Source organism: Flexivirga oryzae (assembly GCF_014190805.1).
In the GTDB taxonomy this organism is placed as follows: domain Bacteria; phylum Actinomycetota; class Actinomycetes; order Actinomycetales; family Dermatophilaceae; genus Flexivirga; species Flexivirga oryzae.
Genome location: NZ_JACHVQ010000001.1, coordinates 2,506,106 through 2,563,242, shown reverse-complemented (window position 1 = coordinate 2,563,242; position 57,137 = coordinate 2,506,106). Strand labels below are relative to the sequence as shown.

The 57,137-nt window shown below is 69.9% G+C and carries 54 protein-coding genes (2 of these 54 running past the window's edge); 37 read left to right on the top strand and 17 right to left on the bottom strand.

Going from position 1 to position 57,137, the window contains the following annotated elements; translation table 11 throughout:
• The 5 genes from FHU39_RS12085 to ffh form a co-directional block, all read left to right on the top strand.
• Positions 1-919 carry the 3' portion of an ammonium transporter gene (locus tag FHU39_RS12085; protein ID WP_183320606.1) on the top strand. It extends 464 nt beyond the left edge of the window, so the window shows 919 of its 1,383 coding nt (coding positions 465-1,383); the start codon falls outside the window, past its left edge; the stop codon is at positions 917-919.
• Positions 920-997: 78 nt separating this feature from the next.
• A complete protein-coding gene (locus tag FHU39_RS12080; RefSeq protein ID WP_183320605.1) occupies positions 998-2,389 on the top strand; it encodes an ammonium transporter in 1,392 nt (463 codons plus the stop codon).
• Complete coding sequence (locus tag FHU39_RS12075; RefSeq protein ID WP_183320604.1) at positions 2,386-2,724, top strand: P-II family nitrogen regulator; 339 nt, start codon at positions 2,386-2,388, stop codon at positions 2,722-2,724. The genes FHU39_RS12080 and FHU39_RS12075 overlap by 4 nt, the downstream gene beginning before the upstream one ends.
• A gap of 220 nt (positions 2,725-2,944) precedes the next feature.
• On the top strand, positions 2,945-5,278 hold the full coding sequence (locus FHU39_RS12070) for a [protein-PII] uridylyltransferase (RefSeq protein WP_246336217.1): 2,334 nt from the start codon (positions 2,945-2,947) through the stop codon (positions 5,276-5,278).
• 10 nt (positions 5,279-5,288) lie between these two features.
• Positions 5,289-6,893 (top strand): signal recognition particle protein, encoded by a 1,605-nt coding sequence (gene ffh, locus FHU39_RS12065; protein WP_183320603.1) that lies wholly within the window; start codon positions 5,289-5,291, stop codon positions 6,891-6,893.
• 50 nt (positions 6,894-6,943) lie between these two features.
• Here the strand turns inward: ffh and FHU39_RS12060 are convergent, their stop codons facing one another.
• From FHU39_RS12060 to FHU39_RS12045, 4 genes are read right to left on the bottom strand one after another with little or no spacing between them, the layout of a single operon-like run.
• A complete protein-coding gene (locus FHU39_RS12060) occupies positions 6,944-7,534 on the bottom strand; it encodes a hypothetical protein (RefSeq protein ID WP_183320602.1) in 591 nt (196 codons plus the stop codon).
• The gene (locus tag FHU39_RS12055; protein ID WP_183320601.1) at positions 7,522-8,382 is read right to left on the bottom strand and encodes a hypothetical protein; all 861 of its coding nucleotides are present in this window, start codon (positions 8,380-8,382) and stop codon (positions 7,522-7,524) included. The genes FHU39_RS12060 and FHU39_RS12055 overlap by 13 nt, the downstream gene beginning before the upstream one ends.
• 36 nt (positions 8,383-8,418) lie before the next feature.
• Positions 8,419-9,843 (bottom strand): RNA polymerase sigma factor, encoded by a 1,425-nt coding sequence (locus tag FHU39_RS12050; RefSeq protein ID WP_183320600.1) that lies wholly within the window; start codon positions 9,841-9,843, stop codon positions 8,419-8,421.
• 29 nt (positions 9,844-9,872) lie between these two features.
• Entirely contained in the window at positions 9,873-10,889 is a 1,017-nt protein-coding gene (locus FHU39_RS12045) for a class I SAM-dependent methyltransferase (RefSeq protein ID WP_183320599.1), read from the bottom strand.
• A 180-nt stretch (positions 10,890-11,069) separates the two neighbouring features.
• Here FHU39_RS12045 and FHU39_RS12040 point away from each other — a divergent pair, with 180 nt between their 5' ends.
• Together FHU39_RS12040 and FHU39_RS12035 are read left to right on the top strand one after the other, a co-directional pair.
• Positions 11,070-12,167, top strand: coding sequence for an amidohydrolase family protein (locus FHU39_RS12040; protein WP_183320598.1), 1,098 nt, complete (start codon positions 11,070-11,072; stop codon positions 12,165-12,167).
• Positions 12,168-12,169: 2 nt separating this feature from the next.
• Positions 12,170-13,339 carry a GNAT family N-acetyltransferase gene (locus tag FHU39_RS12035; protein WP_183320597.1) on the top strand — a complete coding sequence of 390 codons (1,170 nt, stop codon included), beginning with the start codon at positions 12,170-12,172 and terminating at the stop codon, positions 13,337-13,339.
• An 11-nt stretch (positions 13,340-13,350) separates the two neighbouring features.
• On the opposite strand, the gene FHU39_RS12030 is transcribed toward FHU39_RS12035, so the two are convergent.
• Positions 13,351-14,370 carry an agmatine deiminase family protein gene (locus FHU39_RS12030; RefSeq protein ID WP_183320596.1) on the bottom strand — a complete coding sequence of 340 codons (1,020 nt, stop codon included), beginning with the start codon at positions 14,368-14,370 and terminating at the stop codon, positions 13,351-13,353.
• Between the two features lie 35 nt (positions 14,371-14,405).
• Here FHU39_RS12030 and FHU39_RS12025 point away from each other — a divergent pair, with 35 nt between their 5' ends.
• Both FHU39_RS12025 and FHU39_RS23830 read left to right on the top strand, forming a co-directional pair.
• Entirely contained in the window at positions 14,406-15,551 is a 1,146-nt protein-coding gene (locus tag FHU39_RS12025) for a cation:proton antiporter (RefSeq protein ID WP_221185246.1), read from the top strand.
• On the top strand, positions 15,518-16,042 hold the full coding sequence (locus FHU39_RS23830; protein ID WP_221185245.1) for a cation:proton antiporter: 525 nt from the start codon (positions 15,518-15,520) through the stop codon (positions 16,040-16,042). The genes FHU39_RS12025 and FHU39_RS23830 overlap by 34 nt, the downstream gene beginning before the upstream one ends.
• 147 nt (positions 16,043-16,189) lie before the next feature.
• Here FHU39_RS23830 and aceB read toward each other — a convergent pair whose 3' ends face one another.
• Entirely contained in the window at positions 16,190-17,881 is a 1,692-nt protein-coding gene (gene aceB / locus FHU39_RS12020; RefSeq protein ID WP_183320595.1) for a malate synthase A, read from the bottom strand.
• Between the two features lie 142 nt (positions 17,882-18,023).
• Complete coding sequence (gene aceA / locus FHU39_RS12015; RefSeq protein ID WP_183320594.1) at positions 18,024-19,316, bottom strand: isocitrate lyase; 1,293 nt, start codon at positions 19,314-19,316, stop codon at positions 18,024-18,026.
• Between the two features lie 182 nt (positions 19,317-19,498).
• Between aceA and FHU39_RS12010 the strand changes: the two genes are divergently transcribed.
• Complete coding sequence (locus tag FHU39_RS12010) at positions 19,499-21,010, top strand: helix-turn-helix transcriptional regulator (RefSeq protein ID WP_183320593.1); 1,512 nt, start codon at positions 19,499-19,501, stop codon at positions 21,008-21,010.
• Positions 21,011-21,013: 3 nt separating this feature from the next.
• Here FHU39_RS12010 and FHU39_RS12005 read toward each other — a convergent pair whose 3' ends face one another.
• Positions 21,014-21,574, bottom strand: a complete 561-nt coding sequence (locus tag FHU39_RS12005; RefSeq protein WP_183320592.1) for a SecDF P1 head subdomain-containing protein — start codon at positions 21,572-21,574, stop codon at positions 21,014-21,016.
• Between the two features lie 60 nt (positions 21,575-21,634).
• Positions 21,635-25,147, bottom strand: a complete 3,513-nt coding sequence (locus FHU39_RS12000; protein ID WP_183320591.1) for an ATP-binding cassette domain-containing protein — start codon at positions 25,145-25,147, stop codon at positions 21,635-21,637.
• A gap of 170 nt (positions 25,148-25,317) precedes the next feature.
• Between FHU39_RS12000 and FHU39_RS11995 the strand changes: the two genes are divergently transcribed.
• The 4 genes from FHU39_RS11995 (at position 25,318) to FHU39_RS11980 (ending at position 28,627) form a co-directional block, all read left to right on the top strand.
• Positions 25,318-26,652: a serpin family protein gene (locus FHU39_RS11995; protein WP_183320590.1), complete on the top strand. Its 1,335-nt coding sequence runs from the start codon at positions 25,318-25,320 to the stop codon at positions 26,650-26,652.
• Positions 26,653-26,931: 279 nt separating this feature from the next.
• Positions 26,932-27,426: a 30S ribosomal protein S16 gene (gene rpsP, locus FHU39_RS11990; protein ID WP_183320589.1), complete on the top strand. Its 495-nt coding sequence runs from the start codon at positions 26,932-26,934 to the stop codon at positions 27,424-27,426.
• Positions 27,427-27,431: 5 nt separating this feature from the next.
• The gene (locus tag FHU39_RS11985; protein WP_183320588.1) at positions 27,432-27,668 is read left to right on the top strand and encodes an RNA-binding protein; all 237 of its coding nucleotides are present in this window, start codon (positions 27,432-27,434) and stop codon (positions 27,666-27,668) included.
• A 167-nt stretch (positions 27,669-27,835) separates the two neighbouring features.
• Positions 27,836-28,627: a DeoR family transcriptional regulator gene (locus FHU39_RS11980; protein ID WP_183320587.1), complete on the top strand. Its 792-nt coding sequence runs from the start codon at positions 27,836-27,838 to the stop codon at positions 28,625-28,627.
• Positions 28,628-28,637: 10 nt separating this feature from the next.
• Here the strand turns inward: FHU39_RS11980 and FHU39_RS11975 are convergent, their stop codons facing one another.
• Genes FHU39_RS11975 through FHU39_RS11960 form a run of 4 tightly spaced genes read right to left on the bottom strand, consistent with a single transcriptional unit; the run spans position 28,638 to position 32,212 of the window.
• On the bottom strand, positions 28,638-29,474 hold the full coding sequence (locus tag FHU39_RS11975; protein WP_183320586.1) for a class II fructose-bisphosphate aldolase: 837 nt from the start codon (positions 29,472-29,474) through the stop codon (positions 28,638-28,640).
• Between the two features lie 4 nt (positions 29,475-29,478).
• Complete coding sequence (locus FHU39_RS11970) at positions 29,479-30,405, bottom strand: hexose kinase (protein WP_183320585.1); 927 nt, start codon at positions 30,403-30,405, stop codon at positions 29,479-29,481.
• Positions 30,402-31,328 carry an ROK family protein gene (locus tag FHU39_RS11965; protein ID WP_183320584.1) on the bottom strand — a complete coding sequence of 309 codons (927 nt, stop codon included), beginning with the start codon at positions 31,326-31,328 and terminating at the stop codon, positions 30,402-30,404. The genes FHU39_RS11970 and FHU39_RS11965 overlap by 4 nt, the downstream gene beginning before the upstream one ends.
• Positions 31,328-32,212: a sugar isomerase gene (locus FHU39_RS11960; protein WP_183320583.1), complete on the bottom strand. Its 885-nt coding sequence runs from the start codon at positions 32,210-32,212 to the stop codon at positions 31,328-31,330. The genes FHU39_RS11965 and FHU39_RS11960 overlap by 1 nt, the downstream gene beginning before the upstream one ends.
• Positions 32,213-32,390: 178 nt before the next feature.
• Between FHU39_RS11960 and nagA the strand changes: the two genes are divergently transcribed.
• Genes nagA through trmD form a run of 3 tightly spaced genes read left to right on the top strand, consistent with a single transcriptional unit; the run spans position 32,391 to position 35,211 of the window.
• Positions 32,391-33,500 carry an N-acetylglucosamine-6-phosphate deacetylase gene (gene nagA / locus FHU39_RS11955; protein ID WP_183320582.1) on the top strand — a complete coding sequence of 370 codons (1,110 nt, stop codon included), beginning with the start codon at positions 32,391-32,393 and terminating at the stop codon, positions 33,498-33,500.
• Positions 33,497-34,021: a ribosome maturation factor RimM gene (gene rimM, locus FHU39_RS11950; protein WP_183320581.1), complete on the top strand. Its 525-nt coding sequence runs from the start codon at positions 33,497-33,499 to the stop codon at positions 34,019-34,021. The genes nagA and rimM overlap by 4 nt, the downstream gene beginning before the upstream one ends.
• Positions 34,022-34,023: 2 nt before the next feature.
• A complete protein-coding gene (gene trmD, locus FHU39_RS11945; RefSeq protein WP_183320580.1) occupies positions 34,024-35,211 on the top strand; it encodes a tRNA (guanosine(37)-N1)-methyltransferase TrmD in 1,188 nt (395 codons plus the stop codon).
• An 89-nt stretch (positions 35,212-35,300) separates the two neighbouring features.
• On the opposite strand, the gene FHU39_RS11940 is transcribed toward trmD, so the two are convergent.
• Positions 35,301-37,199, bottom strand: coding sequence for a DUF5107 domain-containing protein (locus tag FHU39_RS11940; protein WP_183320579.1), 1,899 nt, complete (start codon positions 37,197-37,199; stop codon positions 35,301-35,303).
• 206 nt (positions 37,200-37,405) lie between these two features.
• Here FHU39_RS11940 and ngcE point away from each other — a divergent pair, with 206 nt between their 5' ends.
• From ngcE to FHU39_RS11875, 13 genes are all read left to right on the top strand, one after another.
• Complete coding sequence (ngcE, locus tag FHU39_RS11935; protein WP_183320578.1) at positions 37,406-38,833, top strand: N-acetylglucosamine/diacetylchitobiose ABC transporter substrate-binding protein; 1,428 nt, start codon at positions 37,406-37,408, stop codon at positions 38,831-38,833.
• Entirely contained in the window at positions 38,830-39,813 is a 984-nt protein-coding gene (locus tag FHU39_RS11930) for a carbohydrate ABC transporter permease (protein WP_343065844.1), read from the top strand. Before ngcE ends, FHU39_RS11930 begins: the two co-directional genes overlap by 4 nt.
• 92 nt (positions 39,814-39,905) lie before the next feature.
• A complete protein-coding gene (locus FHU39_RS11925) occupies positions 39,906-40,757 on the top strand; it encodes a carbohydrate ABC transporter permease (protein WP_183321028.1) in 852 nt (283 codons plus the stop codon).
• Between the two features lie 195 nt (positions 40,758-40,952).
• On the top strand, positions 40,953-41,318 hold the full coding sequence (gene rplS, locus FHU39_RS11920) for a 50S ribosomal protein L19 (protein WP_183320577.1): 366 nt from the start codon (positions 40,953-40,955) through the stop codon (positions 41,316-41,318).
• Between the two features lie 17 nt (positions 41,319-41,335).
• Positions 41,336-42,025 (top strand): signal peptidase I, encoded by a 690-nt coding sequence (gene lepB, locus FHU39_RS11915; protein WP_183320576.1) that lies wholly within the window; start codon positions 41,336-41,338, stop codon positions 42,023-42,025.
• On the top strand, positions 42,022-42,870 hold the full coding sequence (gene lepB / locus FHU39_RS11910) for a signal peptidase I (RefSeq protein ID WP_343065842.1): 849 nt from the start codon (positions 42,022-42,024) through the stop codon (positions 42,868-42,870). Before lepB (FHU39_RS11915) ends, lepB (FHU39_RS11910) begins: the two co-directional genes overlap by 4 nt.
• A gap of 13 nt (positions 42,871-42,883) precedes the next feature.
• A complete protein-coding gene (gene lepB, locus FHU39_RS11905; protein ID WP_183320575.1) occupies positions 42,884-43,714 on the top strand; it encodes a signal peptidase I in 831 nt (276 codons plus the stop codon).
• Complete coding sequence (locus FHU39_RS11900; protein WP_343065841.1) at positions 43,711-44,484, top strand: ribonuclease HII; 774 nt, start codon at positions 43,711-43,713, stop codon at positions 44,482-44,484. The genes lepB (FHU39_RS11905) and FHU39_RS11900 overlap by 4 nt, the downstream gene beginning before the upstream one ends.
• On the top strand, positions 44,474-44,779 hold the full coding sequence (locus tag FHU39_RS11895) for a DUF2469 domain-containing protein (protein WP_183320573.1): 306 nt from the start codon (positions 44,474-44,476) through the stop codon (positions 44,777-44,779). Before FHU39_RS11900 ends, FHU39_RS11895 begins: the two co-directional genes overlap by 11 nt.
• Positions 44,780-44,886: 107 nt before the next feature.
• Positions 44,887-45,294, top strand: coding sequence for a YraN family protein (locus tag FHU39_RS11890; RefSeq protein ID WP_183320571.1), 408 nt, complete (start codon positions 44,887-44,889; stop codon positions 45,292-45,294).
• Complete coding sequence (locus FHU39_RS11885) at positions 45,291-46,823, top strand: YifB family Mg chelatase-like AAA ATPase (RefSeq protein ID WP_183320570.1); 1,533 nt, start codon at positions 45,291-45,293, stop codon at positions 46,821-46,823. Before FHU39_RS11890 ends, FHU39_RS11885 begins: the two co-directional genes overlap by 4 nt.
• Positions 46,820-47,959 (top strand): DNA-processing protein DprA, encoded by a 1,140-nt coding sequence (dprA, locus tag FHU39_RS11880; protein WP_183320568.1) that lies wholly within the window; start codon positions 46,820-46,822, stop codon positions 47,957-47,959. Before FHU39_RS11885 ends, dprA begins: the two co-directional genes overlap by 4 nt.
• Before the next feature lie 63 nt (positions 47,960-48,022).
• A complete protein-coding gene (locus FHU39_RS11875; protein ID WP_343065840.1) occupies positions 48,023-48,946 on the top strand; it encodes a tyrosine recombinase XerC in 924 nt (307 codons plus the stop codon).
• Positions 48,947-49,135: 189 nt separating this feature from the next.
• On the opposite strand, the gene FHU39_RS11870 is transcribed toward FHU39_RS11875, so the two are convergent.
• Entirely contained in the window at positions 49,136-49,375 is a 240-nt protein-coding gene (locus tag FHU39_RS11870; protein WP_183320565.1) for a hypothetical protein, read from the bottom strand.
• A 4-nt stretch (positions 49,376-49,379) separates the two neighbouring features.
• On the opposite strand from FHU39_RS11870, the gene FHU39_RS11865 reads away from it, so the two are divergent.
• Positions 49,380-49,913, top strand: coding sequence for a DUF3152 domain-containing protein (locus tag FHU39_RS11865; RefSeq protein ID WP_183320563.1), 534 nt, complete (start codon positions 49,380-49,382; stop codon positions 49,911-49,913).
• A 19-nt stretch (positions 49,914-49,932) separates the two neighbouring features.
• On the opposite strand, the gene FHU39_RS11860 is transcribed toward FHU39_RS11865, so the two are convergent.
• Both FHU39_RS11860 and FHU39_RS11855 read right to left on the bottom strand, forming a co-directional pair.
• Positions 49,933-50,448 (bottom strand): M23 family metallopeptidase, encoded by a 516-nt coding sequence (locus FHU39_RS11860; protein ID WP_183320561.1) that lies wholly within the window; start codon positions 50,446-50,448, stop codon positions 49,933-49,935.
• A 222-nt stretch (positions 50,449-50,670) separates the two neighbouring features.
• Positions 50,671-51,840, bottom strand: a complete 1,170-nt coding sequence (locus FHU39_RS11855; protein ID WP_183320560.1) for a pyridoxal phosphate-dependent aminotransferase — start codon at positions 51,838-51,840, stop codon at positions 50,671-50,673.
• A gap of 312 nt (positions 51,841-52,152) precedes the next feature.
• Here FHU39_RS11855 and rpsB point away from each other — a divergent pair, with 312 nt between their 5' ends.
• The 6 genes from rpsB to FHU39_RS11825 all read left to right on the top strand — a co-directional run.
• A complete protein-coding gene (gene rpsB / locus FHU39_RS11850) occupies positions 52,153-53,067 on the top strand; it encodes a 30S ribosomal protein S2 (protein ID WP_183320558.1) in 915 nt (304 codons plus the stop codon).
• 131 nt (positions 53,068-53,198) lie between these two features.
• Positions 53,199-54,026, top strand: a complete 828-nt coding sequence (gene tsf, locus FHU39_RS11845) for a translation elongation factor Ts (RefSeq protein WP_183320556.1) — start codon at positions 53,199-53,201, stop codon at positions 54,024-54,026.
• A 156-nt stretch (positions 54,027-54,182) separates the two neighbouring features.
• Positions 54,183-55,379 carry a sensor histidine kinase gene (locus FHU39_RS11840; RefSeq protein ID WP_343065839.1) on the top strand — a complete coding sequence of 399 codons (1,197 nt, stop codon included), beginning with the start codon at positions 54,183-54,185 and terminating at the stop codon, positions 55,377-55,379.
• Between the two features lies 1 nt (position 55,380).
• Positions 55,381-56,115, top strand: a complete 735-nt coding sequence (locus FHU39_RS11835; protein WP_221185243.1) for a LytR/AlgR family response regulator transcription factor — start codon at positions 55,381-55,383, stop codon at positions 56,113-56,115.
• Complete coding sequence (locus FHU39_RS11830) at positions 56,112-56,480, top strand: hypothetical protein (protein ID WP_183320553.1); 369 nt, start codon at positions 56,112-56,114, stop codon at positions 56,478-56,480. The genes FHU39_RS11835 and FHU39_RS11830 overlap by 4 nt, the downstream gene beginning before the upstream one ends.
• On the top strand, positions 56,477-57,137 hold the 5' portion of the coding sequence (locus tag FHU39_RS11825) for a sodium/solute symporter (RefSeq protein ID WP_183320551.1). Its footprint extends 920 nt past the window's final position; 661 of the gene's 1,581 nt are visible here — the first part of the coding sequence; it begins with the start codon at positions 56,477-56,479; its stop codon lies off the right edge, out of view. The genes FHU39_RS11830 and FHU39_RS11825 overlap by 4 nt, the downstream gene beginning before the upstream one ends.

Below are 57,137 nucleotides of genomic sequence, written 5' to 3'. Positions count from 1 at the left end.
GGTCTTCGCGTTCGACGGGTTCGCGGCTAACACCGGTGGCTGGATCGCCAACGGCGGCTTCTTCCTGAACGGGCACGGCGCCTACGACTTCGCCGGTGGCACCGCCATCCACATCAACGCTGGAGCCGCGGGTCTGGCCCTGGCCCTGGTGCTGGGCAAGCGGCTCGGTTTCGGCCGGGAGCCGATGCGGCCGCACAACCTGACGCTGGTGATGCTCGGTGCCGGCATCCTGTGGTTCGGCTGGTTCGGCTTCAACGCCGGCTCGGCGCTGTCCGCCGGCTCCCTCGCCGCCGGCGTCTGGGTCAACACGCTCGGTGCGACCGCCGCCGCGATGCTCGGCTGGCTCCTGGTCGAGCGGATGCGGGACGGCAAGTTCACCTCGCTCGGTGCCGCCTCCGGCGTCGTGGCCGGCCTGGTCGCCATCACCCCGGCGTGCTCGACCGTCACCCCGATCGGCGCACTCGTCGTCGGCCTGCTGGCCGGTGGGATCTGCGCGCTCGCCGTGGGCCTGAAGTTCAAGCTCGGCTTCGACGACAGCCTCGACGTCGTGGGCGTGCACCTGGTCGGCGGCCTGGTCGGCACCCTGCTGATCGGTCTGCTGGCCAGCAAGGGCAGCCCCAACGGCTCCGGCACCCAGGAGGGGCTGCTGTATGGCGGGGGCTTCCTGCAACTGGGTGTCCAGGCCGGCGCGGCGTTCTTCGTGCTCGTCTTCTCCTTCGTGGTCACCTACGCCATCGGCTTCGTGCTCGACAAGGTGATGGGTTTCCGGGTCTCCGAGGAGGCCGAGATGGCCGGCGTGGACCAGTCGGAACACGCCGAGACGTCATACGAACTGGGAGCGGTGTTCGGCAGCCGGTTCGGGCACCGGCCCCAGCTGCCGGCCCAGGCGAGCGTCACGGACCGGGTGGACTTGCTGTGAACGCTCCCAGGAAACGGCAACACGGATGTAACACAATGACGCACGTTCCGGAAACTGTGCATTGCGAAGCTGTCCCGCATGCCCTTCCTGATCTCCGGCCTGTCGTCCGCGGCGCCGCCGACGACACTCGACACCGGCAACACGGCGTGGATGCTGGTCTCGGCGTCGCTGGTGCTCTTCATGACGATCCCGGGGCTCGCGCTCTTCTACGGCGGGCTCGGCCGGTCGCGGGGCGTACTGAACATGATGATGATGTCGTTCGGGTCCTTCGGGGTCATCGGGATCATCTACGTGCTGTGGGGCTACTCGATGTCGTTCGGCAGCCACGACCACTTGGGGATCTTCGCGAATCCGTTCCAGTTCTTCGGGCTGTCCGGTCTGTTACCGGGACAACCGGGGGCGCTGCACGCGGGCGGCATACCGACGCTGGTCCTGGTGGGTTTCGAGTGCACCTTCGCGGCCATCACCGTGGCGCTGATCAGCGGGGCGGTCGCGGATCGGGTGAAATTCTCGACCTGGCTGGTGTTCTCGGGACTGTGGGCGACGCTGGCGTACTTCCCGCTGGCACACATGGTCTGGGGCGGCGGCCTGCTGTCGGGATCGGCGGACGGGCTGGCGGCCAAGCTGTTCGGGACGGTGCACGGCGTGGCGAAGGTGGCGCCGATCGACTTCTCCGGCGGGACCGTGGTGGAGATCAACGCCGGGATGGCGGCCCTGGTCGTGGTGCTGATCATCGGCAAGCGGATGGGCTTCGGCAGCCAGCCGATGCGCCCGCACAACGTGCCGCTGGTGATGCTCGGCTCGGGCATCCTGTGGTTCGGCTGGTACGGCTTCAACTCCGGCTCCGCCTTCGGCGCCAACGCGACCGCGGCACTGGTCTGGGTCAACACCACGGTCGCCGGCTGCGCGGCGATGGTCGGCTGGCTGGTGCTGGAGAAGCTGCGCGACGGTCACCCGACCTCGATCGGAGCGGCCTCCGGCATCGTCGCCGGCCTGGTCGCGATCACGCCGGCCTGCGGCAACGTGACACCGCTGGGCGCGATCGCCGTCGGACTGGTGGCCGGGGTGCTGTCGGCATACGCGATCGGGCTGAAGTTCAAGCTCGGCTTCGACGACTCGCTCGACGTGGTCGGCGTGCACCTGGTCTCCGGTTTCTGGGGGACCGTGGCGCTGGGCTTCTTCGCCCGCGGCACCGGTCTGGTGTATGGCGAATGGCGCCAGCTGGTGGTGCAATTCGTGATCGCGCTGGTCGCTCTGGGGTATGCCGCAGTGGTGACCGCGGGCATCGGTTTCGCGCTGCGCGCCACGATCGGCTGGCGGGTCAGCGATGAGGACGAGGCGGCCGGCATCGATCAAGCGGAACACGCCGAGACGGCATACGACTTCGGCAGCGTCTTCTCCGCCAGCAGACTCGGGCACCACCCGGGTCGACCCTTCAGACACACCGACAAGGAAGAGGTGAACGCATGAAACTCGTCACCGCCATCATCAAACCGTTCAAACTGGACGAGGTGAAGGAGGCCCTGGAGGCCTACGGCATCACCGGTATGACGGTCAGCGAGGTCAGTGGGTACGGCCGGCAGCGTGGGCACAGCGAGGTCTACCGCGGTGCGGAGTACACGGTCGACTTCGTCCCGAAGATCCGGCTGGAGGCCGTCGTCGAGGACATTGACGCCGGCAGCGTGGTCGACGTCATCGTGAAGGCCGCGCAGACCGGCCGCATCGGCGACGGCAAGGTCTGGGTGCTGCCGATCGACGACATCGTCCGGGTGCGCACGGGGGAGCACGGCGAAGGCGCCCTGTGACCGGGGTCCGGTGACCGGGGTCCGGTGACCGGGGTCCCGTGACCGGGCGCCGATCGGTGCCGCCCTGATCGCCGAGAGGACAAGAAACCACCCGAGAGGACACGAAAACCGGCCCCACGGACCCCCTGTTTCGTGTCCTCTCGGCACCTTTTGTGTCCTCTCGGCGAAGGGGTGGGGGCGGACGTGGTCGGCGAGGTGGTGGGAGCGAGGAGTGAATCGGATGATGAGCATCGACCAGGAGCGGCTGGGCCTCGCCGGGACCCGGGAGTTCACCCGGCCCGGTGCGGGGGCGGCCCGGCGGGAACGGCTGGCGGCATACAACCTCGACCTGATGCGTGAGTTGTGGGCCGACGCGACCGCCCAGGTGCGGGTACCCGGCGACGGGGTCGCGCTCGCGGTCGTCGGCAGCGTGGCGCGCCGCGACGGCGGTCCACTGTCCGACTACGACCTGGTGCTGGTGCACGCGACGCGTTCGTTCGGGGGCAAGAAGCTCGACGCGCTGGCCGACGCGCTCTGGTATCCGTTGTGGGACAAGGGAATCCGGCTCGATCACAGTATTCGCACCCCGAAGGAGTGCCGCGCCGTCGCGTCCGACGACCTGGCCGCGGCCGTCGGACTGCTCGACATCGAGCCGGTCGCCGGTGACGAGTTGCTGGTCGCCCAGGTCCGGCAGAGCATCGCGCACGACTGGCGGGCCAACGCCCGCAAGCGGCTGCCGGAGCTGGTCGAGTCGCTGCGGGTGCGGCACGAACGACACGGTGGCCTGGCCAACGACCTGGAGCCCGATCTGAAGGAGGCGGCCGGCGGGCTGCGCGACATGGCGGTGCTCCGGTCACTGGCCGCCGCCTGGCTGGCCGACCGGCCGCACGGTGCGGTGGACGCGGCATACGACCGGCTCCTGGACGTGCGCGACGCGTTGCACGTCGTGACCGGCCGCGGGCGGGACCGGCTGGCGCGTCAGGACCAGGACGCCGTCGCGGCACTGCTCGGTGAGCCGGACTCCGACGCGCTGCTGACCTCGGTCGTGCAGGCGGGGCGGGTCATCTCGCACGCGCTCGACGACACGGTACGGCGGGCCGGCCAGTCGCAGCGCGCCCGCGCGCTGCGGACCGGCCCGCGCCGGCCGATCCTGCGGCCGCTCGGGCACGGGCTCTACCTGCACGACGGCGAGGTGGTGCTCGGCAGCCGCGAGATGCACCAGCGCGGCGCGCTGGTGCTGCTGCGGGCTGCCACCGCCGCGGCATCCCGCGAGGTGCCCATCGGGCCCAGCACCCTGCGCAACCTGACCGGCGAGCTGCCGAGCATCCCGGCACCGTGGCCGGCCGAGCTGCGGGACGCGTTCGTCGACCTGCTCGCGTCCGGGCCCGGGCTGGTGCGGGTCTGGGAGACCCTGGACCTGGCCGGCGTCATCGGCGCGTGGTTGCCGGAGTGGTCCGCGGTGCGCGGCCGTCCGCAACGCAGCCCGGTGCACCGGCACACGGTCGACCGGCACCTCATCGAGACGGTCGTGCAGGCGGCGGCGCTGCGCGACCGGGTACGGCGCCCCGACCTGTTGCTCATCGCGGCGCTGTTGCACGACATCGGCAAGATCGCCGGGGTCCACGACCACGCGGTCGAGGGCGCACCCGTGGCGGTGAACATCGCCCGGCGGATGGGTTTCGACACCGCGGACGTCGAAGTCCTCGAACTGCTGGTGCGCGAGCACCTCGCGCTCGTCGACCTGGCCACCCGGCGTGACCCGCACGACCCGCAGACCACCAAGGCGCTGGTCACCGCCGTCGAGGAGCGGCCGGACGTGCTGGAGCTGCTCGCGGCGCTCACCGAGGCGGACGCCATCGGCGCCGGGCCGAAGGCGTGGACCTCCTGGCGGGCCGGGCTGGTCCGGTCGCTGGTCGAGCACGCCCGGTCGGCGCTGGGGGAGCGGTCCATGCCGGTGGCCGGCGAGGACGCGGTGCTCGACCCGGTCGTCGTGCAGCGGGTGGCGCTGCGGGCGCCATACATCGTGGTGAACGGGACGTCGTCCGGGGCGACCATCGAGATCGCCGACCGGGACCGCCCGGGCCTGTTCGCCGCGAGCGCGCGGCTGCTGGCGTCATTCGGTATGACGGTGCGGTCGGCGCGGGTCCGGACCACGGACGGGATCGCGCACAACACCTGGCAGGTCGAGGCTCCGCTGGCGGACCTGCCGGACGCCGAGCAGCTGGTGCGGGGCTTCCAGGAACCGGGGCGCTCGTCGCGGCGCCAGCCGCGCGTCATACCCGAGGGGCGGCGGGTGGGTATGCCGCCGTCACGTGCGACCGTCGTGCCGGATGCGTCGGCCGACGCGCTCGTGCTGGAGGTGCGGGCCGCGGACCGGCCGGGGTTGCTCGGCGACCTCGGGGACGCGTTCGCGACACAGGGACTCGCCATCCGGTCCGCACACGTGGCGACCTACGCCGGCCAGTCTCTGGACACCTTCTACCTGACTCCCGCGGCCGTCACTCCGCCCGACGTGGCGCGAATCATCGGTGCGCTGATCGACGCGTGTGATGGTGCACCGCCTCGCGCGGGTTAACCTTGCCTGCGTGTTCAACAGCCTGTCCGACCGCCTGACGTCGACCTTCAAGAACCTCCGGGGCAAGGGTCGCCTCACCGAGTCCGATATCAACTCCACGATCCGGGACATCCGGCTCGCGCTGATCGACGCCGACGTCGCGACGCCGGTGGTGCGCGAGTTCACCGGGCGCATCCGCGAGCGGGCGCTCGGCGCCGAGGTGAGCCAGGCGCTCAACCCGGGACAGCAGGTCGTCAAGATCGTCAACGAGGAGCTCATCGAGGTCCTCGGCGGGCAGACCCGTGAACTGCAGATGGCCAAGCGGCCGCCGACCGTCATCATGCTGGCCGGTCTGCAGGGTTCCGGTAAGACCACGTTCGCCGGGAAGCTGGCGCGCCACCTGCGCGACAAGGGGCACTTCCCGGTGCTGGTGGCGGCCGACCTGCAGCGACCCAACGCGGTCACCCAGCTCGAGGTGGTCGCCGAACGCGCCGGCGTGCCGTGCTTCGCGCCGGAGCGGGGCAACATCGGCGGCCACGACGCCGCCAGCAGCGAGGGCACCCAGTCCTACGGCGACCCGGTGTGGGTGGCGCAGGCCGGTGTCGGCCAGGCCAAGGTGCGCCAGTACGACGTGGTCATCGTCGACACCGCCGGCCGCCTCGCGGTCGACGAGAACCTGATGAAGCAGGCCGCCGACATCCGCGAGGCCATCCAGCCGGACGAGGTCCTGTTCGTCATCGACGCGATGATCGGTCAGGCAGCGATCGAGACCGCGCTCGCGTTCCAGCAGGGCGTCGACTTCACCGGCGTCGTGCTCTCCAAGCTGGACGGTGACGCCCGCGGTGGTGCCGCGTTGTCGGTGGCGTCGGTGACCGGGCGGCCGATCATGTTCTCCTCGATCGGTGAGCAGACCAAGGACATCGAGGTCTTCCACCCCGACCGGATGGCCTCCCGCATCCTCGACATGGGTGACGTCCTCACCCTCATCGAGCAGGCCGAGAAGGCGTTCGACCGTGACCAGGCCGCCGCGATGGCGCGCAAGTTCATGGACGAGGAGGACTTCACCTTCGACGACTTCCTGCAGCAGATGTCGGCCATCAAGAAGATGGGCAACCTCAAGGCCCTGATGGGCATGCTGCCCGGTATGGCGGGCATGAAGGACCAGCTCAACGCCCTCGACGAGAAGGAGTTCGACCGGGTCGAGGCGATGGTGCGCTCGATGACACCGTTCGAGCGCACCCACCCCAAGCAGATCAACGGATCCCGCCGTGCGCGCATCGCCGGCGGTTCGGGGGTGACCGTCTCCGAGGTCAACTCGCTGCTCGAGCGTTTCGGCCAGGCCCAGAAGATGATGCGCCAGATGCGGCGCGGCGGTGGCATGCCCGGTATGCCGGGACTGCCCGGCGGCGGTGCCGGCAAGCGCGGCAAGCAGCAGCCGAAGAAGAAGGGCAAGAGCGGCAACCCCGCCAAGCGTGCGCAGCAGGAGGCGGCGGCGGCGCAGAAGGCGACGGCGGCGCGCGACAAGGCGATGGGCAGCGCGTTCGGGCAGCCTGAGGAGGAGCAGGACTTCTCGAACCTGAAGCTGCCCAAGGGGTTCGAGAAGTTCCTCGGTCCGGACGCGGGCAAGAAGGACTGACGCGAGGAAGTCACTACTGTCGTCACTTCCTCGGCCTGCGAATCGGCGAGTCAGTTGGTGTCGATCGCGTACCGGCCGGCGACCACTTGAAGCTGCCACGGGCCGATCGCATGTTGAACGGTGATCCGGATCGGGATCGTCCGTTGTGCACCGAGCGGCGCTGATTCGAGGAAACTCACCTGCGGGATCGCCCGGTCGTACAGCTCGCACCAGCGTTCGTTCGAGTCGGTGTAGACGACCACGTTGTGCGCTCCGCAGGTGCTCCACGGCGACGAGTGGTCGACCAAGATCCGGTAGCGACCGGTGGTGGTCGGTGACAGCAGCCCGGCGACCTCGAGCTCGGTGTTGAACGCCTCCGGCGGCACGGTCAGGGTGCCGCTGAATGTGCCGTTCAGCTTGCCGGGGTGACTGCGAATCGTGAGCACCGGACCCGACACCGTCGGCTCGACCGGCCGGCCCATGCCGGTCGCCGGCGCAGCCACGTCGTGCAACGTCTGGTCGTGTTCGACGGTGAAATTGCTTTCCGCCACCGGGTATTCGCCCCAGGCGAGCTTCCGGTACGTGGCCACCGGCCATGTCTTGCGGTCGAAGTCATCGATCGCCAGCAGCGTCTCACCGGTCGCCGGCGTCAGGTTGAGCATGTCCGGTGTGGAACAGTGCGCGGTGTAGAGGCCGACCAGCTCACTCGATATCCGCCCGATCTCGGAACCGCTCCCTCGTCGTCGGCGCACTCGATCATGACCGCGCCGCCCTGATCCGCGAGGTCGAGCGAGGTGGCCGGGCCGGGTGCCACGTCCTGGATGCCGACGAGCTTGTAGCCCTGGGCGTACGCCGGGTAGTGCGTGCCGTGGGCGTGGTTGAGGCCGGCGGCGGTGCGCAGCCAGTCGTCGTGCCAGCTCTGGGCGATCCACAGGGTCGAGACGGTCAGGGCGACGACCGCGAGTGCCGCGACGTACGACCACCAGGGACGCCTCGGTGGTGGCGGGAGCGCATGCACCTGCGCGAGAGTCGTTGCAGGATCAGGAGATTCGGCAAGATCACCGAAGTCTTGCAGGAGCCGACGCAGCTCGGCCGGGTCCACATCGGTGAACTCGGGAGGTATGGCGGCATACGCCTGCTCGACGTCGCGCGGTGACAGGCGCAGGACGCGGGCGACCGAGTGCAGGTCGTGGCCGTCGAGTGCCTCCAGTGTCAGGATCGCGCGCTGTCGGGCGGTCAGCGCGGCTAGTGGCCGGAATCGTGCCGAGAGGTCGGTGACGTTGCCCGCCTCCGGCAGATTGGTGTGGGCCGCGGCGCGCGCCATACGAACGCGGGCCGTGGTGGTCGCCTGCGTCAGGTCGACGCGATCGCGGGCGAGCTCGGCGAGCGTGTGCGCGACCAGTTGCTCGGAGTCGGCCTCGGACGCGGTGAGTAGGTAGGCGTCGTGGTGCAGGTCCTGGACGCGGGCGACGACGAACTTCTCGAAGTCCTCATCGGATCGACCACGCATGCCCCCAGGTTAAGCGGCCGTAGCGGACCCCGTCGCTCAGTTCTCCGGGTCGTATCTGTCGTAACGCAATTGAAGTTTCCACGGGCCCAGTGCGTCCCGAACCACAACGCGGACCTTGACCGGACCCGGGCGCGCCGAGTCGAAGGTGTCAGTGCCGAAGATCGGGGAGAGCGGTACGGGGCGGATGTCGCGGTCGTAGAACCGGCACCAGGTGGAGTCTTGGGCGGTGTAGGAGCAGTCCGTGACCGCCTGACCGTCGACCTCCACCTTGTACTGCCCCGTCGTCGTCGGCAACAACAGACCACTCAGGAACAAGGTGGTGCCCCGCGCGGCGGCAGGCTTCTTGACGGTGCCGGTGAACACGCCGTTCCTACCGGTCATGACCAGCGTCTTGCCGCGCCGCACCGGGGGCTTGGTGAAGTTCATCTTCGCGTTGGTGTCGAGCGTTGCGCGACGTACTACATGGAAGTTGTCCTGCGCGACGGGATAGTCGGCCCAGGGCACCGGCCGGTAGATGCCGACGATGATCGAATGCCCCTGCTGCGGAGGGGCCTTGATCGTTGCGTTGCCTTCGGTCGTGGCGAAGTAGTAGAAGCGGGCCGACTGCTTGAAGCACGGCCAAGCTCCCGTGCTCTTGGCAGTCCGGACGACCGGCGCATCCGACTCCTTGGTAGGCGAGAAGTTGTCACACGCCACGGTGATCACGTCGCCGGACGGCAGCTCGAGCTCGCGCTTGGCGCCCGCCGGCACCCGCTGAGCCCCGACGAGCTTGTAGCCCTCGATGTAGGGGCGCAGGTGCGTGCCGTGACTGGCGTTGATACCCGCGGGCGTGTTCAGCCAGCGGTCGTGCGCGATCTGGCTGCCGATCGGTGCGGCGGCGGTGAGCGCGATGACGGCAGCGGCCGCGATGTACCGTTTCCGCGAGTGGCGTCGCGGGGGTTGCACGTGCTCCGCCCGGCTGAGCGTGACGTCGGGATCTGGCCAGGTCGCGCGCTCGGAGAAGTCAGTGAGTGCGGCTCGGAGACGATCGTCGTGTGGCTCGAATCCCACGGTGTGCGAGGCGGATTGCTCCGCGTCGGTGACTTTGGACGGTGCCAGTCCGAGTTCGCGTGCCGTCGACCGGGTGTCGTGACCGTCGAGGCAGCGCAGCAGCAGCACGGCTCGCTGGCGGGGTGAGAGGTCGGCGATCGCGGTGTCGGCGTCGTCGGTCGGCGCAGCGGTGCGGGTTGCCGGCGTGGGCGTGGTGGCGGTCGCCGCCAGGCGCGCCATACAACGCCGGGCCTCCGCACCGGCCTGACCGATGTCGGTGCGGTGCCGGGCGAGTTGCGCGACCGCCACCTCGACGAGGCGCTCCGCGCGGTCCTGGTCCGCGGTCAGCAGGTATGCCGTGCGGTGCAGCTCGGCGGTGCGAGCAGCGACGAAGTCGCCGAGCTCGCTCTCGTCCCCGGTCGACCCGCCCATACCTGGGAAGTATGCCGTGTGCGCGTGGCTCAGTCCTGGCGACGCGTGGCGAACATCGACCAGGCCCGCGGGTTGTATGACGCGCGCTCACCGTACTCGTCCACCAGGTCGCCGATCCGGACCGCCTCCACCGGGCCGAACCTGCTCTCCACCAGCTCCTGCACCTTGGCCCTGCTCAGCGTGTTGAAGAAGTACGTCCGCTTCGGGCGCACCTCGTGGTCGGGGTTGTCGGCCATGAGGAAGAAGGTCAGGAGCAGACCCTTGCGGGCGATGCGGCAGGCCTCGCCGAGCGCCTGCTCCATCGCCTCGATCGACATGTGCTCGAAGAGGTCGAACACCACGACGTAGTCGTAACTGCGATCGCCGAAGGGCAGATCGAGCACGTTCTGCACCTGGAAGTCCACGCCGGGATAGCGACGCCTGGCATTGACGATGTTGTTGTCGTTGAGGTCGATCCCCGTGTAGTCGAGGAATTGTGCGATGCCGTAGGCGTCGAAGTAGCGGTAGTCGTTGGCGGAGCCGCAGGCGAACTCCAGCACGCTCAGCTTCCGCTCCACGGTCCGTCCGGCCAGGGTCGACGCCCATTTCTTCTCGTAGTCGTCCTGCCAGTCCGCGATGGCCTCGTTGACCTTGCGGACCTCGGCGCGCCTGGTCTTGCTGACGAACGTGCCCATCGTGATACCGAGGTCGCTCGACCGCTCGTGCAGCGCCGTGGTGGCGCGGGCCGAATGCTCGATCTCATCGCGCATCAGCTCGCCGAAGTCGTCGTCGGGGAAGAGCTCCCGGATCAGCCGATGGCGGGTGAGGATGCTCTGCGCGTTGATCTGCGGGTTCTGGAAGCCGCTGACGAGGTAGTCGTCCAACGCGTCGGGATCGAGGCTCGCCCAGCTGGATTTCAGCGTCTGCTTCTCCTGCTCGACCGTCTGGGGTCGGGAGGGCGGCGCGCCGGCTGCCGCCGGACGGGTCGACCGCACGGTGTTCCGCAGCGTGCGGGCGGCGTCGCGACGCCGGCTGCCCGGAGGTGCGACCCTGTCGAAAATACCCATGTGGTGACAACTCCCGTGGATTGACTCACTGCGCGGACCCAGCTGGTTCGAAGCTACCTGGGCGGATCGGCCGGTACAAGCGTCGTGGCCCGCAGGTCGCGCGTGGCGTCGTCCCCCGGACGGAGCCGCAGCGGCTCGACGTGCGGCGGCTCGGCCGGGTTTGCCAGTAGGGTCGGTCGTATGGCGAGCGACCCACCTGTGCTGCACGTGACCGGGCGTGTCCTGGTCGGCCCCGACGACGTCCGTGATGAGCTGTGGGTGCTGGGCGGCCGGATCAGCTGGTCGTCGCCGACGAACGCCGACGACGTCGAAACCGTGCAGGGATTCGTGCTTCCCGGGCTGGTCGACGCCCACTGTCATGTCGGCCTCGAAGCCACGGGCGGCGTCGACAAGGAGACCACCGAGCAGCACGCCCTGCGTGAGCGTGAGGCGGGCGCGTTGCTGCTCCGCGACGCAGGCTCACCGGTCGACACCCACTGGATCGACGACCGGGAGGATCTCCCGCGGATCGTTCGCGCCGGCCGTCACATCGCGCGCACCAAGCGCTACCTGCGCAACTTCGCGCACGAGATCGAGCCGGAGGACCTGGTCGCCTACGTGCGCCAGGAGGCACGCCGCGGCGACGGGTGGGTGAAACTGGTCGGCGACTGGATCGACCGGGACCGCGGCGACCTGTCACCCTGCTGGCCGCGTGAGGCGCTGCAGGACGCGATCGACGCCGCGCACGAGGAGGGTGCCCGGGTCACGGCGCACTGCTTCGGCGAGGAGTCGCTGCTCGACTTCGCTGCTGCCGGGACCGACTGCATCGAGCACGCCTCCGGGCTGTTGCCGGACTCGATCGACCTCTTTGCCCAGCAAGGGATTTCGATCGTCCCGACGCTGGTCAACATCGAGAACTTCCCGAAGTTCGCCGAAGCAGGAGAGGCGAAGTTCCCGGCATACGGCGCGCACATGCGCGATCTCTACGACCGGCGCTTCGACACGATCGCCGCAGCACACGAAGCGGGTGTGCCGATCTGGGTCGGCACCGACGCGGGCGGCCAACTGCCGCACGGACTCGTCGCCTCCGAGGTCGCCGAGCTGACGCGGGCCGGGATGACCAATGTCGAGGCGCTCAACGCCGCCACCTGGGGCGCCCGCGACTGGCTCGGCAGGCCGGGCCTGGACGAGGGGGAGAGCGCCGACTTCGTGGTCTACGCCGCGGACCCGCGGGACGACGTCGGCGTCCTGAAGGATCCGCAGCGCATCGTCCTGCGTGGGCGTCAGGTGCGTTCCTGACCGTGGACCCGCGCCTTCACCCGCTGCAGTCGAGCGGCCGTCGCGTCTGGGTGCGCACCGTGCAACCCGGCGACGTCCCGGCCTACCGCGCGGCCGTCCGGCAGTCCGCGGAACGCGTCAGCGTCTGGAACCCCGTCAACCCCGACGACATCACCTGGCACCTGGAGCGGCAGAGCGAGGAACACCGCACCTTCCTGATCCACGCCGACGACCCCGAGGGCAGTCACGGCATCGTCGGAAAAGTCAACGTCACCAACGTGGTTCGCGGGCGATTCCAGAACGGCGTGCTGGGCTACGACTCCTACGACCCGTACGCCGGCAGGGGCCTGTTCGCCGAGGGGATGCGCCAGATCATCAACCTGGCTTTCACACCGGCGCCGCGGGGTATGGGTCTGCACCGGCTGGAGGCGAACGTTCGGCCGGGCAACGCGCCGTCGGCCGGGCTGCTGCGTTCCCTCGGTTTCCGGCGCGAGGGTTTCGTGCGCGACATGCTCTGGCTGCCGAGCGCGGACGGCGCGGCCTGGCGCGATCACATCGTCCACGCCGTGACCCGGGAGGAGTGGCCGTCCTCGGCATACGCACCGCATCGCAGTCCACGAATCGTGTTGCTGGTCAACGGCATCCCGGGATCAGGCAAATCGATGCTGGCTCCCCGGCTCGCGGCCGAGCTGGGTGTGCCCGTCTTCGCCAAGGACGTGATCAAGGAGACGATCTTCGACCATCTCGACCCCGACCTGCGGCACCGGCTGCAGGGCACCGGCGGCGCGGGTTCACCCCTGGGAGCCGGTGCCGGCGAGGTGCTGTGGCAGTTGCTGGCCACCTCCCCGGTCGGTGGTGTGGTCGAGAACATCTGGTGGTCCGGTGATCACCGGATGGCGATGGACGGCCTGCGCCGTGCCGGGTTCGACCCGGCCCGAGTGCCGCACGTCTGGTGCGACGTACCCATCGCCACCGCCCGTCGCCGGCACGAGGAGCGCGTCGCCGACGGGCAACGACACCCGGTGCACGGCGTCGACGAGGACACCCAACGAGACCTCGACTGGGAATGGATCGCGTGCAACGGCAGCGCATTCGACTTCGGGCTGCGCATCGACATCGACACCTCACACCCGGTCGACGCCCGCACCGTCACCCGCGCCGCACTGCGGGCACAGCAGGTGTTCGCGCGTTAACGAGGCGTTGGCTACGGGGCGGTCGGCTGCTGCTGGGTGATGCAGTGGATGCCGCCGCCGCGCGCGAACAGCGGTCGTGCGTCGACACTGACGACCTTGCGACCCGGGTAGGCGTCGCCGAGGATCGCCGCGGCCTCCTCGTCGTGCGCGTCGTCGAACGAGCACGCGATCACGCCACCGTTGACCACCAGGTGGTTGAGGTAGCTGTAGTCGACGGGACCCTCCTCGTCCTCGAGCGTGGCTGGGGCGGGCACCTTGCGGATGTCCCAGCTACGACCCGCAGCATCGGTGGTGCCCTCGAGCGCGCTCTCGATCTCTTGCATGACAGCGTGATCCGGGTGCGCCGGGTCGCGCTGGTCGTGCAGCAGCAGCACACCCGGCGACGGAATCGCCGCCACGATGTCGACGTGACCGCGGGTGCCGAAGCGTTGCGAGTCGCGGGTCAGCCCGCGCGGCAGCCACACCGCGTGCGTCGCTCCGAGGGTGCGGGCGAGCTCGGCCTCGATCTGCGCCTTGGTGGCGTCGGGGTTGCGGCCCGGGTCGAGCTGGACGGTCTCGGTCACCAGCACCGTGCCCTCGCCGTCGACGTGAAAACCGCCGCCCTCGTTGACGATCGACGATGCGATCCGTGGAACGTCCGCCTGCTGCAAGACGTATGACGCCACCTTCGCGTCGAGGTCCCAGGTGGCCCACTCCTGCGCGCCCCAGCCGTTGAAGGTCCAGTCGACGCCGGCCAGCCCGTCGTCGTCATACACGAAGGTCGGGCCGATGTCGCGCATCCACGCGTCGTCGAGCGGGGTCTGCACGATCTCGATGTCCGCGGACAGGTAGCGACGCGCGATCTCCAGCTCGCCCGGATCCACGACCATCGTGACCGGCTCGAACTCCAGCACCGCGTGGGCCACGGCGGCCCAGGTCGATCGGGCTTCGTCGGCCTCCGTCGCGGTGTCGCCGAGCGTGTAGCCCTGGGACGGGAAAGCCATCCAGATGTGGTCCTGAGGTGCCGTTTCGCTCGGCATACGCGCGCTCATGGCGACAACGGTCCCACATCTGGAACTGTTGAGCCATGAGCATCACCCTCATCGCCATCCTCGGGGTGCTGAGCATCGTTGTCGTGAGTGCGTTCTCGAAACGGCTCGGGGTCGCCGCACCGTTGGCACTCGTCGTGGTCGGCATCGTCATCAGCTACATCCCCGGCACCCCCGTGGTGCAACTCGACCCGGAGCTGATCCTCGCCGGGGTCCTGCCGCCGCTGCTGTATTCGTCGGCGGTCGAGATGCCGGGCCAGGACTTCCGTCGCAATCTGAAGGCGATCAGCGGCCTGGCCGTCGTGCTCGTCGTGATCACCACGGTGGGCGTCGGAGCACTCTTCCACACGATCATGACCGGGGTCTCCTGGCCCGCGGCCTTCGCACTCGGCGCGGTGATCAGCCCCACGGACGCCGTCGCGGCGACGTCGATCGGCCGACGGCTCGGGCTCCCGCCGCGGGTCGTGACGATGCTGGAGGGCGAGGGCCTGGTCAACGACGCGTCCTCGCTGGTGTTGCTGCGTTCGGCGGTCGCGGCCATCGCGAGCTCGGTGTCACTGTGGAGTGTGGCGGGCGACTTCATCAGGTCGGTCGTGATCGCGGTGGTGATCGGCGTCGTGGTGGGTGAGGTCATGGTGCGGGTGCGTCCGCTGCTGCGCGACCCGGTGCTGAGCACCGCGATGTCGTTCGCCGTACCCTTCATCGCCTTCCTGCCGGCCGAGGAGCTGCACGCTTCGGGCGTGCTCGCCACCGTGGTCACCGGGTTGGTGATCGGGCAGGAGGGACCGCGCCGGATCGCGGCCCGCGATCGGTGGGTCGAGTCGATGAACTGGCGCACGATCACCTTCCTGATGGAGAGCGCGATCTTCCTGCTCATGGGGATCGACCTGAAACCGTTGGCGGACGGCGTGCAGGCCGACGGTCACAGCGTCGGCCGCACGATCCTGCTCGGCATACTTGCCGCGCTGGCGGTCATCCTGCTGCGGCTGCTGTTCGTGGTGCCTCTCGTGGCGATGATCCGGCAGGACCAGCGCAACGCCGGCGGCGTGAGCGCGTCACCGAACGGGTCGAAAGGCTCGCGGCCGACCTGGATTTCAAGCTCAACGAGGCGATCGGCTGGCGTAGTGCCGTGGTGCTGGGCTGGGCGGGGATGCGCGGATCGATCACCGTCGCCGCTGCGCTGACCCTGCCGTTCGACACTCCGCGCCGATCCGAGTTGGTGCTGATCGCCTACCTGGTCGCGGCGATCACGTTGCTCGGCCAGGGGCTGACCCTGCCTGCCGTCATACGAGCGGCCAAGGTGAGTGCGAGCAGCGCGGACCGGGTCGGTCGGGAGCAGCGCGATCTGATCGAGGACCTGTACGAGGCGGGTCTGGAGAAGCTCGACGAGCTGGCCGCCACCGTGCAGGACGACGGACAGGAGGCGACGTTGGCGAGGGTGCGCGACGACCTGGTGAGCGAGCGCGACTCGCTCGACCGGCGAGCCGATCTGGACGCACGCTCCGAGGTCGAGGACTACTGCCGCATCCGGCTGGAGGTCGTCGCCGCACAACGGGACGCGTTGGACGGCTTCGAGCGGCGCGGCAGGTTCAGCTCACAGAGCATCAGGGCGGCCCTGGGCATGCTCGACCGCGACGAGATGCGGCTGTCCTCCGTCGAGCGCGAGAAGAGCTGACGCGAGTGCTCGTCGCCGAGAGGCCCACAAACACACCGAGAGGCCCACAAACACATCGAAAGGCTCAGCAATCCCGGCCAGATACGGTCGAAAAGGACTGTATTACTGGGCCTTTCGGGATTTGGTGAGCCTGTCGGTGGTTGGGGGTCAGGCGGCGGGGGAGGCGTGCGCCGTGCCGGCGCCGACGTTCTCGGACTGACGCAGGTCGTCCGGGCCCGCCGGCGTCATCCGCAGCGCCTGCTCCGTGAGGTACCGGACGTAGGCGTAGTTGGTGAAGAAGCCGGGCAGGTAGTCGCTCAGCGCCCCGAAGGTGAGCACCTCGCGGGCCGCCTCGAAGCGTGCCGTCGTGTCGGCGTCCTGACCACGGGTCAGCGTCGCCAGCTCCTCGTCGATGACCCGGTCGAGCAGCTCCCGCGTGACGTGCGGACCCTCGGCCAGCTGCGACTCGTGGTGCAGCCACTGCCACAGCTGCGCCCGGGAGATCTCCACGGTGGCAGCGTCCTCCATCAGGTTGTCGATCGTGATGGCACCCGTGCCGCCGACCCACGACGCCAGGTAGCGCAAGGAGACCGACACGCTGCGCCGGACGCCGTTCAGGCTGATCGTCTGCTGGATGCCGTCGAGTGAGATGAGGTCTCGTGCCGAGACCGCCGCCGGCTTGCGCAGTGAGCGCTGGTCGGTCCGGTCGCCGAGAACGTTCCGGTATGCCGTCAGGCAGGTCTCGACCACGGCCGGATGCGCGACCCACGAGCCGTCGAAACCCTCGGTGGCCTCCCGCTGCTTCTCGGCGGTGACCTTGGCCAGCGCCCGATGTCGTGCCGCTTCGTCGTGACTGGTCGGGTTGACCGCGGCCGGACCGCTGAGCGCGTAGGCCCAGCGCTTGTGGGAGGTCGCGATCAGCAACTGCGTGAACGACCGCAGGAACGGCGTGGTCATCGTGATCTGCTCACGGTCGGGCAGCACGAACTCGTCTCCGCGGTGCGCGAGCGTGCGCACGTAGCTGAACACGTAGTCCCAGCGGCCTTCTGCCAATCCGCTGCAGTGCGAACGCAGTTCGTAGAGGATCTCGTCCATCTCGAATGCCGCCGGCAACGTCTCGATCAACACCGTGGCGCGGATGGTGCCCTGCGGTATGCCGAGCGTGCGCTGGGCCAGCACGAAGACGTCGTTCCAGAGCCGGGCCTCGAGGTGGGACTCGATCTTGGGCAGGTAGAAGTACGGGCCGGCGCCGTTGTCGATCAGCTGCTTGGCGTTGTGGAAGAAGTAGAGACCGAAGTCGAACAGCGACGCCGAGATCGGTCGCCCGTCGATGGTGATGTGCTTCTCGCACAGGTGCCATCCGCGCGGCCGCATGATGATCGTGGGACCGTCACCGCTGGTGGTCAGCGCGGTCCCGTCGGACGACTCGTAGTCGAGGTCGCCACGGATCGCGTCATACAGGGTGAGCTGACCGTCGATGATGTTCTGCCAGGACGGCGCGACGCTGTCCTCCAGGTCTGCCAACCACGTGGACGCACCCGAATTCATCGCGTGCGCAGCGGTGTTGGGGCTTGCCGGGGCGACCAGCTCGCATCGACGGTCGGCAAGGCCTGGTGCGGGAGCGGCGACCTTCCAGCTGGGGTCGGCGCGGATCGAGGCGGTCTCCCGCAGGTAGTCAAGGTTCGCGCCCGCGTCGATCTCCTTCGCGCGCCGTCGTCGCTCCGCGAGCAGGTCGGCGCGGCGCCCGGCGAAGGCGCCGTCGAGTGCGGCTACGAAGGCAAGGGCTTCCGGGGTCACAATCTGGTCGAAGCGTGGGTGCATCGTGCCGCGCACCACGGGTGTTCCGTGGTCGTCACACATGACAGTTGTCCTTTCCGGTGTGCGAGGTGCCTTCGGAGCTTCGTGGGGATGAAATCACCCGGGTCTGCGCGGCCGGAGCCAGTTGACCGCGCAGACCCGGGTAGTCGGGGTGGTCGGCGTCAGCCGACCGGGGTGGGACAGATCAGAACTGAGCTGCCTCGGTGGAGCCCTTCAGCGCGGTCGTCGCGCTGTCCGGGTTCAGAGCCGTCGAGACCAGGTCGAAGTAGCCGGTACCGACCTCGCGCTGGTGCTTGGTCGCGGTGTAACCCTGTGCCTCGCTGGCGAACTCGCGCTCCTGGACCTCGACGTAGGCCTTCATCTGCTCCTTGGCGTAGCCCTGGGCGAGGTCGAACATCGAGTGGTTGAGCGTGTGGAAGCCGGCCAGGGTGATGAACTGGAACTTGTAGCCCATCGCGCCGAGCTCACGCTGGAACTTCGCGATCGTCTCGTCGTCCAGGTGCTTCTTCCAGTTGAACGACGGGCTGCAGTTGTAGGCCAGCATCTGGTCGGGGTACTCGGCCTTGACGGCCTCGGCGAACTGCTTGGCCAGCTCGAGGTCCGGGGTGCCGGTCTCCATCCAGATAAGGTCGGCGTAGTCGGCATACGCCTTGGCGCGGGCGATGCACGGCTCGATGCCGTTGCGGACCTTGTAGAAGCCCTCGGAGGTGCGCTCGCCGGTCAGGAACTCGCGGTCGCGCTCGTCGACGTCGGTCGTCAGCAGCGTGGCGGCCTCCGCGTCGGTGCGGGCGATGATGACCGAGGGGACCCCGGAGACGTCGGCCGCGAGGCGGGCCGCGTTGAGGGTACGCACGTGCTGCTGGGTCGGGATGAGCACCTTGCCGCCGAGGTGGCCGCACTTCTTCTCCGACGCGAGCTGGTCCTCCCAGTGCACGCCGGCCGCGCCGGAGGCGATCATGCTCTTCATCAGCTCGAACGCGTTGAGCGGACCGCCGAAACCGGCCTCCGCGTCGGCGACGATGGGGACCAGCCACTCGTCGACGGTCTTGATGCCCTCGGCGAACTCGATCTGGTCGGCGCGCAGCAACGCGTTGTTGATGCGGCGGACGACCGACGGGACCGAGTTGGCCGGGTACAGCGACTGGTCCGGGTAGGTCTGTCCGGCGAGGTTGGCGTCACCGGCGACCTGCCAGCCGGACAGGTAGACGGCCTTGAGCCCGGCCTTCACCTGCTGGACCGCCTGGTTGCCGGTCAGCGCGCCGAGGGCGTTGATGTAGTCCTCGGTGTGCAGCTTGTCCCAGAGCTGCTCGGCGCCGCGACGGGCGAGGGTGTGCTCCTCCTGGACCGAGCCGCGCAGCCGGACGACGTCACCAGCGGTGTAGTCGCGCTTGACGCCGGCCCAGCGGGGGTTGCTGTGCCACTCGTTCTGCAGGGAGGTCTCCTGCTCGGTGGTGCTGGGCTGCTGCTGGGTGCTCATGACTGCATCGGTCCTTTCGCGACGTGCGGTGCGTTCGATGCAGACAACTCTGGAGTAACCAGAGTGCGAAACAACAGCAAGTTCTTGATAAAGAATCGCGATTTTTACGATATTGTGCCCGCATGGCACGAGTTTCACAGCGACCCGCATCGGCAAGGCGTGTCAAAAGCACGCCGAATGTGATGCGAGACACACGCGAGAGCGACCCGGGCAGGCTGACCAGCCCCGGCACGAAGGAGGCCGTCAAGGAGTCGGGCAGCACGCCCGACGCGCTGACGGTCGGGCGCCGCGTGCGGCACGTCCGTCAGGAGGCCGGCCGCACCCTCGGGGACGTCGCCACCGCCATCGGTATGTCGACCTCGGCGCTCTCCCTGATCGAGAACGGCAAGCGCGAGCCGCGCCTGTCGGTCATCTCGGCGCTCGCGCAGGAGCTGGACACGCCGCTGACCGAGCTGCTGTCCACCGCGCCGCCGAGCCGTCGCGCGGCGCTGGAGATCCGGCTGGAACGCGCCCAGCGGCTGCCGTCGTACGAGGGCCTGGGCCTGCCACGGGTGAAGGTGAGCCCGCGCCTGCCCACCGAAGCGCTGGAGGCGCTCGTCGGGATGCACGAGGCGATGGCCGCGGCCCGGGCCGACAGCGCGGCCACGCCCGAGCACGCCCGACGTGCCAACGCCCAACTGCGTGAACGCATGCGGGCGGCGAACAACTACTTCGGCGACATCGAGGCCGAGGCGGGCAAGCTGCTCGGCTCGATCAACCATCCGGGCGGTCCCATCAGCCGGGCGGCGGTGGACCGCATCGCCGCCCAGCTCGGTTTCAAGCTGGTGCACACCTCCGACCTGCCCGGCTCCACGCGCACGGTCACCGACCTGCAGAACAGGCGCATCTACCTGCCGCAACCCGAAGCGGGACAACATGATTCGCGTTCGCTGGCACTGCACGCGATCGGTCACATGGTCCTCGGGCACCAACCGCCCGCGGACTACGCGGAGTTCCTGTCCCAGCGGGTCGAGATCAACTACTTCGCCGCGGCGCTGCTGATGCCCGAGGGTGAGACGGTCGACTTCCTGCGCCGGGCCAAGGCCGAGAAGGACATCGCCATCGAGGACCTGCGTGACGCCTACGCCGTGTCCTACGAGACGGCCGCACACCGGTTCACCAACCTGGCGACCCACCACCTCGACATTCCCGTCCACTTCATGCGGATCAGCCAGGACGGCGTGGTCTACAAGGCCTACGAGAACGACGGCGTGCAGTTCCCGACCGACCCCACCGGTGCGATCGAGGGGCAGCGGGTGTGCCGGTCCTGGACCGCCCGCCGCGTCTTCGAGCAACCCGACCTGTCGCAGGCCTATCAGGCCTACACCGACACACGGTCGGGCACCTACTGGTGCACCGCCGTCGTCGACCGCACCCGCGACGGACTCTTCGCGGTCAACGTCGGGGTGCCCTACCACCACGTGAAGTGGATGCGTGGCCGCGAGACGACCGAGCGCGCGGTCTCCCGGTGCCCGGACCCGAGCTGCTGCAACCAGCCGCCGCCCGGGCTCGCGGAGCGCTGGTCGGGGCACGCCTGGCCGTCGGCGCGGGTGCACTCCCACCTGCTCGCCGCGATGCCGCCCGGCGTCTTCCCCGGCGTCGACGACACCGAGGTCTACCGGTTCCTGGAGCGGCACGCACCCGCCGACGTGTGACGGTCAGGCGCCGAGGTCGTGCACCAGCCGCTGGGCGCTCGATTTCGTGAAACCGCCGGTGATCTGCACCGAACCGGTGCTGATCCGCGACATGACGACGGGCGCCGTGAGCAGTCGCCCGCCCGGAGCGGTGCCGAGCACCAGGGCCAGCTTGTTGCGAGGCGGCTGGTTTGCGCTGAGCTTCTTGGTGAGCGTGCCGAAGCGGGCCCGATCCGCCGGCCGCAGCACGATCTGCACAGCCCAGGTGCCGCCCTCGATCCGAGCGGCTCGCGCCGATCGCAGCTGCGTGACGGTCAGCGCCGGTGCAGCCAGCCGCAGGCAGCTGTCGCTGTGCCCGTCACGGATGTATGACGCCTTCCCGGCCGGGCACGTCCCCTGTGACTCCCGGACGACCGGATAGAACCGCAGCGGTTCGGCCGGGGTCACCGGGGGATCGGACGAAGCGGCAGTGCCCGAACTGTCCGGGGACCCGGCTGATCCACTGCCCGAGTTGCACGCCGCTGCGCCCGCCACCAGGGCGGCGGACGCCAGCAACGCACCCACCTGTCGTGTGATTCTCCCCATCGGCCGAGCATCGCCGGGCGCCCGTGCGGAGTCAACGACCGCCACGGTATGCCGTGCGCGTCACCCGGCCAGGTGGTCCCACTCGTCGGCGAGTTCGGTCCACGGCCCGACCGCGGTGACGACACCGTCGACCAGCACCACCACCCGGTCGGCCTGGGCCAGTGCGGCACGCTTGGACGTCGCCCCGACCACGGTGCTGTGCCGGTCGCGCAGGGCGGCCCACAGCTCGACCTCGGTCGTCGCGTCGAGCGCACTGGACACGTCGTCGGCGAGCAGCAACTCGCTGTCGGTCGCCAGGGCACGCGCGAGCGCCAGCCGCTGGACCTGACCCCCGGACAGCCGCACTCCGCGGTGACCGATGATCGAGTCGGCGCCGCCGGCGGCCTCGACGTCCGGGGCCAGCCGCGCGGTCGCCACCGGCTCGTCGAACGGCCGGTCGAAGCCGAGCTGGACGTTGTCGGCGAACGTGCCGGACAGCACCCGCGGCACCTGCGCGACGTGCGCCACCTGAGCCGGACGCAGGAACGCCTGACCGTCGGTGACCTGCTCGCCGTTCCAGGTGAGGGAGCCACTGTGCGAGATCAGCCCCGCGAGCGACCCGAGCAGGCTGGACTTGCCCGAGCCGATCTGACCCAGCAGCAGCACGAACTCGCCACGGCGCACCGTCAGGTCGACGTTGCTGACGCCGATCGTGCCGTCGTCGTGGATCGCCGAGAAGCCGCGGATCGACAGCTCCTGCAACGGTTTCCGCGGGACGACCGGTGGTGCGGGCGCCGTGCCCGCCACGAGATCGATCCCGTCCGGGATGCTGACCAGGTCGACGCCGCCGGCGAACCGGCTGGTGGCCTTCTGCCACGCGCGCGCACCCGGCGCCTCGGTCACGACGGACCCGGCCACCCGGCCGAACCAGTCGAACCCGCTGACGGCGTTCGACACCAGGATCGCCGTCGCCAGCCCCCACACCTCCTCCAGGTAGCACGCCCACGCGACGACGACGCCCACCTGCACCAGCACGATCGGCACTCCGTCGAGGAGGGCGCGCACCCGGTGCTCGGACACGGCGGCCTCGACGCGGCCGGCGTCGACCCGCTGCAGGTGCCGGTGGATCTCCGGCGTGCGTGCCGCAAGCTTCACCGTGCGTGCCGAGTCCAGCGCCGAGACCAGCGCCCGGCCGAAGTTGGCACGCGACTTGGACGCCTTGGCGGCGGACCGGCCGGCGATCGGCCGCCCGCCGGCCGAGGCCACGGCCGCACCGACCATCACGCCGAGCAGCACGAGACCGGCCAGCACGGTGCCACCGATGATCGCGGTGACGACCGCGATCAGCAGTCCGTTGATGAAGTCGACCCAGCGGTCGGCGTATTGCGCGTAGCGGTCGGAGTCGAGCGCCCGGCCCATCACCTCGCCGGGCGGTGTCTTGACCATCCGGTGGCCCCGGGTCTGGCCCAGCAGCACCTGCATGCGGGTGCGCAGCAGCACCTCGACCCACCACCGCGGATAGCGCCGGATCGCCTCGGACAGCATCACCGGGCCGGAGATCAGACAGATCACCAGCAGCACGGCCAGGGTCGAGGGCGTGCTGCCGTCCTTGAGGTTCTCGACGGCGTTGCCCCAGACCAGCCCGGTGACGGCACCGAGCGAGCCGAGCAGCGCGGACCCGAAGAACATGCCGATCGCCATCAGACCCCACCGCGGGGTGATGACCAGCGCGTGCGCGATGCCACGCGTCAGCGACGGGCCGTGCCCGAGATCCAGCAGCTCCGGGGGAGTGCCCGCCCGGCGGCGACCGCCGACCTGGACGCCGGCCGCTTCGGCAGGTGCCTCCTCGTCGGCGGTGGAGGACGCCTCGAGCAGCGACCGGAACGGTCCCGTAGTCCGCGCGAGCTGCTCGCGCGGGCCGGCCTGCACCAGCCGGCCGTGGTCGAGGACCGCGACCTGCTCGGCGCGCGCGATCGTGCTCAGCCGGTGCGCGACGAGCACACCGGTGCGCCCGGCGAGCAGGTGCTCGGCCGCGGACACCACGCGCCGCTCGGTGAGCGGATCCATCCGGGCGGTGGCCTCGTCGAGCACCACCACCCGCACATCACGCACCAGCAACCGGGCGAACGCGACCAGTTGCTCCTCACCGGCGGACAGCGACGTGCCGCTCGGGCCGAGCACGGTGTCGAGACCGTCCGGGAGGCTGTCGACCCAGTCGGTCAGGCCGAGGCGCTCGACGGCGCCCTCGATCGTCGCGCGCGGCAGATCGGCGAACAACGCGATGTTCTCCGCGAGCGTGCCGACCAGCAGCTCGGTGCGCTGGGTGACGACGCCGACCGCGGACCGCAGTTGCTCCAGGTCGAGCGTGGTGACGTCGACGCCGCCCAGGTAGACCATCCCGGTGGGCGGCTCCACGGCACGTGACAGCAACGACGCGAGCGTCGACTTGCCCGACCCGGTGCGTCCGACGAGCGCCACGGTGTGCCCGGCAGGGACGTGCAGGTCGATGTCCTGCAGTGCGAACGTTCCCTCGTCGTAACTGAACCGCAGGCCGTCCAGTCGTATGTCGAGGGGCGCGTCCGGCAGTGCCGCACCGCCGGTGGGCTCCGGCTCGACCGAGAGCATCTGGCGCAACCGGATCACCGCACCGATGCCGGTCTGCAGGTCGGGCAGGTGACGGGCGGTCATGTCGATCTGGCCGACGAACGTCGTCGTGACCAGGAAGAGTGTGACGACGGCCGCCACCGACATGCCACCGCTGGACACCAGCCCGACGCCGACGACACCGACACCGGCCAGCAGTGCGTGCAACAGCACGCTGGCGCGCAGGGTGAGCAGCCACTCGAGGTGGAGCACCTGGCGGAACCGCTCGTGGATGGTCGCGGACAGCCGGGCGAGCCGGGCGACCGCGAAGGACTGGCCGAGGCTGGTGCGCAGGTCGTCGGCTCCGGCGATGCCCTCCTCCAGGGCCGCCGCGTGGTCGGTCCAGGCGATCTCCTCGGCGACCTTGCGCTGGGCGAGCTCGTGCAGGCGGGGCTTGATCACGAAGAACGTCACGGAGGCGATCACCGGGAACAGCAACCAGGCCGGCCACCAGGTCACACCGGCGATGATCCACATCGGGACCAGTGCGACCAGGGTCTGCAGCAGGCGCCACACCTGCTGGCGCATCAGGGTGCCGACCTCGTGCGTGTCGTCGTCGACGCGGTCCAGGATCTCGCCGACCGCTTGCTCCGACAACTGCGAAAGCGGTTGGTGCAGTGCGGCGTTGAGCAGATCACCGCGCAGCGCACCCTCGGCGCGGTCGATGATCGACGCCCAGCAGAAGCGGCCGACGGTGTCCAGCAGAGCGCCGCCCACCACGCACAGCGTCAGCAGCCACACCAGCTCGGAGGTGGGACTCGCGGCGAGGCGGCCCGCGACGACGGTCCCGAGGGTCTGTCCGATGGTGCCGACGACCAGGATGGCCAGCGTCGCAACGGTGGACGCTCCGGCCAGCCGACGCAGGTTCAGCTGGCGGCGGTGATCGGGGGACGGTGTGCCGGATCGCCCGGCGACGGTGTCGCCGGAGGCACGGGTGGCGGTGGAGGTCATGGCGCGTCCACGCTACGCGGAAGCACGGACAGTTGCATTTTCATTTTCCGGTCCGCGCAGCCCGATCGTTACCAATCGGTAACCGGTCCCGGTCGGGTGCCTCGCAACCTGCCCCCGGGGCTTCGCGTCCTTCAGAGTAGAACGGCCGACACGTCCACGAAGGGGTAACCATGAACCGTCGACAGGCTCTGCAATCGCTCGCTCTGGTGTCGTTGGGGACGGCACTTGCCGGATGCAACTCCAGCTCCACGGCCGGCCCCGGGCCGAGCTCGCAGACCGGTGAGCCGTCGGGCGATTCACCCGCGACCGTGACACCGAAGGCCGGTGGTGTGCTCGCCGTGCAGGCCGCCCGTATGACGCCGGGGCCGAACGCCCGCGCCGGCACGGACCTCACGTCATTCGGGGTGAAGGTGCTGCTCAAGGATGCGCAGATCGGCCCGACGGCCAACGGTTCGATCAGCCCGTACTCGATCTACACGGCGCTCGCGATGACCGATGCGGGCGCTGTCGGCAAGACCGAGACGCAGCTGGCCGACATACTCGGCGGGGATCAACAGCAGCAGGCCGGCAACATCACCGCCGTCGATGCGGCCGTCGCCAAGGCGATCACGGCCAGCAAGCAGGGCCGGGGCAAGCCGACGGTGGTCCAGGCGGCCAACTCCCTCTGGCCGGACCGGCAACTGCCGGTGCGGCACGACTACCTCGAGCAGTTGGCGACCGGGTATGACGCGCAGATGCACGTCGTCGACTTCCAGGGCGACCCCGACGGGGCGACGAAGCAGATCAACAAGTGGGTGAGCGACCGCACGAACAACCTGATCCCGAACCTGCTCGGTCCGGGCTCGGTGACCCGGCAGACCCGTCTGGAGCTGGTCAACGCCCTCTACCTGAAGGCGGCGTGGGCCAAGGACTTCAAGACACCCGGCGACCCGGCGCCGTTCACGACGGCGGCGGGCGACCAGGTCCTGGTCCCCTACATGGAGGTCGAGTCGAGTATGACGACGGCCGACGGCCCGAACTGGAAGAGCGTGACGATCCCGTATGTCGGCGGCGGCCTGGCGATGACCCTCGTCCTGCCGGCGAAGGGGGCGTTCGGCGCGGTGCGTTCCTCGCTGTCGTCGATCCTGCTGCGGGCGACCCGGGGCAGCGGGTCGGGATCGGTCTCGCTGTCGATGCCGCCGTTCTCGATCGACACCCGCAGCAAGCTGGCCCCGGCGCTGCAGGCGCTCGGGGTGACCCAACTGTTCAGCCCGGCCTGCGACCTGTCGCGCATCGCCGGGAAGCCGGGCGAGCTGCTGGTCGACTCGGTCACGCACCAGTCGGTCGTGAAGGTCGACCAGCACGGGACGGAGGCCGCTGCGGCCACGGCGGTCGGCGTGCAGGCAGGCGCGGTGCCGCAGCAGATGCCGCAGCGGATCGTGGTGGACCGGGCGTTCTTCTTCGTCATACACGACACGACCACCGGTGCACCGCTGTTCCTGGGGCAGATCGCCGACCCGTCGTAGTCACACCTCGAGATTGACCGGCATACCCCCGCATTGAGCGGCATACGGATTCCAGAGAAATCGGTGTGCCGCTCAATGGATCGGTATGCCGCTCGATCGGTGGTTGTCGTCGCGATTGGGACCTGGGGGCGCGCTCTGGCAGAATGACGGGCGTACCCGTGCGCTCGTGAGGCCCTCTCACCTCGTGTGTCGCACGCCTACCCCCGAGCAACGGCCCCCCGGTGTGTCCCCACCCCGGTCTCGCCGCTGCTCATTGACATGTTGAAGGAGACCACGAACGTGGCCGTCAAGATTCGTTTGAAGCGCCTGGGCGCCATCCGCAACGCTCAGTACCGCATCGTCGTCATGGACTCGCGCACCAAGCGCGATGGCCGGGCGATCGAGGAGATCGGGCTCTACCACCCGAAGGAGGAGCCGAGCCTGATCAAGCTCGACTCCGAGCGGGCGCAGTACTGGCTGGGCGTTGGTGCCCAGCCGACCGAGCAGGTCGCCGCGATCCTCAAGGTGACCGGTGACTGGCAGAAGTTCAAGGGCGAGCCGGGCGCCGAGGGCACCCTCAAGGTCGCCGAGCCGAAGCCGGACAAGAAGGCCCTCTACGAGGCAGCCCTGGCCGCCGCGCAGAACGCCTCCGACGACGCGGGCAAGGGGTCGGCGACGACCGCTCGCAAGAAGGCCGAGCCGAAGGCCGACGAGGCCAAGGCGGCGGAGACCGAGTCGGCGCAGGCCGATGAGGCACCCGCCGAGGCTGCTGCGGACACCGCCTCCGAGGGCTGAGCCCCGTGCTGGAGGAAGCACTCGAGCACCTGGTCAAGGGCATCGTCGACCACGACGAGGACGTGACCGTGCGACGTGCGAGCGGCCGCCGCGGCGAGCTGCTGGAGGTTCGTGTGCACCCGGACGATCTCGGTCGGGTCATCGGACGCTCCGGACGCACCGCCTCGGCGCTGCGTGAGGTCGTCAAGGCGCTGGCCGGCGGGAAGAACGTGCGGGTCGACATCGTCGACACCGACCGGTAGTTCCACCGGAAGGTAATCGAAGGGGTATGGCGGGAGCGTTGCTCGCGCCGTACCCCTTCGGCATGCCCGCGCCGGGCTCCCGGCTCACTGCGTGGAGTTGACTCGACAACTGCAGGGTTTTGACGCAAACTTCGGTCTAGGGATCACTAAGCGTCAAGGAGCGGGCTGTGCGCAAACATGAGCGGTTCAACGCGATCCTGGAGCGCATCGCCGCCGACGGCAGTATCGACGTCGACCAACTCGTCTCCGACTTCGGCGTCTCGCCCGCGACGGCCCGACGGGACCTGGACGAACTGGCCGACCAGCAACTGGTCTCCCGCACCCGCGGCGGTGCCGTGGCGGGTTCGGTCAGCTACGACCTGCCGCTGCGCTACAAGAACGCCCGCCAGTCGGACCAGAAGCGCCGGATCGCCGACCGGGCGGCACGGCTGATCGAGCCGCAGACGGTCGTCGGTTTCAACGGCGGCACCACCACGACGGAGGTCGCCCGCAGCCTGTCGTCCCGGGCCGACCTGGCGGAGGGGGAGACCGGCGCGCTCGCGTCGCTGACGGTCGTGACGAACGCCCTGAACATCGCCAGTGACCTCGCCGTCCGGCCCCCGCTGAAGGTGGTCGTGATCGGCGGCGTCATACGGCCCCAATCCTTCGAGTTGGTCGGCCATTTCGCGCGTCCGGTGCTCGAGGCGATGACGATCGATCTGCTCTTCATCGGGGTCGACGCGATGTCTGCGCAGATCGGCGCCGCCACCCGGCACGACGACGAGGGCGAGATCAACCGGGAGATGGCGAACCGCTCACAACGGGTGGTCGTCGTCGCGGACGCCACCAAGCTCGGCAAGCGGGCGTTCTGCACGATCTGCCCGCCGGAGAACATCGACATGCTGATCACCGACGACAGCGCGGACCCCGCGGCGGTGCGCGATTTCGAGGCGGCCGGCATCGAGGTCGTCCTCGCGTAGACCGGCGGGCTCAGCCGAGTCGCAGCAGCCGCTCGACCTCGGCGGAGATCGCGTCACGCCCGGCCGTGAGATAGGGGCGCGGGTCGACCTTCTCGGTCCCGGCCAGCACCTCACGGACCGCCCCCGTGAAGGCGACATTGAGGGCCGTGCCGACGTTGATCTTGGTCATCCCCGCCGAGACGGCGGCGAGCAACTGCCCGTCCGGGACGCCCGACGAACCGTGCAGCACCAGCGGCACCCCCGCCGCGGCGCGCAACTCGCCGATCAGCTCGTGGTCGAGGACGGCGGTCCGGTCGGTCATCGCGTGGCTGCTGCCGACGGCGACCGCGAGCGCGTCGACGCCGGTGGCTGCGACGTAGCGGGCGGCCTCGCCGGGGTCGGTGCGCACCCCCGCGGCGTGCGCGCTCGCCGGGGCGTCGGGTTTGCCGCCGACATAACCCAGCTCGGCCTCGACGTAGAGACCCAGGTCGTGTGCACGCCGGGTCACCTCGGCGGTGGCCGTGACGTTGTCGGTGTAGGGGAGCGCCCCCGCGTCGAACATCACCGAGCTCGCGCCGAGCTCCGCGGCGCGCAGGGCCAGGTCGGGGTCGGTGACGTGATCGAGGTGGACCGCCAGCGGTATGTCGGCCGTCGCCGCGACGGCGACCGTGGCGGCGAGGATCGCCTCCGGTCCGTGGTGGAACCTGATCGTGTTGTGGCTGACCTGCAGGATGCACGGCGTGCCGGCGGCGGCAGCGCCGGCGGCGATGGCTTCGGCGTGCTCGAGCGTCACGACATTGAACGCAAAGACGGCTGTGCCCGAATCCTGCGCTTTCGCAACAAGATCGACGGTGTTGACGCTACTCATCCGGTTACCTCTGCTCGATGATGGTGCGCGCCTCGTGGGAGGCGGCGATGACGGGGTCGAGCTCGCCTGCGGTCGGCATCGGGATGGCCGCTGCCGCCCACGCGGCCGCGCGTCGCAGGCGGGACGGCCAGTCCAGCCCGGCCACGATCGCCGCGGCGAGTCCGGCGGTGAACGCGTCACCGGCGCCGGTCGGATTGCCCGACAGCACCGTGGCAGCAGTCGCGACGAACCGGCCGTCACCGGTCCGCGCCGCGACACCCCCCGAGCCGCGGGTGATGACGACCTCCGCCGCACCCAGCGCATGCAGCTCCTCTGCAGCGGCGAAGACGTCGTCGACGGAGCCGGTTCCGTACCCGGTCGTGGCGGACGCTTCGTGCTCGTTGATCTTCACGATGTCCGGGCGTGCGTGCAGCGCTGCGACCAGTTGTTCGCCGTCGCAGTCCAGGATCACCGGCGTCCCGCTCTCGTGCGCGATCGAGACCAGCTGCCCGTAGGCGTCGCTCGGGATGCCGTCGGGCACACTCCCGGACAGGGTGACGAGCTCCGCCTGCTCGGCAAGATCGGCGAAAACGTCTCTGAACGTTGCCCACTCGTCAGCGGTCAGCGCCGGCCCGGGTTCGTTCAGGACGGTTGCCTCACCGGCGCCGTCCACGACGGTGACGGTCTGCCGCGTGGCCGCGGCGATCGGTGTCAACCGGTGCGCGACGCCGGCCCCGTCGAGACCGGCCGCGAGCTCGGTGCCGATGCTGTCGCCGACCGGGCCGGTCACGAGCGCGTCGACACCCTGTTGGTGCAACACGGCGGCGACGTTGATGCCCTTGCCGCCGGCGCGGCGACGCACCCAGCGCACCCGGTGCGAGGCGCCGGGGCGCAGCGCGCCCACGGTGTAGGTCACGTCCAGGGCGGGGTTGAGACAGACCGCGAGGATCACGCGCCGTGCTCCGATCCGGCTGTGCGGGCAAGGATCCCGGCGCCGAGCAGGCCGGCGCGGGCGCCGAGCGGTGACGCGACGAGTTCGGGTGCGGAGCGCCACGGCATCCCGGCGGCCAGCGCCTGCGCGGTGGGTATGACGAGCGCGGCGCCCGCCTGGGCGAGGCCGCCGGCGAGCACGATGCGCGCCGGGTCGGTGAGCAGCGCGCCGCACACGAGCGCGCGGGCCAGGGTGTCGGTGACCACCTGCCACACCGCCGATGCGTCCGGTTCGGTGCCGAGACGCGCCACGATCTCGGCTGCGTCGAGCTCGCGACCGGTGCGTTCGGCATACAGTCGGGAGACGCCGCGAGCAGAGGCGAACATTTCGGTGCAGCCGAATGCCCCGCAACGGCAACGGGTTTGCGGGTCGCCGACCGGGATGTGTCCGATCTCCCCGGGTGTGCCGGTCGCGCCACGGACAATGCGGCCACCCGCGACGACCACCGACGCGATGCCGGTGCCGAGGACGACGATCAGCGCGTCGTCGACACCGACCGCCGCACCGGCGGTCAGCTCGGCGAGGCCGGCGGCGTGCACGTCGTGGCCGATGGCGGTCGGCACCGCGAGCGCGGAGCTCACGACGTCACGCAGCGGCGCGTCGTGCCAGCCGATGTTGCTGGCGTAACGGGCGATCCCGGCCGCCGGGTCGACCACGCCGGGGACGACGACGCCGGCGGCCTGCACGGGCGTGCCCGCCTGGGCGGCCTCGGTCGCGCGGTCGCTCGCGAGGTCGCGGATGGCGGCCAGGACCGCATCCGGCCCGTCCGGGAACGGCGTCGGAACCGTCCGGCGCAGGCGCTCGGAGCCGTCGTCGTCGAGGACGGCGGCCTTGATCGAGGTGCCGCCGACGTCGACGGCGAGCACCGGGCCCGTGATCGCCACTACGCCAGGATGATCGAACGGGTCAGCGCGCGCGGCTCGTCGGGGTTCTTGCCCGCCGCTTCGGCCAGGGCCACCGCGACCCGCTGCGCGCTGGTCAGGCTGGCCATCGGGTCGAGGTCACTGTGCACCAGCGTCGCACCGGTGGCGGCGACCTGGTCGGCAAGCCCGACCGGAACGTCGCCGAAGACCCAGACGACGGAACGCTGGTCGACGATGCTGATCGGTCCGTGGCGGAACTCCATCGCCGGGTAGGACTCGGTCCAGGCCTGTGCGGCCTCGCGCAGCTTGAGCGCGGCCTCGTTGGCCAGGCCGACGGTCCAACCGTCCCCGAGGAAGCTGAACTGGGTGGCCGCGACCCATTCGTCGGCGAGCGGGGTGGCCAGCTCGGTCTCGGCGTCCTTGATGGCGGCGGTCAGGTCCTCGCCGAGCGCCGCGCGCCACCAGGCCAGCACGCCGGTCGCGAACCGGGTCTGCACGACCGACTGCTCGTCGGCGAAGCCGAGCAGCACGTGGTGCGTCGCGAGCGGCACGACCGGGTGCTCGGCCTCGGTGGTGAGCACCGTCGAACGCTGCCCGGGGCCGAGCCTGCGCAGCAGGTCGATCACCTCGGTCGTCGTGCCCGAGCGGGTGATCGCGATGACCAGGTCGTAGCTGCGGTCGGTGGGGAACTGGGAGGCCGCGAACGCGTCCGTCTCGCCCTCACCCGCCTGCTCGCGCAGCACGGCCGCGGACTGTGCCATGAACCAGGAGGTCCCGCAGCCCACGATCGCGACGCGTTCGCCCTTGGCGGGCAGCGCCGCGGCGGACTCGGCGGTCGCCGCCAGCTCCGCGGCACGTGCCCACACCTCGGGCTGGGTGGTGATCTCGGCGGCGACGTATGACACGGTCGGGCTCCTTCGGGTGCGGCTGACTGCTCACCCGGAGGTGAACGAATGATGGTTTATGCGTGATTCATCGGAGTTTAGCGCATCTTCGGTCACTTGCGCGGTGATTCGGCCGGCTCTCCGGCGTTGGGGTGGCGCGCTGTGCCCCCGCCGGGGCCCGTGGTGTTCGATTGGCACCATGAGCAACCTTGTGCTGAGCGGTGCCCGGGTGCTGGCACCGGACGGTGTCGTGGCGGGCTCCCTGTCGATCGACGACGGGCGGATCACCGCCCTGGACGCGGGCGGCGCGGCCGGAGGTATGGCGCTCGACGGCGCGCTCGTGGTGCCCGGTTTCGTCGACCTCCACGTGCACGGCGGCGGCGGTCACGACATGACGTCCTCGGCGCAGGACATGGCCGACGCCGTCGCGTTCCATCGCGGGCACGGCACGACCACGACCCTGGTGTCGCTGGTGACCGCACCGGTGGACGCGCTGTGCGAGCAGCTGGGCTGGGCCGCCGACCTGGCCGACGCGGGGGAGATCGCCGGCGCGCACCTCGAAGGACCGTTCCTCTCCCACGTCCGCTGCGGCGCACAGAATCCCGATCACCTGCTGGAGCCGGACCTCGATGCGTTCGACCGGATGGTGGCGGCCGCGCGCGGGCACCTGAAGGTCATCACGATCGCGCCCGAGCTGCCGGGTGCGCTCGACCTGGTGGACGCGGCGGTGCGGGCCGGCGTGATCGCCGCGGTCGGTCACACGGATGCGTCATACGAGCAGGCGACCGCGGCGTTCGAGCACGGCGCCACCTTGGCCACCCACCTGTTCAACGGCATGCGCCCGATCCATCACCGCGAGCCGGGACCGGTCCTGGCCAGCCTGGACGCGGGCGTGCCCTGCGAGACGATCAACGACGGCATCCACCTGCACCCCGCGGTGCTGCGCGAGGTGCTCGCACGCGGCAGCGACCGGCTGGTGCTGATCACCGACGCGATCGACGCCACGGGTGTGGGTGACGGCGAGTACGTGCTCGGCGGCCAGCGGGTGTGGGTCGAGGACGGAGCCGCCCGGCTCGCCAACGGGTCGCTGGCCGGCAGCTCGCTCACCATGGACAACGCCTTCGCCAGGGCCGTCCGCGACGGCGTCCCCGTCGAGGTCGCCTCTGCCGCGGCCTCGGCCAATCCGGCACGGGTGCTCGGCCTCGGCGACCGCGGCAGCCTGGCGGTGGGCTCCCGCGCCGATCTGGTGGTCCTGGACGCCGACCACACGGTCCAGCGCGTCATGCGCGCCGGCGAGTGGGTGGCATGAAGACCGAGACCGACGACGTCGTCGTCGCACGCATCGGCAAGCCGCACGGCCTGAAGGGCGAGGTGACGGTCCGGTTGCACACCGACGCACCCGACGACCGCTTCGTCGTCGGCACCGCGTTCGCGACCGACCCGGCCGCGACCGGGCCGCTCACGCTGCGAACCCATCGTGTGCACAACGGGATCCACCTGCTGTCCTTCGAGGAGGCGACCGACCGCACCGCCGCGGAAGCGCTGCGCGGCACCCGCCTGCTGATGTCCGCGGACGACACCGAGGAGGACGACGCCTGGTATGCCGAGGACCTCGTCGGCCTCGACGTGGTCGACCCGGACGGACACCCGCTCGGCACGGTCGTCGAGCTGCACGACCGGCCGGTGCAGGACCTGCTCGAGGTGCGGCTCACGAACGGGCGCACCGGCTACGTGCCCTTCGTCGAACAGATCGTCCCGGTCGTCGACCTCGAGGCCGGCCAGATCGTCGTCGATGCACCACCCGGGCTGTTCGACCTGACGGAGCAGTGACCGTGCGCATCGACGTCGTGTCCATCTTCCCCGACTACCTCGCGCCGCTCGACCTGTCGCTGATCGGCAAGGCCCGCCGCGACGGCCTGATCGAGCTGCAGGTGCACGACCTGCGCGCGTTCACCCACGACCGGCACCGCACCGTCGACGACACCCCGTACGGCGGCGGCGCCGGCATGGTGATGAAGCCGGAGCCCTGGGCCGAGGCACTGGATCATGTGGCAGCGCAGACCGACTCGCGGCCGACGCTGATCATCCCCGGCCCGGGCGGGCAGCGTCTCGACCAGGCGCTGGCCCGGGAACTGGCCCGCCGCGACCACCTCGTCTTCGCCTGCGGCCGCTACGAGGGCATCGACGAGCGCGTCTACGACTACGCCGCGCGGGACTTCGACGTGCGCATCGTCTCCCTCGGCGACTACGTGCTCAACGGCGGGGAAGTGGCGGCGCTCGCGGTCATCGAGGCCGTCGCCCGGCTCGTGCCGGGTGTGATCGGCAACGCCGACTCGCTCGTCGAGGAGTCGCACGAGGACGGGCTGCTCGAATACCCCGTCTACACCAAACCCGAGCACTGGCAAGGACGTTCGGTGCCCGAGGTGTTGTTGTCCGGCGACCACGGACGGATCGCCGCCTGGCGGCACGAGCAGCGGCTGCAGCGCACCGCGGCCCGCCGGCCAGACCTGTTGCCACGCGCCGCGGCGGCGGGCGCGGAACAACTGGCGATCGCGGTCGCCGCGCCAGCGGACATCGGCGAGCTGCTCACCATGACGCACGCCTGCTGGCTCAAGGAGGGCATCGCCAACCGGACCCTGCAGATCCCGGCACAGCACGAGACGCTGCAGTCCCTGACCGAGTCGCTGCGCGACTGGACGACGTATGCCGCTCGCATCGACGGCCGTCTGGTCGGCTCGGTGCGCGGCCGGCTGCAGGACGGTCCGGCCGGAGCGGGCACCGACTGGCACATCGGACGGCTCATGGTCGCCCCGGACCTGCACGGCCGGGGTTTCGGCCGCGCGCTGCTGGAGTTCATCCAGGGGGCGGCGCCGGCGGCGGCCGCGTCATACAGCCTGATGACGGGCGCCGGCAGCGAGGACAACCAGCGGATGTACCGCCGCGCCGGGTTCCGGATCGTGACCCGCGACGACCCGCCGGGCACCGTCACACTCTCCAAGCGCCGCTCCGCCACCGATTGACCGGCATACCCGTGCATTGAGCGGCATACCGAATCCGCCGAAATTCGTATGCCGGTCAATGCGGTGGTCTGCCGGTCGATGAAGAAGCGTCAGCCGGTCATGCTGAAGTCGAGCGCCTCCGGGAGCGGCCGGTCGGGGCAGACCTCACGCCACAGGTCCCCGATGACACGGTCGCCCTCGGCGAGGTCGGGCACCTCCAGATCGACGAGCAGCGCGGCGGCCTCGTTGTCGCGGCCGAGCGCGTGCAGTGCGCGGGCTCGCAGCAACCGGGTGCGGCCGTGCTCGCGCAACGACGGCCCTGTCGCGTCGATGGCGGCCAGCGCCTGTTCGGCGTGCCCGGTGTCGAGCAGCAGCCGGACCTGTTCGGTGAGCAGGCCGCGGCTCTGCGGGTCGAGTTCGCGGGCCCGGGCATACAGCGCAGCCGCGGCGCCCGGGTCGTCGCTCAGGATCGCCAGGCCGCGCAGCGCGACGGCGCTCGGGCGGAGGGCGATGCTGTCTCGGTAATGCCGGGTCGCGTCGGTGGTGTCGCCGTCGAGATGTGCGGCCACCCCGAGCGCGTAGGAGCGCCACCAGCCCGCCGGGGCGGTGTCGATCGCGGCCCGCCAGCGAGGAGAGACGGGCGGCAGCAGCGGCTCGTCGATCGCGTCGCCGGCGAGGACCGCGGCACCCAGTCGGCTGTCGTCGTCGACGTCCGGGAACACGACGCCGGACGGCGCGCCATCGCCACGCAGGGCCAATTCGACCCGGCCCCAACCGGATCCGGTCGCGACAAGCTCTGCTGGTGGGACTGTCGCGAAGTCACGCAGCCACCGCTCGTGCCACGCCTCCAGATCGGCGACGGGCACCGCAGCCGCGACGGAGTCCGCCGCAGCTGCCGCTGCTTCCTCGAACGGACCGGCCACGACGGCCGGGTCGAGCTCTGCCGGGCCGAACGCCTCGGTCCAGGACCGCTCCGACGCGCCGTCGATCAGATCGTGCTCCAACTGCGTCGCGCAGACGCCGGCCTGGATCTCGGCATACCTCTGGTCGCCGACCAGCCAGCGCTGCCACCGGCGGCCGCCCGGTGCGTGGCCCCAGAGGAACAGCTTGCGGCCGCGCAACTCGGCGGTCGACGTCTGGGCGAAGCCGGTGCCGTCCGGTTCGACGGCCGTGATCGACCGTCCGGCCTGGTCAGCCACGTCGAAGAAGTAGTCGGCCGATGCGGACGAGGCCGCCGGGTAGCTGATGTCCACCGGGCCCTCCGGGTGCGGCACCGGCACCAGGTCCAGCGACCCGGAGTAGCTGGTGCGCCAGGCGTGGGTGGCGGGAGTCAGCACCCGGGTGCCGGGCGTCTCCGGGACGGCGATGTTGGTCCAGTAGTACAGCGGTTTGGGCTCCGGGTCCGGGTTGATCACCCGGGTGGACGCGAGCAGCCGGTCGCCGGCCAGCGTCAGGTCGATGACCAGGACCAGGTCACGGGTGCGCTCCCACTCCCACAGCCGCAGCGCCTGCCCGGTGGGGGAGTCGACCACGGCGGCGTGCATCGGCCGGCAGGTGGTGGTCGCGTGCCCGGTGGAGCCGAGGTTCCACTCGATGCCGCCGGCGAACCACGCGTCGGTCAGGGCGAAACCGGCGAACCGCAGCCGTTCCGGCACCAGCAACAGCTCCCGGTCGGCCCGCAGGTCGCGCAGCGACCAGACCCGCCCGCCCAGCGTCGGCAGCACGGTCGCACGCAGGATGCCGTTGTCGAGAGTGACAGCCGGCAGGTCCCGTCGACGGTCGCCCCGGTCGTAGTCGGACTGCACGCCATACGGCAGGGGACTGCGCAGGCGACCACGCGCCACCCGCGCCCGCATCTGCGGGGAGGCGTCGGCCCCGACGGAGCTCGTCGTCATCGCCCGGATCGGCCGGTATGCCGGCAGCGTGCTGTCGGGGCCAGGATTCGAGCCGGTGACGGCGAGGCGAGTAGCCCGGACAACCGTGGGTGGGGCAGAGTCGATGAGGTGCATGTGGGCCTCGGAGCTGGTTGGGGTGCCGACTCGTCGGTCACGGTCGGAGGTCAGCGTGCTGTTGCAAATTTGTGATTGTTTATGCGCCGAAAGACGCACATACTGGCAAAACTAATCATATTGTGTGGGGCGTGCAGTCGCCGGCCGCACGGCCGGACCACGCAGAGACTGTGCCTTGGCAATGAATAACTGGAGGTAACGCGGCCATGACTCAAATCGACTCCAAGGTCAACCGGCGGACGGTCATGCGCACCGCTCTGGCGGCCGGCCTGGCACTGCCGGTCGGGGGCGCCCTCGCGTCCTGCGCCGGCGGTGGCAGCAGTGGGACCGGGAGCGGCGGTGGCAGCACGGCGGCCACGGGCAAGACCTCGTCCGACAACCCGTTCGGATTCTCCGCGAAGAGCACCGTCGACGCGGTGATCTTCAACGGCGGTTACGGCACCGACTACGTCAGCTTCGCGGGCAAGGTCCTCGAGAAGAAGTGGTCGGGCAGCAAGGTCAAGGTGTCTCCGTCGACGCAGATCGCGCAGCAGTTGCAGCCGCGTTTCGTCAGCGGCAACCCGCCGGACCTGGTCGACGACTCCGGTGCGAACGCCATCGGCATCAACACGATCGCCAGCAAGCTGGAGGACCTCAGCTCGGTGCTCGACGCCAACAACCTGGAGGGCACCAAGATCTCCGACTCGCTCTACCCGGGTGTGCGCGAGCGCGGCCTGGTCGGCGACAAGATGCTCGTCCTCAACTACGTGATGACGATCTACGGACTCTGGTACTCCGCGAGCCTGTTCGAGCAGAACGGCTGGACCGCGCCGAAGACCTGGGACGACCTGCTCGACCTGGGCGCCAAGGCCAAGACGAAGAAGAAGTACCTGTTCGTCTGGGGTAAGGAAGCCGCCACCTACTACCAGACGCTGTGCATGGACTCGGCGATCAAGGAGGGCGGCGACGAGATGCGTCTCGCGCTGGAGAACCTCAAGCCGAAGTGCTGGTCGATGCCCGCGATCCAGGGCGTGTTCGCCAAGCTGGAGAAGATCATCAAGTCCGGTTACATGAAGCCCGGTGGCGCCGGCACGCAGTTCACCCAGGCACAGGCGCAGTGGAGCAACGACGAGTCCGGCATCCTCTACCCGTCCGGGTCGTGGATCGAGAACGAAATGAAGTCCCAGACCAAGAAGGGCTTCAAGATGACCGGCATCCCGGAGCCGACGCTGACCTCGTCCAGCAAGATGCCGTACGAGGCGCTCAACGCCGCACCGGGCGAGCAGTTCATCGTCCCGAGCCAGGCCAAGAACGTCGCCGGCGGCAAGGAGCTGCTGCGGGCGATGCTGTCCAAGGAGGCCGCGACCAACTTCGCCAAGACGAAGCTGGCCCCGACCATCGTCAAGGGCACCGTCCCGTCCAGCGGCTTCGGGTCGACCGCGCTGCAGTCGCAGATCAAGATGCTGGACGGCGCCGGTGACAACGTCTTCAACATCCGCTTCGTCGACCTCTACGGCACCAACCCGGACATGCTGGTCCCCTGGAACAGCTTCCTGTCCGGGCAACTGGACGCCAAGGGCCTGACCAGCGCACTGCAGCAGATCACCGACAAGGTGGCGAACGACTCCTCCGTCAAGAAGGTCGAGATCAAGTGACCGGACTCCCGGTTGCCGCGCCTGTCACCAGCCCCAAGCGGGCTGGTGGCAGGCGCGTTCGTCCGTCCCGCATCGGCTTCCTGCTGGTGACGATCGGACTGCCGATGGTCATCTACATCGGCTTGGTCATCTGGCCGTTCATCCAGGCGATCTACTACTCGCTGACCGACTGGGGCGGCTTCACGTCGACGATGAACTTCATCGGACTGGACAACTACACCTACATCTTCGGCGACGACATCTTCCGCAAGACGATCCGCAACAACATCATCCTGGCGATCGTGGTGCCGTTCCTGACCGTCGTCCTGAGCTTCCTGCTGGCCACCATGGTGACCGTCGGCGGCTCCAGCACCGGTGCGGTCCGTGGTCTGAAGGGCTCGAACATCTACCGGGTCGTGTCGTTCTTCCCCTACACGATCCCCGCGATCGTCATCGGCGTGATCTGGGCACAGATCTACGACCCGTCCAAGGGCATGCTCAACGGTGTGCTGACCCACCTGCCGTTCGGCTGGGGGAACAACTTCGAGTCGTTCGCCTGGCTGGGCGAGGTCAAGTCGGCGATGCCGGCCTCGGTGTTCGTGATCATCTGGGGTTTCGTCGGGTTCTACATGGTGCTGTTCGTCGCGGCCATCAAGAGCATCCCCGCCGAGTTGTATGACGCCGCGCGCATCGACGGCGCCGGGCGCCTGCGGAGCATGTGGTCGGTGACGCTGCCGATGGTGCGCGAGACCGTGCAGACGGCATACGTCTATCTGGGCGTGGTGGCACTGGACGCGTTCGTCTACATGGCGGCGCTGAACCCGACCGGCGGCCCCAGCAACTCGACCTACACGATCTCGCAGGACCTCTACAAGACCGCCTTCACCGAAGGACACTTCGGCCGCGCCAGCGCGATGGGTGTGGTGCTCGCCGTGCTCACGCTCGCCTTCGCGGGCATCGTGTTCGGCGTCAACCGGTTGATCGCCGGGAGGGAACAGTGAGCTCCAACATCAACCTGACCAAGCCGTCCGGGCCGGAGCCTTCCGCGGACGCCTCGGGCCAGCCACCGGCGCCGACCGGCCGCCCGGTCACGGTGCGCCGGCGCGGGTCGGGCGAACTCGCGATCGTCATCTGCTCGCACATCGTCCTGATCTTCTGGGCGCTCATCGTCATCCTGCCGCTGGTCTGGACGTTCTTCTCGTCCTCGCGCTCCACGAGCGAGATCTTCAAGGGTCCGTGGGAGATGCCCCACGACTTCTGGGGCAACCTGACCAGCAACTTCTCCTCGGCGTGGAACGACTCCGGCCTGGGCCGCGACCTGCTCAACACCGTCATCGTGGTGACCATCGCGCTGGTCCTGGTGATGGCGCTGGGGTCGATGTGCGCCTACTCGTTGTCGCGGTTCCCGTTCCGGGGCAGCCGGTTCATCTACTACCTGATCCTGGCCGGCAACACCTTCCCGATCTTCCTGGCGATCGTGCCGTTGTTCTTCGTGCTGAAGAACATCGGGCTGCTCAACACCTTCCCGGGCCTGATCCTGACGTATGTCGCCTTCGCCTTCCCGTTCACCGTCTTCTTCCTCTACCCGTTCTTCCGGGCGCTGCCCGCGGAGATCATGGAGGCCGCCGAGCTGGACGGTGCCGGCGACTGGCGGACGTTCATCCAGGTGATGCTGCCGATGGCCAAGCCGGGCATCGCGGCGGTGGCGATCTTCAACTTCCTCGGCCTGTGGAACCAGTTCCTGCTGCCGGTCGCGTTGAACACCAACGAGAAGAACTACGTGTTGTCGCAGGGCATGTACAACTTCGTGTCGTCGGCCGGTTACGAGGTCAACTACGGCGCGATGTTCGCCGGCGTGGTCATCACCGTCGTACCGGTCCTGATCGCCTACATCCTCTTCCAGCGGCAGCTGCAGGGCTCGCTGTCGCAGGGGACGATGAAGTAGTCGCCGAACCGGCCGATTTCGCCGGATCGGCACCTCTCTGGCAGAATTGTCCGAGCGCCGAAACGGTCCCAGCCCCCGCCGCAGGGGGAGTGCGACGGTGAACGATTCACCGAGGCATGTGGCTCCTTGTCCGGACGGTGCACCCGATCCACGGAACGCGGGCGACCTGCGGCGCCTGCAGGAAGAAGCATCACCATGCACAAGTTCGATGAGCTCGACGCTGCCTCGTTGCGCAGCGACATCCCCGAGTTCCGCGCCGGCGACACCGTCAAGGTGCACGTCAAGGTCGTCGAGGGCAACCGCTCCCGTGTCCAGATCTTCCAGGGCGTGGTCATCCGCCGTCACGGTGGCGGGATCGGCGAGACGTTCACCGTCCGCAAGGTGAGCTTCGGTGTGGGTGTCGAGCGCACCTTCCCGGTGCACACCCCGGTCATCGAGAAGATCGAGGTCGCCACCCGCGGTGACGTCCGTCGCGCCAAGCTCTACTACCTGCGTGAGCTGCGCGGCAAGGCCGCCAAGATCAAGGAGAAGCGCGAGACGCCTGCCGCCAAGCAGGCCTGAGCACGCTCCCTGCACGCATGACCGAAGGCGTGGAGCCCTCTGCGGAGGACTCCACGCCTTCGGCATACCCTCCGCGAGCAGCGGGGTCGGGTCGGCGGCTGCGGCGCCGCCGGCGCTGGCTGATCGGCGCCCTGGCCGTGCTGGCGGCCGTCGCGGTGCTGCACGGACTGGTGCTGGAGACGTTCACCGTGCCGTCCGGTTCGATGCAGCCCACGCTGTGGCGCGGCGACCGCATCCTGGTCGACAAGGTGCACGCGCACGACGTCGCCCGCGACGACGTGATCGTCTTCGACGCCACCGACGTCTTCACCCACCCCGGGGACGTGCCACCGTCGGGTCTCGCGGGCCTGCTGCGGTCCGTCGGCGACGTGCTCGGCATACATCTGGGGGAGACGTTGTACGTCAAGCGGGTGATCGGCCTGCCCGGTGACACGGTGGCGGTCGGGCACGACGGGCGGCTGCGGATCAACGGCACGGTGCGTGCCGAGCCGTTCCTCGCCAAGGGTATGACGGCCAGCAACGAACCGTTCTCCGTGCGGGTGCCGGCGGGGCACGTGTTCGTGATGGGCGACAACCGGGTCGCGTCCGACGACTCGCGATCGCACCTGGGTGATCCCGGTGGTGGCATGGTTCCGGTCGACGACATCGTCGGCAAGGTGGTCCTGCGCTACTGGCCCTTAGGTTCGTGGGGGAGACTGCCGACGTGACCGACCACCGAGACGGGGTTTCCACCGACGGCGACGCACCGTCGGGGCCACCCGACGCGATCCGGCTGCCCCGTGCGCCGACGGGTTCCGGTGCGCCGTCGACGTCCTCGGCGTCCGGTGCCGGGGAACGGACCGCGGCCCGGGTGGCACAGCGGGAGCGCCGGGCGAGCACGCCGGGCAGGCGCGCCGGACGCATGCTGCGCGAGACCGCCATCGTCGTGGTGGTGGCGCTGGTGCTGTCACTGCTGATCAAAACCTTCGTGGCGCAGTCGTTCTGGATCCCGTCAGAGTCGATGGAGAACACCCTGGTGCCCGGCGACCGGGTCGTGGTCTCCAAGTTCACGCCCGGCCCGTTCGCCCTCAAACGCGGCGACATCATCGTCTTCCACGACCCCGACCACTGGCTGCAGGAACCGAACGCGAAACGGACCGGCGTGTCCGGCGCGGTGACGTCGGTGCTGCAGTGGATCGGGCTCTACCCGTCCGGCGACAACGACCTCATCAAGCGGGTCATCGGGCTGCCCGGCGACCACGTGAAGTGCTGTAACACGCGCGGACAGATCACGGTCAACGGTGTCGGCCTCTCCGAGCCCTATATTTACCCAGGCGGCGGCACCGACCAGAAGACCTTCTCGGTGACCGTCCCGTCCGGCCGGGTGTGGGTGATGGGGGACAACCGAGGTGACTCCTCCGACTCGCGCTTCCACGACGACGGCACCGGTCGCACCGGTTCGGTGCCGGAGTCGGACATCATCGGCCGGACAGACATGATCGTCTGGCCCGTCAACCGGATGGGCTGGCTGAGCAACTACCCCTCGACATTCGACAAGGTGCCCAAACCGTGAGCGAGCGCAGCGAGTGACTCATCAGACCCAGGGCGAATCGCCGGACCCGACGACGGAGGGTGCGGCGACGAGTCAGGACCGCGACGCGGCCGCGACGCCTGCCGGCGAGCCGGCTGCGTCCGACGACGCGTTGCCGCCGGGCGCCATACCCGAGGACACCCGGCTGCCGAAGGGCAAGTCGCGGTGGGCCTTCACCCGGGAACTCGTGGTGATCGTGGCGATCGCGTTGACGCTCAGCTTCCTGGTGAAGACCTTCCTGGCCCAGCCGTTCTACATCCCGTCGCAGTCGATGGAGAGCACGCTGGACGTCGGTGACCGGATCATCGTCAGCAAGTTCACGCCGCAGCACTCCCCGCTGCACCGCGGCGACGTCATCGTCTTCGAGGACCCGAAGACCTGGGGATCGACACCGCAGCACTCCTCGACCCTGAAACGGGCGGTGTCGGACGCGCTGGTCTTCGTCGGGGTGCTGCCCGGCGGCGGCGAGCACGTCGTGAAACGGATCATCGGCATGCCGGGTGACCACGTCAAGTGCTGCACCAAGGACGGCAAGCTGACGGTCAACGGTGTCGAGATCACCGAGCCCTACATCGACCAGGGCAGCGTGCCCAGCACCATCCCGTTCAACATCACCGTCCCGAAGGACAAGGTCTGGGTGATGGGCGACAACCGCAACGACTCGGCCGACTCGCGGATGCACGACGGCAACAGCGACGGCAAGCTGGGGTCCGTGCCGATGTCGGACATCACCGGCCAGGTCGTGGCGATCGCGTGGCCGATCAGCCGGATCCACGCACTGAAGGACTACAGCAGCGTGTTCGCGAAGGTGCCTGACCCGTCGTGACCGCCCGCACCACCCGCCGTAGCACCGCGCCGCGCAGCAGCAAACCCAGCCTGCGGGTCGAGCGCTCGCTGCAACGCGACGGCTACCGGCTGATCGCCGGGATGGACGAGGTCGGCCGCGGGGCGCTCGCCGGGCCGGTGTCGGTCGGTGTCGTGGTCATCGACGAGCACACCCGGACCGTGCCGCAGGGGGTGAAGGACTCCAAACTGCTGTCGCCGGCCGCCCGGGAGCGGATGGTGCCCGCGGTGCGTCGCTGGGCGACCGACTACGCCGTGGGGCACGCGAGCGCCGCCGAGATCGACACCATCGGCATCATGGCCGCGCTGCGCCTCGCGGGCACGCGGGCGCTCGAGCTGCTGCACGTCATACCCGACCTGGTGGTGCTGGACGGCAACCACGACTGGCTCACCGACCCGGAACGGGACGGGTTGCTCGGGCTGATCTGCGACGGACCGCGCACCCCGCCGGTCACGACGATGATCAAGGCGGACATGAAGTGCTCGTCCGTCGCGGCCGCGTCGGTGCTCGCCAAGGTCGAGCGGGACGGGATGCTGGTGGCCTTCCACGACGACTTCCCGCACTACAACTGGGCGGGCAACAAGGGGTATTCGGCGCCGAACCATCTGGCCGCGATCAAGGTCCACGGACCGTGCGAGCTGCACCGTCGATCGTGGCACCCGTTCAGCGGTGATGCGGCCGTCCCGTCGCCAGCTGCGGCGGGTAGCGTGGACGCAGCAGCGCCAGGGAAGGAGCAGGTGAATGTCCGCTGAGGACCTGGAGAAGTTCGAGACCGAGCAGGAGCTGGCCCTCTACCGCGAATATCGCGACGTGGTGGGGCTGTTCAGCCATGTGGTGGAGACCGAGCGTCGCTTCTACCTGTGCAACGACGTCGACCTGCAGGTGCGCGGGGAGGGCGCCGGCGTCTACTTCGACGTGCGGATGAACGACGCGTGGGTGTGGGACGTCTACCGCACCGCACGGTTCGTCAAGAACGTGCGGGTGATCACGTTCAAGGACGTCAACGTCGAGGAGCTGCCGCCGCGGGAGATCGAGCTTCCGGACTGAGTCGGTCCGGGCTGTACACATCCCCATCCGCCGTCCACACCTGAGGTGTGGAGTCATGGTCAGTTGTATGCCGTGCACCGGAGGCTGGGTGCCGGAGGTGATGTCCGATGGCATCGACGCAGCCGCCCGGTGGACGGGCTCGCGAGGCACGCCGACCGGACCGGAGGGAGCTCGGCCGGCTCGGTGAGGAGGAGGCGGCGCGCTACCTGCAGTTGCAGGGGCTGACCGTCATCGAGCGCAACTGGCGCTGCCGCGAGGGCGAGATCGACATCGTCGCGTTGGACGACGTCGGTGACTGTCTCGTGGTCGTCGAGGTCAAGACCCGTCGATCGGAGCTGTTCGGCAGGGCGGTCGAGGCGGTGACGCCGGTGAAGGCGCGCCGGTTGCGGGTGCTGGCGGCGCGCTGGCTGGCCGACCATCCGGTCGGGACGGCGAGCGTGCGCATCGACGTCATCGGCGTGCTCGCACCGCCCGGTGCGCCGTTGTCCATCGAGCACCTGCGAGACGTGGCATGACGCTCGGGAGGACCCGCAGCGTCGCGGTGTGGGGCATCCACGGACGGCTGGTCGAGGTGGAGGCGGACGTGTCACCCGGCCTGCCGAAGTTCATCGTGAGCGGTATGCCGGACGCCGCGTGCAAGCAGGCGCCCGACCGGATCCGGGCGGCGGCGAACAACTGCGAGCTGGACCTGCCGAAGCAGCGCCTCACCGTGAACCTGTCACCGGCGTCGCTGCCGAAACAGGGGTCCGGTTTCGATCTGGCGATCGCAGTGGCGGTGCTGGTCTCGGGCGGGACGATCGAGGCGGACCTGGTCGCGACCACCGTCCACGTGGGGGAGCTGGGGCTGGACGGGACCGTGCGCGCCATACCGGGGGTGCTGCCTGCCGTGCTGGCCGCGGTCGACGCGGGTGCGCGGCAGGTGGTAGTGCCGGTCGCGAACGCCGCGGAGGCCGCACTCGTGCCGGACATCGAGGTCGTGCCGGTCGACTCCCTGGGTGCCCTCGTCCGGCGCTACCAGGCACTGGCCAGGAGGAGGCCGTTGCCCGAGCCGCCGCCGGTGCCCGAGCCCGTGCAGGTCGTGGGCCGGGTGCCCGACCTTGCGGACGTGGTCGGTCAGGCGGAGGCTCGCTACGCGCTGGAGGTCGCAGCGGCCGGCGGGCACCATCTGGCGATGATCGGGCCGCCGGGCGCCGGCAAGACGATGATCGCCGAGCGGCTCCCCGGGTTGTTGCCACCGCTGACCCGGGAGCAGGCGCTGGAGGTGACCGCGATCCACTCGGTCCTGGGCGCGTTGCCGGAGCAGGTGCTGATCGACCGGCCGCCGTTCGTGGCGCCGCACCACGGAGCGTCGATGCCTGCGGTGGTCGGCGGCGGGTCGGGTCGGGTGCGTCCCGGCGCGGTCTCGCGTGCGCATCGCGGCGTGATGTTTCTCGATGAGTGTCCCGAGTTCCGCCGCGACGTGCTCGACGCGCTGCGCCAGCCGCTGGAGTCCGGTGTCGTGCAGGTTGCCCGTGCCGACCAGGTCGTCACGTTCCCCGCACGGTTCCAGCTGGTGCTGGCCGCGAACCCGTGTCCGTGCGGTCAGAACTACGGGAAGGGTTCGAAGTGCACGTGTGCGCCGCAACGGCGGCGCGACTACCTCGGCCGGATGTCCGGCCCGCTGCTGGACCGGGTCGACGTCCAGCTGACCATGCTTCCGGTGACCCGAGCCTCCCTGGCCGGACCGCGTGGCGAGTCCACCGCCCAGGTGGCCGCGCGGGTGGTGGACGCCCGGCGCCGGCAGGCGAAGCGCTGGGCACCGATCGGCTTCGCACGCAACAGCGAGGTGCCGGGTGCGGTGCTGCGATCCAGCCCGTGGCGGCTACCCGGCGACGTGACGCGCGGTCTGGATCGTGCGATGGAGCTCGGCCAGTTGACGCTGCGTGGCTACGACCGCTGTCTGCGGGTCGCCTGGACGATCGGCGATCTGGACGGTGCCGAACAACCCGGTTTCCGGCAGGTCGAGGAAGCCCGCGGGCTGCGGGCAGGAAGTGCGGCAGCATGAACGAGCAACGGGGGCCGGTCACGGCGCTGCGGGGAAGCCGGGATGCGCAGTTGGCGGTACGGATCGCGCTGGCCGCGACCGTCGAGCCCGAGGACAGGACGATGCTGCCACGGTTGCGTGGACTCGATCCGTTCACCGCCTGGGACCTTGTGCGGTCCAACGAGGGCGGCGCCTTCGGTCGAGCCGTCGCCCGGGCCGAGCAACTTCGGGTCGACGGCATCGTCGCCCGGACCGAGGAGGTCGGGGCGCGGATCGTCATACCAGGGGACGCCGAATGGCCTTGCGGGCTCAACGATTTGGAGCACCCACCGTTCTGTCTGTGGATCGCCGGTCAGGCAACACTCGGCGAGTCGTGCGAGCGCAGCATCTCGATGGTCGGGGCACGGGCCGCCACGCCGTACGGCACCCAGGTGGCGGGGGAGCTCGCCTACGGGTTGAGCAGCCGTGGCTTCACCGTCGTGTCCGGTGGTGCGCACGGGATCGACACGGCCAGTCACCGCGGTGCGCTCGCGGCCGGTGGCCGCACCTTCGCCGCCATGGCCTGCGGCATCGACATCGCCTACCCAGCGGCGAACGCCGGGTTGTTGCGGCAGATCGAGCAGGCCGGTGCCGTCGTCACCGAGTTGCCGCCCGGGTTCGCACCGCAGAAGCAGCGTTTCCTGTCGCGCAACCGGTTGATCGCGGCGCTGACACCGGGGACCCTGGTGGTCGAGGCCGGGCTGCGCAGCGGATCGCGCTCGACGGCCACCGCGGCATCCCGGATCGGTCGATTGCTCGCGGCCGTGCCCGGACCGGTGACGAGTCCGGCCAGTGCGGGTCCACACCAGTTGATCCGTGACTGCGGCGCGACCCTGGTGACCGATGTCGACGATTGCGCAGAGCTCTTCGGTGCGATCGGCGCCGACCTCGCCGAGCCGAAGCGTGCAGCGCCGACGCTGTTCGACGCGCTGGAGGAGTCCGACCGCCGGTTGCTCGACGCGATGCCGGTCGTGCGGGGGACGACGGCCGAGAAGCTGGCGATCAGTGCCGGACTCAGCGCTCGCGAAGTGACCCGCGGGCTGGCCGCGTTGCACGCCGCACGACTCGTCGAGCGGATCGAGTCCGGGTGGCGACGCACCCCGGGCCACGCAAGCTGACGCGCGGCACCGGCGTGTTGGTCGCACTCGGTCGAGCCGACCCCGGGCTAGCCTGTGGGTGTCGTGACAAGTTCGAGCGCGCTACTCCAGGAGCCGGTGATCGCCGGGTACGAGCGACACCTGCGTTCCGAGCGAGGGCGGTCACCGCACACCGTCCGCGGCTACCTCACGGACCTGCGCGATCTGGCCGACCGCCTCGCCGACAGCGGCGTCACGTCCTGGGACGACGTCACGCTGGCGGACCTGCGGTCCTGGCTCGCCGGGCTCGACGCAGCGGGCGCGAGCCGGGCGACCCTCGCACGCCGGTCCGCGGCCGCACGAGGCTTCTTCGGCTGGGCGCAGCGCGCCGGCGAGATCACCACGAACCCGGCCCAGCGGCTGGTGGCCCCGAAGCGGGTGAAGACCCTGCCGGAAGTGCTGCGACAGGACCAGGCCAGCGCCCTGCTCGACGTGGCCGCCGTCGCGGCCGACGACGCCGACCCGGTGCACCTGCGGGACCGGGCGATGCTGGAACTGCTGTACGCCAGTGGGATCCGGGTCGCCGAGCTGGTCGGCCTCGACATCGACGACGTCGACCGGTCCGAACGTGTCATGCGGGTCATCGGCAAGGGCGACAAGGAGCGGACCGTACCCTTCGGGCGGCCGGCCGTCGAGGCGCTGGACACCTGGCTGCAGGCCGGCCGGCCCAAGCTGGTCGCCGCCGCGTCCGGGCCGGCACTCTTCCTCGGTGCCCGAGGGCGACGGGTCGACCCCCGCGTGGTCCGCGAGGTCGTGCACCGGCTGCTGCGCGAAACCCCCGGCGCCCCGGACCTCGGTCCGCACGGACTGCGGCACAGCGCGGCAACGCACCTGGTCGAGGGCGGAGCCGACATACGCCTGGTGCAAGAGCTGCTCGGCCACGCGAGCCTGGCCACCACCCAGGTCTACACGCACGTGTCCGTCGAGCGGCTGCGCCGCACCTTCGCCCAGGCGCATCCCCGTGCCTGACCTCGGATCGGGCGGGCGTCCGCCCGAGATGCGACGGGATCGCCGTACCGGTGGCGCGCACCGGCAGGGCCCCCTGCCCCCTCCACGGCACATCTCCGCGGCGGAGGCGCGGCGACAGCGCCAGGCCCGGTTGATGCGGACGGTCATCGCGGTCGTCGTCGTACTCGCGCTGGCCAGCGCACTGTCCGGCTACCTGCTGTACGGCCGCGGCCAGTCGGCGGCGGGATCGCCGGCCGCGACCACACCGGCTCCAGGTTCGGCCACCGCACCGTCCGCCACCGCCACGACATCCGCCTCGAGTTCGGCGACGCCGAGCACCACGGCGTCGAGCACCACGGCGTCGAGCACCGCGACGTCGACGAAGCCCGCGAGCAGAACGTCCACCGCGAAGCCGGTGTCCGTGCCGGCCCAGGGCAACGGCAAGTTCACGGCCGTGACGGTCCCCGAAACGACGACGGTCAAGACCGGACGGGTGGTTACCTATTCGCTGCAGATCGAGGGCGGCATGCACGCCGACACCGCTGACGTCGCCAAGGCGTTCGGCAGTGCGCTGCTGGACCGGCGCGGCTGGCAGGGCGTCGACCAGGTGCGGTTCGTCCAGGTCACACCGCACCAGGTGGCCAAGGGCACCAAGCCACAGATGCGGGTGCTCGTCGCGAGCCCGAAAGAGGTCAACAAACTCTGCGCCCCGTTGCCCACCCACGGTGACACCTCGTGCGACACCAGCGCCCACGTCGTCCTCAACTACAAGCTGTGGATGAAAGGCGTCGTCTACTTCAAGGGCCAGCTCGGCACCTATCGCGAGTACATGGTCAACCACGAGGTCGGCCATGCGCTGGGCCACGGGCACCAGTTGTGCTCGAAGAAGGGCGCCTACGCCCCGGTGATGCAGCAGCAGACGCTCGGCCTGCAGGGGTGCAAGGCGTGGCCGTGGCCGAAGCGGCCGAACGCCGCCGGTAAGGCCTGAGACCCGCCGATCGGGTCGGTCAGCCGAGAGGAAGCAGCCGCACCGGTCGAAACTCCAGCAGCGACAACGGATCTCGATAGTTGTTCGGGCCGACCAGCAGTCCCCAGTGCAGGCACGGTCTGTCCCCGCAGTGGTCTCCGGCCGCCAGGGTGGCGATGCGGTCGCCGGCCGCCTCGACGGTGCCCGTGGGATCCCGATCGGTCACCGGCTCGTAGGTAGTCCGCCGCCCTCCGGCGTGCTGTACGGCGATCACGCCGCGACCAGCGATCACGCCCGAGAAGGACACCGTGCCGGCACCCGCCGCGAGCACCGGTTGGCCGACCGACCCCGCGAGATCGGCGCCCCGGTGCCCCGCGGCCCACGGCTGCGGCGGCGCCTCGAACGGTCGCAGCACCTGCGGTTTCGGGTGCAGCGGCCACCGGAAACCGTCTGCCGGTGTCGGGTCAAGGCTGACCGGAGGAGCAGCGGACCCGCCACCGAGCGCCGCACCGGCTGCCGCGACGAAGGCGGCCACGGCGCGCCACACATTGCTCATGTCCGCAGGCTGCGCCGCGGCCTCCCGCCGGACCAGTGGCCGCAGCCGCGCCTGTGGACACTGCCCGGCCACCCGCGGGGCTGTGGACTCGTCCCCGCCACGTACCCCCTCTTGCCGAGAGGCCCAGCAAATGCTCACGGGCCCAGAAACACCGCGCCGCGAAGGGCCAATTTGCTGAGCCTGTCGCGCGTTGCTGAGCCTTTCGGCAAGGGGGTGAGCGGTTCAGGGGGTCGGGGCGGCGAGGCGGGCGAGCCGGGTCGCGGCCTCGGTCAGCACCTCCGGACGCTTGCAGAACGCGAAACGGACCAACGTCCGGCCCAGCTCGGGATCGTCGCAGAAGACCGACACCGGCACACCGACGACACCCACGAGTTCCGGCAACTGCCAACAGAATTCCAGCGCGTCGGTCGCACCGACCGACGACACGTCGGCGATCGCGAAGTACGTCGCCTGCGGCTCGCTGACCGCCAGCCCGGCCTCGCGCAGACCGCGGGTCAGGATGTCGCGCCCGTCCTGCAGGGTGTGCGCCAGCGACGTGAACACCTCGTCCGGCAGGCCGAGGCCGGTCGCGATCGCGGGCTGGAAGGGGCCGCTGCCGACATACGTCAGGAACTGCTTGACGGTCGCGCAGGCCGTCACTAGCTCCGCCGGACCGCTCAGCCAGCCGACCTTCCACCCGGTCGCCGCGAACGTCTTGCCCCCCGAACTGATCGTGATCGTCCGGTCGAACGTCCCCGGCAGCGTCGCCATCGGCACGTGCTGCCCGCCGTCGAAGACCAGGTGCTCGTACACCTCGTCGGTGACCACGATCGCGTCGTGCTCGCGGGCCAAGCCAGCGATCAGCTCCAGCTCGGCCCGGGTGAACACCTTCCCGGTCGGGTTGTGCGGGGTGTTGAGCAGCACCAGGCGGGTCTTGTCCGAGAACGCCGCCCGCAACGACTCCTCGTCGATCGCGAAGTCCGGGAAGCGCAGCGGACTGGTCCGGCGGACGGCTCCGGCCAGCGCGATCGTCGCGGCATACGAGTCGTAGTAGGGCTCGAAGGTGACCACCTCGTCACCCGGCTCACACAGCGCGAGCACGGCCGACGCGATCGCCTCGGTCGCGCCCACGGTGACCAGCACCTGGGTGTCGGCGTCGATGCTCAGGTCGTAGAAGCGGCGCTGGTGCGCGGCGATCGCTGCGCGCAGTTCGGGTATGCCGCGCGCCGGCGGATACTGGTTGCGGCCGTCCGCGATGGCGCGCCGGGCCGCCTCCAGCACCTGCGTCGGGCCGTCGGTGTCCGGGAAGCCCTGCCCGAGGTTGATGGCGCCGGTGCGTGCGGCCAGGGCCGACATCTCCCCGAAGATCGTGGCGCCGAAGCCCTGCATGCGGTCGATCAGCTGCGTGTCCATAGACCTGTCACGCTAGACCCGCCCCGGAACGACGCGGCCCGCGCCCGCGCCGCGCGTCGGTAGAGGCCCTCGCGACCGCCCGATTTCGCTGCCGGTGCCGGTGCCCGTAGACTGTTGCCACGGCCCAGTGTCACCACTGGGTCGAATTCGCGCGTCTCACGCCGGTGTATGCCGGGGTGGGTCCGTCAGTCCGGCCGGTTCTCCTCGGGGAGCGGGTCGGTCCGGACCCATCGGGGCGCCAGGTTTGCGTGTGCGTCATACCGACGACATGCGTGAAGACAACTGGAAACCCATATCAGAAAGGACTTCGGCATGGCCGTCGTCACGACCCGCCAGCTCCTCGAGAGCGGCGTCCACTTCGGGCACCAGACCCGTCGCTGGAACCCCAAGATGAAGCGCTTCATCCTCACCGAGCGCAACGGCATCTACATCATCGACCTGCAGCAGTCGCTGACCTACATCAACGACGCGTTCGAGTTCATCAAGCAGACCGTGGCCCACGGCGGCACGATCCTGTTCGTCGGCACCAAGAAGCAGGCGCAGGAGTCGATCCAGGAGCAGGCCACCCGCGTCGGCATGCCCTACGTCAACCACCGCTGGCTCGGCGGCATGCTGACCAACTTCAACACCGTCCACAAGCGTCTCGCGCGGCTCAAGGAGCTCGAGGAGATCGACTACGCCGACGTCGCCGGCTCCGGTCGCACCAAGAAGGAGCTCCTGGTCCTCAAGCGGGAGAAGGACAAGCTGGAGCGCACCCTCGGCGGTATCCGCGACATGGCCAAGGTGCCCTCGGCCGTCTGGGTCGTCGACACCAAGAAGGAGCACCTCGCCGTCACCGAGGCGCGCAAGCTGAACATCCCGGTCATCGCGATCCTGGACACCAACTGCGACCCCGACGAGGTTGACTACAAGATCCCGGGCAACGACGACGCGATCCGCTCCGTCACGCTGCTGACCCGCGTGGTCGCCGACGCCGTGGCCGAGGGCCTGATCGCCCGCTCGGGTGGCGGTTCGGACGAGGCCGAGGCCTCCGAGCCGATGGCCGAGTGGGAGCGCGAGCTGCTCGCCTCCGAGGACGCCGCCGACAAGACCGACATCGAGACCGGTCCGACCTCGGTCAAGGAGGCCGCCGACGCGACCGCTGCCGCCGACGTCGTCGACCCGGCCGAGCAGGCTGCGGTGGCCGAGGCCACCGAGAAGGCCGCCGAAGAGATCGCCGAGTCCTGATCCGCTGACGCGCCGCGCCGGGCCGCGCGTCGGGGTCCGGCGGGCGCGCCGGAGTGTGTATGGCGCCAGCGGCGCCATACCTCCCACAACTTTTCTGTACTGCCACTTTCGCGAAGGAGCGAAGCACACACATGGCCAACTACACCGCTGCTGACATCAAGGCGCTGCGCGAGCAGACCGGTGCCGGCATGCTCGACGTCAAGAAGGCGCTCGACGAGGCCGACGGCGACAAGGCCAAGGCCACCGAGATCCTGCGGGTCAAGGGCCTCAAGGGCGTGACCAAGCGCGAGGGCCGCACCACCGCCAACGGCCTGGTCGCCGCCCAGGTCGAGACCGGCGTCGGCACCCTGCTGGAGATCAACTGCGAGACCGACTTCGTCGCCAAGGGCGAGAAGTTCATCGCGCTGGCCGACCAGGTGCTGGCCCAGGCCGTGGCCAGCAAGGCCGCGGACGTCGACGCCCTGCTCGCGTCGAGCGTCGACGACGGCACCGTGCAGGACCTCGTCGCGGGCGCCGGTGCGACCATCGGCGAGAAGATCGAGATCCGCCGCGTGGGCCGCCTCGAGGGCGAGACCGTCGTGTCCTACCTGCACAAGACCAGCCCCGACCTGCCGGCGCAGATCGGCGTCCTGGTCGCGGTCAAGGGTGGCGACGAGACGATCGCCCGTGACATCGCGATGCACGTCGCGGCGTTCAGCCCGACCGTCCTCGCCCGCGAGGAGATCCCGGCCGAGACCGTGGAGAACGAGCGCCGCGTCGCCGAGGCGACCGCCAAGGAGGAGGGCAAGCCGGAGGCCGCCCTGCCGAAGATCATCGAGGGCCGCGTCAACGGCTACTTCAAGGAGAACGTCCTGCTCGAGCAGCCGTTCGCCAAGGACTCCAAGAAGACCGTCGCCAAGGTCGCCGAGGAGGCGGGCGCGGAGGTCACCGGTTTCCTGCGCTTCAAGGTCGGCATCTGATACGCCCCCTCTGACCGAGGGGAGTACATCCGCACCGAGCGGAGTGGATAAACCACTGGTTTTTCCACTCCGCTCGGTCATTTTGTGCTCCTTTCGGTCGCGGGGGTGTCGGTGGTATGCCGGGCGCCGCGCGCACCGGTGCTCTAGCGTGTCGCCGTGAACAACGTGGGCGTCGCGGTGACGATCGCCGTGCTCCTCGTCCTGCCGGTCGCGGCCCTGTGGTGGTGGGCGCGGCGGCACCGCGGGATGGGCAGCGAGGCAGACCGGGCGACCCTACGCACCCTGCACGAGGCCAACCGCGCCGCCCGGCCGCTGCGTGAGGGCCTGACCGAGGCCTCCGCGGAACGCGCCGTCCGCTCGCTGCGCCCGCTGCTGACCGCACCGGCGGTCGCGCTGAGCGACGGTCGCAGCGTCCTCGGCTGGGACGGCCACGGCGAAGAGCATCGCGCCGACGTGCTGGCCGCGGCCATGACGACCTTCGAGGACGGCCGGGCCCGGGTGGACAGGATCAGCTGCGAGGATCCCGGCTGCCGGCTGCGCGACGTGATCTCGGTGCCGCTCGTCGTGGACGGCTCCGTGGTGGGGACGCTGCACGCGGTGGTCACCATGGCCGGCGCACCGGTGATCAAGGCGACCCACGAGGTCGCTGACTGGGTGAGCGGCCAGCTCGAGCTGGCCGAGGTGGACCGGCGCCGCTCCGGCCTGGTGGAGGCGGAGCTGCGCGCCCTGCGTGCCCAGATCTCGCCGCACTTCATCTACAACGCGCTCACCACCATCGCGGCGTTCGTGCGCACCGATCCGGACCGGGCCCGTGAACTGCTGCTGGAGTTCGCCGACTTCACCCGCTACTCGTTCCGCCGGCGCGGTGAATACACCGCGCTGGCCGACGAGCTGCAGGCCATCGAGCAGTACCTCACCCTGGAGCGGGCCCGCTTCGGTGACCGGCTGCGGGTCACCCTGCGGATCGCGCCCGACTGCCTGACGGTGATGGTGCCCTACCTGTCCCTGCAACCGGTCGTCGAGAATGCCGTGCGCCACGGCCTGGAGCCCAAATCCGGCCCAGGCGAGATCGTCGTCGAGGCGCTGTCCGACGGCGCCGACGTGCGGATCTCGGTGGAGGACAACGGCGTTGGTGAGGATCCCGAACGGATCCAGGCGGCACTCGACGGGGTCGCCCAGGCGGACTCGGTCGGCCTGTCCAACGTCGACATGCGGCTGCGCGCGACGTTCGGCGAACAGTACGGCCTGGTCGTGGAGACCGCGCCGGGTGCCGGCACCCGGGTGCTGATGCACGTGCCGCGGTTCGCCGCCCGAACGCACGCGGCCGACGGGGCGACTCACTATGGTGGGTGACATGCCGGACCACCTGCGGGTGCTCGTCGTCGACGACGAGCCCCCGGCGCGCGGCGAGCTGGCCTACATGATCGAGCAGCTCGAGCCGGTTGCCTCGGTGGAGGCTGTCGGATCCGGGGTCGAGGCGCTGCGTGCCCTGGAATCGACGCTGTTCGACGCCGTCTTCCTGGACATCGCCATGCCGGGCCTCAGCGGTCTCGACCTGGCGCGGGTGCTCGCGCGGTTCGAGCGGCCACCCGCCGTGGTGTTCGTGACCGCGCACGACGCGCATGCCGTCGAGGCGTTCGAGCTGGACGTCGTCGACTACCTGCTGAAGCCGGTGCGGGAGGCGAGGGTCCAGGAGGCCGTACGGCGGGTGCTGGCCCACGACGCGCCGGTCACCCCGAAGCCGGCCGACCCCACCATCCCGGTCGAGCTCGGGGGAGTCACCCGCTTCGTCCGCAGGTCCGACGTGCACTTCGTGGAGGCGCACGGCGACTACGTCCGACTGCACACCGACGGCGCGGCACACCTGGTCCGGCTGTCGCTCGGCAACCTCGAACGCGACTGGGCGGACGCGGGTTTCCTGCGCATCCACCGCAGTTACCTGGTCAGCACCCGGCACATCACCGAGCTGCGTCAGCACGACCAGCGGTGCATCGTCGTGATCGACGGGCACGAGCTGGAGGTGAGCCGGCGCCGGGCCCGGGAGCTCAAGGACGTGCTGCTGCGCGGCGCGAGCGGGGGCGGGCCGTGACCACGCCCCCGGGTCGCCGGGTCCGGGTCGAGCGCCGGCGCACCGTCGCCCCCGACGTCACGGCGATGAGCCAGGAGATCGACGCTCAGTCCCGGCTGGGCGACGCGTTGCTCCGCTCGCTGATGCGCGCCCAGCTGCGGCTGGCCGGCGTGGTCCTCCTGCTCCTCGCGCTCTCGCTGGGCGCCCTGCCGCTGATCTTCGAGGTGGCACCCGGGGTCCGCCGGATGCACGTGCTCGGCATACCCCTGCCGTGGCTGCTGCTGGGTGTTCTGGTCTATCCGGTGCTGCTCGGACTGGGTTGGTTCTACGTGCGGTATGCCGAACGCAACGAGGCCGGGTTCACCCGTCTGCTGGACAGATCATGAACGCCGGCGTCGGACTGGTCGCGGTCCTCACGGTGTCGGTGTTCACCCTGGCGATCGGTGTCTACGGGGTGCGCGTGTCGCGCACCACCAGCGACTTCTACGTCGCCTCCCGCAGCGTCGGCCCGGTCGTCAACGCGTCCGCGATCAGCGGCGAATACCTTTCAGCCGCTTCGTTCCTCGGCGCTGCCGGGCTGATCCTCGCGCAGGGCGCGGACGCCCTCTGGTACTCCGTCGGCTGGACCGCCGGCTACCTCGTGCTGCTGGTGCTGGTCGCCGCACCGTTGCGCCGCTCGGGCGCCTACACGCTGTCCGACTTCGCCGAGCTGCGCCTGGAGTCGCAGGCGGCCCGCAAGGTGTCCAGCGTGGTGGTCGCCCTCATCGGTGTGCTCTACCTGCTGCCGCAGTTCCAGGGCGCCGGGCTGACCCTGCGCACCCTGGTCGGCGCACCCACCTGGACCGGCTCGGTGCTGGTCGCGGCCGTCGTGCTGGTCATCGTGCTGTCCGGCGGGATGCGCTCGATCACCCTCACCCAGGCCTTCCAGTACTGGCTGAAGCTCACCGCCCTGATCATCCCGCTCGCCGTCCTGCTCGCGCACTGGCGCCGCACCGGCGGCGCGACACCGCCACAGCTGCACATGACCGACTGGGTCGAACCGA

What these genes read in the sequence shown, in the direction of transcription:
- FHU39_RS12080 (WP_183320605.1), top strand. Translation starts at nt 998, where the DNA reads ATGCCCTTCCTGATCTCCGGCCTGTCGTCCGCGGCGCCGCCGACGACA.
- FHU39_RS12075 (WP_183320604.1), top strand. Translation starts at nt 2,386, where the DNA reads ATGAAACTCGTCACCGCCATCATCAAACCGTTCAAACTGGACGAGGTG.
- FHU39_RS12070 (WP_246336217.1), top strand. Translation starts at nt 2,945, where the DNA reads ATGATGAGCATCGACCAGGAGCGGCTGGGCCTCGCCGGGACCCGGGAG.
- FHU39_RS12060 (WP_183320602.1), bottom strand. Translation starts at nt 7,534, where the DNA reads ATGCTCAACCTGACGCCGGCGACCGGTGAGACGCTGCTGGCGATCGAT.
- FHU39_RS12055 (WP_183320601.1), bottom strand. Translation starts at nt 8,382, where the DNA reads ATGCGTGGTCGATCCGATGAGGACTTCGAGAAGTTCGTCGTCGCCCGC.
- FHU39_RS12050 (WP_183320600.1), bottom strand. Translation starts at nt 9,843, where the DNA reads ATGGGCGGGTCGACCGGGGACGAGAGCGAGCTCGGCGACTTCGTCGCT.
- FHU39_RS12045 (WP_183320599.1), bottom strand. Translation starts at nt 10,889, where the DNA reads ATGGGTATTTTCGACAGGGTCGCACCTCCGGGCAGCCGGCGTCGCGAC.
- FHU39_RS12040 (WP_183320598.1), top strand. Translation starts at nt 11,070, where the DNA reads ATGGCGAGCGACCCACCTGTGCTGCACGTGACCGGGCGTGTCCTGGTC.
- FHU39_RS12030 (WP_183320596.1), bottom strand. Translation starts at nt 14,370, where the DNA reads ATGAGCGCGCGTATGCCGAGCGAAACGGCACCTCAGGACCACATCTGG.
- FHU39_RS12025 (WP_221185246.1), top strand. Translation starts at nt 14,406, where the DNA reads ATGAGCATCACCCTCATCGCCATCCTCGGGGTGCTGAGCATCGTTGTC.
- FHU39_RS23830 (WP_221185245.1), top strand. Translation starts at nt 15,518, where the DNA reads ATGCGCGGATCGATCACCGTCGCCGCTGCGCTGACCCTGCCGTTCGAC.
- aceB (WP_183320595.1), bottom strand. Translation starts at nt 17,881, where the DNA reads ATGTGTGACGACCACGGAACACCCGTGGTGCGCGGCACGATGCACCCA.
- aceA (WP_183320594.1), bottom strand. Translation starts at nt 19,316, where the DNA reads ATGAGCACCCAGCAGCAGCCCAGCACCACCGAGCAGGAGACCTCCCTG.
- FHU39_RS12010 (WP_183320593.1), top strand. Translation starts at nt 19,499, where the DNA reads ATGCGAGACACACGCGAGAGCGACCCGGGCAGGCTGACCAGCCCCGGC.
- FHU39_RS12005 (WP_183320592.1), bottom strand. Translation starts at nt 21,574, where the DNA reads ATGGGGAGAATCACACGACAGGTGGGTGCGTTGCTGGCGTCCGCCGCC.
- FHU39_RS12000 (WP_183320591.1), bottom strand. Translation starts at nt 25,147, where the DNA reads ATGACCTCCACCGCCACCCGTGCCTCCGGCGACACCGTCGCCGGGCGA.
- FHU39_RS11995 (WP_183320590.1), top strand. Translation starts at nt 25,318, where the DNA reads ATGAACCGTCGACAGGCTCTGCAATCGCTCGCTCTGGTGTCGTTGGGG.
- FHU39_RS11975 (WP_183320586.1), bottom strand. Translation starts at nt 29,474, where the DNA reads ATGAGTAGCGTCAACACCGTCGATCTTGTTGCGAAAGCGCAGGATTCG.
- nagA (WP_183320582.1), top strand. Translation starts at nt 32,391, where the DNA reads ATGAGCAACCTTGTGCTGAGCGGTGCCCGGGTGCTGGCACCGGACGGT.
- rimM (WP_183320581.1), top strand. Translation starts at nt 33,497, where the DNA reads ATGAAGACCGAGACCGACGACGTCGTCGTCGCACGCATCGGCAAGCCG.
- FHU39_RS11940 (WP_183320579.1), bottom strand. Translation starts at nt 37,199, where the DNA reads ATGCACCTCATCGACTCTGCCCCACCCACGGTTGTCCGGGCTACTCGC.
- ngcE (WP_183320578.1), top strand. Translation starts at nt 37,406, where the DNA reads ATGACTCAAATCGACTCCAAGGTCAACCGGCGGACGGTCATGCGCACC.
- rplS (WP_183320577.1), top strand. Translation starts at nt 40,953, where the DNA reads ATGCACAAGTTCGATGAGCTCGACGCTGCCTCGTTGCGCAGCGACATC.
- lepB (WP_183320576.1), top strand. Translation starts at nt 41,336, where the DNA reads ATGACCGAAGGCGTGGAGCCCTCTGCGGAGGACTCCACGCCTTCGGCA.
- FHU39_RS11895 (WP_183320573.1), top strand. Translation starts at nt 44,474, where the DNA reads ATGTCCGCTGAGGACCTGGAGAAGTTCGAGACCGAGCAGGAGCTGGCC.
- FHU39_RS11890 (WP_183320571.1), top strand. Translation starts at nt 44,887, where the DNA reads ATGGCATCGACGCAGCCGCCCGGTGGACGGGCTCGCGAGGCACGCCGA.
- FHU39_RS11885 (WP_183320570.1), top strand. Translation starts at nt 45,291, where the DNA reads ATGACGCTCGGGAGGACCCGCAGCGTCGCGGTGTGGGGCATCCACGGA.
- dprA (WP_183320568.1), top strand. Translation starts at nt 46,820, where the DNA reads ATGAACGAGCAACGGGGGCCGGTCACGGCGCTGCGGGGAAGCCGGGAT.
- FHU39_RS11860 (WP_183320561.1), bottom strand. Translation starts at nt 50,448, where the DNA reads ATGAGCAATGTGTGGCGCGCCGTGGCCGCCTTCGTCGCGGCAGCCGGT.
- FHU39_RS11855 (WP_183320560.1), bottom strand. Translation starts at nt 51,840, where the DNA reads ATGGACACGCAGCTGATCGACCGCATGCAGGGCTTCGGCGCCACGATC.
- rpsB (WP_183320558.1), top strand. Translation starts at nt 52,153, where the DNA reads ATGGCCGTCGTCACGACCCGCCAGCTCCTCGAGAGCGGCGTCCACTTC.
- tsf (WP_183320556.1), top strand. Translation starts at nt 53,199, where the DNA reads ATGGCCAACTACACCGCTGCTGACATCAAGGCGCTGCGCGAGCAGACC.
- FHU39_RS11835 (WP_221185243.1), top strand. Translation starts at nt 55,381, where the DNA reads ATGCCGGACCACCTGCGGGTGCTCGTCGTCGACGACGAGCCCCCGGCG.